The sequence below is a fragment of the Pseudomonas sp. SWRI154 genome (assembly GCF_014268645.1).
Lineage (GTDB): Bacteria > Pseudomonadota > Gammaproteobacteria > Pseudomonadales > Pseudomonadaceae > Aquipseudomonas > Aquipseudomonas marvdashtae.
The window spans coordinates 1-57,671 of sequence record NZ_JABWQW010000012.1; the positions used below are offsets into that span (position 1 = coordinate 1).

The window sequence follows — 57,671 nt, forward strand, 5'->3', positions numbered from 1 at the left end:
GACGAGTGGTGCCCAGGGGTTGCCAATCAAGTTTGTGACAAAGGCATTCTCTGTGGCGAGGGAGCTTGCTCCCGCTGGGCTGCGTAGCAGCCCCAAAAGCTTGGGACCGCTGCGCGCTGGAGCGCCAGCCCGGTCCAGCGGGAGCAAGCTCCCTCGCCACAAAAGCCCCCGGCCACAGCTGTTGTTCTCAGTGGAAGTCAGCGGCTCTGACGTTGTTGTAACAACAGGTTGCTGAACCCGCTGCCCGCCAATTGTTTCTGGGCCTTGGTCAGTTCCTCGCGATTGCTAAACGGCCCGACCAGCACCCTATACCAGGTCTCGTCTTTCACCGTGCCCGACTCCACCGACACGGATTGGCCCAGCAAAATGATCTGCGCCCGGACCTTGTCGGCGTCGGCTTCCTTGCGGAACGAGCCGGCCTGCAGGAAGAACTTCGTCACCGGCGCAGCCTTTTGCACGGGTGGGGCCGGTGGCGGCGTGATGCCGGCCAGCGCCGCCTGGGCACGGGCGGTGTCGATCTTCGCCGCCTCGGCCGGGGTCACTGGCGTAGTCGGCACTTGCGGCGTCGGCAGGGTTTTCTCCGGCACGGCGTCGGGCGGCACGATGACCTCCGATTCCGGCAGCAAGGTATAGAAGTCGTATTTCGGCTTCACCGGTTGCGTCGGGCTCGGCGGGGTCTTGTTCGCCTCGGCGATGCGCGTGGCTTTCTGTTGCTCCTGGCGGACGCGCTTGACGTCATCGCCCTGGCCCGGCTCCAGTTTCATCAGGAACACGATGAAAGCGCCAACGGTCAGGCCGATGGCCATCCACAGCCAGCCCGGAATCGGTTTCTTGGCTGGAGGCTGGTAACGACTGGCGCCGCGCTTGGGAGCAGGTTTTTTCTTGGCGGCCAACTTACATGCGCTCCAGCGTTTCCAGGCCCAGCAGTTCCAGGCCTTGCTTGAGGGTACGCCCGGTCAGCGCGGCGAGGCGCAGGCGGCTTTGCATCTGCGCGGGAGTTTCAGCACTCAGGATCGGGCAGTTCTCGTAGAAGCTGGAGAACAGGCCGGCAACGTCGTACAGGTAGGCGCACAGGGTGTGCGGCGTGCCCTTGTCGGCGACGTTGTTCAGTACTTCGCCGAACTGCGCCAGTTTCGCCGCCAGCTCCTGCTCCTGCGGGGCTTGGAGCACAATCTGGCCGTCCACTTCGTCGAAGCCTTTGCCGAGCTTGCGAAACACGCCCGCCACGCGGGTGTAGGCATACAGCAGGTACGGCGCGGTGTTGCCTTCGAAATTGAGCATCAGGTCGAAGTTGAAGCTGTAGTCGCTGGTGCGGTGCTTGGACAGGTCAGCGTATTTCACCGCGTCGATGCCGACGACCTTGGCGATCTTGCGCAGCTCGTCCTCGGCCAGTTCAGGATTCTTGCCCTTGACCAGGGTGTAGGCGCGGTCCTGAGCTTCGGTCAGCAGGTCGATCAGCTTCACCGTGCCGCCGTCGCGGGTCTTGAACGGACGACCGTCGGCGCCGTTCATGGTGCCGAAGCCCATGTGCTCCATCTCCATCGGATGGGGCACGAAGCCGGCCAGGCGCGCCACTTCGAATACCTGCTGGAAGTGCAGGGCCTGGCGCTGGTCGACGAAGTACAGCACGCGATCGGCCTTGAGCACACCGTTGCGGTAGCGCACGGCCGCCAGGTCGGTGGTGGCGTAGAGGTAACCGCCGTCGGCCTTGACGATGATCACTGGCAGCGGCTCGCCATCGGCGGTCTTGAACTGGTCGAGGAACACGCACTGGGCACCGTTGCTTTCCACCAGCATGCCCTTGGCCCTGAGATCGTTGACCACGTTGATCAGGTCATCGTTGTAGGCGCTTTCGCCCATCACGTCGGCCATGGTCAATTTGACGTTCAGCAGCTCGTAGATTTTCTGGCAATGGGACAAGGAGATGTCCTTGAACTTGGTCCACAGCGCCAGGCACTCGGCATCGCCGGCCTGCAGCTTGACCACCAGGCCACGGGCGCGGTCGGCAAACTCGGGGGACTCGTCGAAGCGTTGCTTGGCGGCGCGGTAGAAATTCTCCAGGTCCGACAGCTCGTCGCTGGTGATCGGATTTTCCTGCAGATAGGCCATCAGCATGCCGAACTGGGTGCCCCAGTCGCCGACATGGTTCTGGCGAATCACGGTATCGCCAAGGAACTCCAGGACCCGGGCCACGCCGTCGCCGATGATGGTCGAGCGCAGGTGGCCGACGTGCATCTCCTTGGCGAGGTTGGGCGCCGAGAGGTCAACCACGGTGCGCTGCAACGGGCCGGCCTTGCGCACGCCGAGGCGTTCGTCGGCCAGGGCCGCGTCCAGGCGCGAAGCCAGGGCCTGGGTGTTCTGGAAAAAATTGATGAAGCCGGGGCCGGCGATGTCCGCCTTGCTGACGTTCTCGTCGGCCGGCAGGGCCGCGATGATTTTCTCCGCCAGGTCCCGCGGCTTCATGCCGGCCGGTTTGGCGAGCATCATCGCGATGTTGCTGGCGAAGTCGCCGTGGGTCTTGTCGCGAGTGTTTTCGACCTGAATCGCCGGCGACAGGCCTTCTGGCAGCACACCTTCAGTGACGAGTTGGGTGATGGCTTGCTGGATGAGCTGGCGGATGGTGTCTTTCATGGTCTTCTCTTTCAACCGCAGGCGCGGCGGCGCTTCGATGCGCTGGTGGAAAAACTGGGCATTATCCGTGGCGCGGGCGAGCTTGCCAACTGTAGCGGGTCGGTTGGGTCCATGTGATGACTATTCTGGCTTCATCGCGCGCGGGCGATTGCCATCTAATACAAATCCACCGGGTCCACATCCAGCGACCAGCGCACCGCCCGCCCGCTGGGCAGTTGCTCCAGCACCAGCAACCAGGCACTCAACAGTCGATGCAGCGGCGCCCGGGCATTGGCTTGCAACAGAAGCTGGGCGCGATAACGCCCGGCCCGCCGCTCCATCGGAGCCGGGACCGGGCCCAATAGTTCGATGCCAGTGAGGCTCTGCTCCGCCAGCAAGCGCTCCGCCTCGCTGCACGCTTCGTCAAGGAAACCTTCCGCTTGCCCCGGTTTGTGAGCCTCGGCCCGCAGTAGCGCCAAGTGTGCGAAGGGTGGCAGCCCGGCGCTGCGTCGTTCGCTCAACGCCTGTTCGGCGAAGGCAAAATAACCCTGCTCGGTCAGTTGGATCAGCAGCGGATGGTCCGCCAGGTGGGTCTGGATAATGACCTTGCCCGGTTCCTCGGCTCGTCCGGCACGGCCCGCCACCTGGACGATCAACTGCGCCATGCGTTCGCTGGCACGGAAGTCCCCGGAAAACAGCCCGCCGTCGGCATCGAGGATCGACACCAGCGTCACCCGGGGGAAGTGATGCCCCTTGGCGAGCATCTGCGTGCCCACCAGAATGCATGGCTGGCCCTTCTGGATCGTGGCGAACAACTGATTCATCGCGTCTTTGCGCGAGGTGCTGTCGCGATCCACCCGCAGTACCGGGAAATCGGGGAAGAGTATGCCCAGCCGTTCCTCGGCGCGCTCGGTGCCGGCGCCCACCGGGCGCAGATCCACTTTCCCGCACTGTGGACAGTGCCTTGGCACGCGCTCGGCGTGCCCGCAATGGTGGCAGCGCAATTCGCCGTAGCGTTGGTGCACGGTCATTCGCGCGTCGCAGCGTTCACAACCGGACATCCAGCCGCAGTCGTGGCAGAGCAGGGTCGGGGCGAACCCCCGACGGTTGAGGAACACCAGGACCTGTTGCCCGGCGGCCAGGGTCTGGCCGATGGCTTGCTGCATCGGTCCGGAAATGCCGCTGTCCAGCGGACGACTCTTGACGTCCAGGCGCAGGAAGCGCGGTTGCTTGGCGCCGCCTGCCCGTTCGTTCAGGCGTAGCAGGCCGTAGCGACCGGTGTAGGCGTTGTGCAGGCTTTCCAGGGAGGGCGTGGCCGAACCGAGGACAATCGGGATGTTCTCTTGGCGGGCGCGCACCAGTGCCAGGTCGCGGGCGTGGTAGCGCAGGCCTTCCTGCTGTTTATAGGAGCCGTCGTGCTCTTCGTCGATGATGATCAGGCCAGGGTTTTTCATCGGCGTGAACAGGGCCGAGCGGGTGCCGATAATGATGTCGGCCTCGCCATCCCGGGCGGCGAGCCAGGCTTCCAGGCGCTCGCGGTCGTTGACCGCCGAGTGCACCAGCGCGATCCGTGCGTTGAACCGCTGCTCGAAGCGCGCCAGGGTTTGTGGCCCGAGGTTGATTTCCGGGATGAGCACCAGGGCTTGCTTGCCGGCTTCGAGAGTCTCGCGAATCAGTTGCAGGTAGACCTCGGTCTTGCCGCTGCCGGTCACGCCCGCCAACAGGAAGGCATGGTAACTATCGAAACCCGCGCGAATCGCTTCGCACGCGGCCCGCTGCTCGGCGTTGAGCGGCAGTTCCGGCTGGGCCAGCCAATGTTCATGGCGCGCGTCCGGGGCGTGCTTGCGCACTTCCACCTGGACCAGGCCCTTGGCCAACAACAGGTCGAGACTGTCTTTACTGAGCATCAACTTGCTCAGTAGCTGATGCGCCACGCCGTGGGGATGCTGGGCCAGGGTCGCCAGGGCCTCGCGCTGGCGCGGCGCGCGGGCAATCCGCGGATCGTCCAGCGCGGCACCGGGCGCTGCCGACCAGAATCGCGCCTGGCGCGCTTCGGCCGGTTCGCCCTGGCGCAACAGCACCGGCAGGGCCCAGCTCAGGGTGTCGCCCAGGCTGTGCTGATAATACTGAGAGGTCCACAGGCACAGCTTGAACAATGACGCGGGCAGCGGCGGCGTGGCATCAAGCAAGGCCAGCGCCGGCTTGAGCTTGTCGATCGGCACTTCGCTGTGATCGGTGACTTCCACCAGGATGCCGATCATTTCTCGCCGTCCGAATGGCACCCGCAGGCGCATGCCGGGCTGCAACTGGGCGCGCATGACCCCGGCCGGGGCACGGTAATCGAACAAGCGGCGCAGAGGCGATGGCAGGGCGAGGCGCAGGATGGCGTCGGGCACGCGGTGGACTCTCGATTAGGCAGCGGCGAAGAAGGCCGGGAGCCTAGCAGACGGTTGGTACAAGTTGTAGCTTGCGTGATTAATGTTGTCTGGTAGAATCCGCGGCCTAATTACGTGCGGTATTCAACAATAGTGTTGGGTGGCGGCACGCTAGCCTGAGGAAAACACCATGAAAACCGATATCCATCCGGACTACCCAGTTGTTGCCGTAACCTGCAGCTGCGGCAACAAGTTCGAAACGCGTTCGACCTACGGCAAAGCCCTGTCGATCGACGTTTGCAACGAATGCCACCCGTTCTACACCGGTAAGCAAAAAACTTTGGATACCGGCGGCCGTGTTCAGAAGTTCGCCGATCGTTTCGGTGCTTTCGGCAAAGCTGCTCCAAAAGCCTGAGGCTGATCATTTTGGATGGTCGTCTCGACTGGTCCAGACTGATGAAAAAGGCGTCCCTTGCGGGCGCCTTTTTTGTGTCTGCGATTTGGCTCTGCGGTGCCCAGGCGTCGTGTCCCTTGCAGGCCAGCGCGCCTGAGGTGGAGGTGCGGCGCGTGGTGGATGGCGACACCTTGTATCTCGAAGACGGTCGTCGCATCCGCATGATCGGTCTCAACAGCCCTGAGCTGGGCAAGCGCGGACGTGCCGATGAGCCGTTTGCCGTGGCGGCGCGCCAGCGACTCGAGGCCTTGGTGGCTGCCAGTGCTGGTCGTGTCAGGGTGTTGCCCGGCAAGGACGACCGGGACGACTACGGGCGCACGCTGGCCCACGTCTATGATCGTCAGGGCCGGAACCTGGAAGAACAGTTGATTGCCGAGGGATTGGGTTTCCTGGTTGCGGTTGCGCCGAACGTCGATCTGGTCGAGTGCCAGCAGGCGGCGGAGCGCCAGGCGCGGCAAGCCGGGCTGGGCCTGTGGAAGCAGTCCCCGGTGGTGCGAGCGGAGCGGGTCAGCGCACCTGGTTTCGTACTGACCAGTGGGCGTGTAGCCAGCGTGCAGCGCAATCGCGGCGGTATCTGGATTCAATTGCAGGGATCGGTTGTCCTGCATATCTCCCCGAGCATGCAGCGAAACTTCGATGCGTCGATGCTCAAGCGTCTGGAAGGTCGGAAAATCGAGGCGCGCGGTTGGGTCGTCGATCGTTCCCGGCGTGGTGCGGCCAAGCCTGGGCAGGCGCGGTGGATGCTGCCGTTGACTGATCCTGCGATGCTGCAGGCGTTACGCTGAGAAAAATAATTGTAGACATTCTGGTCTTTGATTGTATGCATCAATCCCTTGTGTTTCGTAGCTCTTGGCCCAAAGTCGTAGGGCAGGGCGCTTGACAGCAGTGACTGGTCAGTCTTGTAGGGACTTTGCGAGGCGCGTATCCTCGGCGGTCCGTCTGTCCAACACAGTAAAAAGCGGAATGCCCACATGTCTGATCTGAAAACTGCCGCTCTCGAATATCACGCTAATCCTCGTCCGGGAAAGCTGAGTGTCGAGCTCACCAAGGCCACCGCTACTGCCCGCGACCTGTCGCTGGCCTACAGCCCCGGCGTAGCCGAACCAGTACGCGAAATCGCTCGCGACCCTGAACTGGCCTACAAATACACCGGCAAGGGCAACCTGGTTGCAGTCATTTCCGATGGCACCGCAATTCTCGGCCTGGGTAACCTCGGCCCATTGGCCTCCAAGCCTGTGATGGAAGGCAAGGGCGTGCTGTTCAAGCGCTTTGCTGGCATCGACGTGTTCGACATCGAAGTCGACTCCGAAAGCCCACAAGCCTTCATCGACACCGTCAAGCGTATCTCCATCACCTTCGGTGGCATCAACCTGGAAGACATCAAGGCACCAGAGTGCTTTGAGATCGAGCGCGCCCTGATCGAACAGTGCGACATTCCGGTTTTCCACGACGACCAGCACGGTACCGCAATCGTCACCGCGGCCGGCATGATCAACGCCCTGGAAATCGCCGGCAAGACCCTGCCCGATGCCAAGATCGTCTGCCTGGGCGCCGGCGCCGCGGCCATTTCCTGCATGAAATTGCTGGTGAGCATGGGTGCCAAGATCGAAAACATCTTCATGGTCGACCGTACCGGTGTAATCCACTCCGGTCGTGACGACCTGAACCAGTACAAGGCCGTGTTTGCCCACGCGACCGACAAGCGCTCCCTGGCGGACGCGCTGGACGGTGCCGACGTTTTCGTTGGCCTGTCGGGTCCTAACCTGCTGAGCCCGGAAAACCTGCTGCGCATGGCGCCGAATCCGATCGTGTTCGCCTGTTCGAATCCAGACCCGGAAATCTCCCCGGAGCTGGCTCACGCGACCCGCAACGACGTAATCATGGCCACCGGCCGTTCGGACTACCCGAACCAGGTCAACAACGTCCTGGGCTTCCCGTTCATCTTCCGTGGTGCCCTGGACGTTCGCGCCAAGCGCATCAACGAAGAGATGAAAGTCGCGGCCGCCAACGCCCTGCGCGAACTGGCCAAGCTGCCGGTGCCCCAGGAAGTGTGCGACGCCTACGGCGGCATCAAGCTGGAGTTCGGTCGTGAGTACATCATTCCGAAACCAATGGACGCCCGTCTGATCACCCTGATCTCCGACGCCGTGGCCAAGGCCGCGATCGAGACCGGCGTGGCGACCCTGCCGTATCCGAAGAACTACCCGCTCAAGAGCGTGGATGACGTGTTTAACGGTTAACGGCAGCCCGCCCATAAAAAACCCTGGCCTGAACAGCCAGGGTTTTTTTATGGGCTTCAAGCTTCAAGCTTCAAGCGGCAAGTTAAAAGCAGCACGTACTGCTCTTGCTCTTGCCCTTAACTTGAAGCTTGCAGCTTGAAGCTTACCGCTGCTTTCCTAGAACAAATCGATCGGCGCCGCTTCGTCCGCTGGCAGAGGGCTGCCCGGCGCTACACCGTTGCCCAGCTCGTTGGCCGACGGCGGCGTGTCTTCGCTCTTGAACAGCTCGAAGTACGCCCCCGGAGTGCCTGGCGTAGCGGCACGGCCGCTGACCGGGTCGACCCGCAGGCTGAGGATGCCTTCCGGTTCCGGCTGGGTGTGCGGCGGCTTGTCCTTGAGGGCGGCGCCCATGTAGGTCATCCAGATCGGCAGCGCCACGGTGCCGCCAAACTCGCGGCGACCCAGGCTCTCGGGCTGGTCGAAACCGGTCCAGACGGTGGTGACGTAATCGGCGTTGTAGCCGGAGAACCAGGCGTCCTTGGATTCGTTTGTGGTACCGGTCTTGCCTGCCAGGTCGGTACGACCCAGCGCCAGGGCGCGACGACCGGTGCCGAGCTTGATGACGTCCTGCAGCATGCTGTTGAGGATGTAGGTGGTGCGGCCGTCAACAATGCGCTCGGCGATGGCTGGCGCTTGGGGGACGGCGGGGGCGGTGGTGGCTTCGCCTGCCACCGGATTGACCGTGAACGTCTCGGTGGACGGCACCGCGACACCCTCGCTGGCCTCTTCGCCGGAGGGCACCCGTGGCGGATTGGCGACAAACAGGGTGTCGCCATTGCGGCTTTCGATCTTGTCGATGATGTACGGGGTGATCTTGTAGCCGCCGTTGGCGAACGTGCTCCAGCCCGTAGCAATTTCCATTGGCGTCAGGGTCGCGGTGCCGAGGGCCAGGGACAGGTTGCGTGGCAGGTCCTGCTTGTTGAAGCCGAACTTGCTGATGTAGTCGATGGTGCGGTCCACGCCCAGCGCCTGCAACAGGCGGATCGATACCAGGTTACGTGACTTGTACAGGGCTTCGCGCAGGCGAATCGGCCCGAGGAAGGTGTTGGTGTCGTTTTTCGGACGCCATACCTTGTCCAGATACTCGTCGACAAACACGATTGGCGCATCGTTGACCAGGCTGGCGGCGGTGTAGCCGTTATCCAGTGCGGCGCTGTAGACAAACGGCTTGAAACTCGAGCCTGGTTGACGCTTGGCCTGCAACGCACGGTTGTAGTTGCTCTGCTCGAAGGCAAAACCACCCACCAGGGAGCGGATGGCGCCGTTCTGCGGATCAAGCGAAACCAACGCGCCTTGGGCGGCGGGAATCTGGCTGAATTTAAGGGAATTGTCCGGCTGGCGCTGCACGCGGATCAGATCGCCGACCTGGGCAACGTCCGCGGGCTGGCGAGGATTGGCCCCCATGCTGTTGGTATTGAGGAACTGGCGGGCCCATTTCATGGTGTCCCAGGCCACGTGCTCTTCCGATTCGCCATTGCGCGTCAGCACCTTGATGCCGTCCTTGTCGACTTGGGTGACGATGGCCGGTTCCAGGCTGCTGATGGTGCGTTGCTTGGTCAGCTCAAGGGCCCAGGCTTCCTTGGTCTTGCCCGGCAGGCGCGATTCAGGACCCCGGTAGCCGTGGCGCTGGTCGTAAGTCATCAGGCCTTCATGCAGCGCGGTATTGGCCATTTCCTGCAGATTGCTCGGGACCGTGGTGGTCACGCGAAAACCTTCGGTGTAGGCGTCGCTGCCATAGCGACCGACCATCTCGGCCCGGGCCATTTCGGCGATGTACGGGGCGTTCACTTCAGGTGTCGGCACGTGATAGCTGGCGTTCAACGGCTCGTTGATCGCGGCGGTGTAGTCGGCTTCGCTGATTTTTCCGAGCTTGTACATGCGTCCCAGGATCCAGTCGCGGCGCTCTTTGCTTCGTGTCGGGTTGGCCAGGGGGTTGAAGCGCGACGGAGCCTTGGGCAGGCCGGCGATCATCGCCATCTGCGCCAGGCTGACGTCGCGAATCGACTTGCCGTAATACACCTGTGCCGCCGCCTCGATGCCGTAGGCGCGGTTGCCCAGGTAAATCTTGTTCACGTACAGCTCGAGGATTTCGTCCTTGGTCAGTTGCCGCTCGATTTGCAGGGCCAGGAGAATCTCGGTGGTCTTGCGCGAAAAGCTGCGCTCGCTGGTCAAGAAGAAGTTCTTGGCCACCTGCATGGTGATGGTGCTGCCGCCCGACTGGATATGACCACTCTTGATCAATTGGCTGGCCGCGCGCATCAGGCTGCCTGGATCGACACCATAGTGATTGGCGAAGTTGTCGTCTTCAGCACTTAGTAACGCATTGATGAAATTGGGGGGAATGTCGGCGAAACGGATCGGCGTGCGGCGCATTTCGCCAAACTCGGCGATCAACTTGTTGTCGCTGCTGTACACCCGCAAAGGAATCTGCAACTGAATACTTCTCAGCGCCTCCACGGACGGCAATCCCGGACTAAGGTAAAGAAACGCACCGCTCAGACCCAGCAGCAGTCCGCAGAAAACGGCGACGATGGACCATCCGAAAAATTTCAGCAGACGAATCAAGGCTTTTGGATATCCAGGCAAAGAATGAAAAAGGCGCCAGGTGCAGGGAAGGACCCGTGCTTGCAACAAAGCGAAAAAAAAACGCTGGGCATTATAAGCATTTTTTTTCGTCGTAAACGCCATCCGGACGTCCATCGGACCGGGGGGATTGAACGCAACGCATATTAGAGAGTCCGTAACTCACGGATAGTCATAGGGAATTGGTAGTGCTACGACTCTTCAATAAAAAAGCCCATGCGCTTCTGGGGATCGACATCAGCTCGACGTCGGTGAAGCTGCTCGAATTGAGTCGCCAGGGGGACCGTTACCGCGTCGAGTCGTATGCGGTCGAACCGTTGCCTGCCAACGCGGTGGTTGAAAAGAACATTGCCGAGCTCGAAGGCGTGGGACAGGCGTTGTCGCGGGTACTGGCCAAGGCCAAGACGCCCTTGCGCAACGTGGCGGTGGCCGTTGCGGGCTCGGCGGTCATCACCAAGACCATCGAGATGGACGCCGGGCTGTCCGACGACGACATGGAAAACCAGCTCAAGATCGAAGCCGACCAGTACATCCCCTATCCCTTGGATGAGGTGGCGATCGATTTCGAAGTGGTGGGTGCATCGCCCCGCAGCACCGAACGGGTCGAAGTGCTGCTGGCGGCGTGTCGCAAGGAAAACGTCGAGGTTCGCGAGGCCGCATTGGCGCTCGCCGGGCTGACCGCTCGCGTGGTTGACGTGGAAGCCTACGCGCTGGAGCGCGCCTTCGGCCTGCTCGCAACGCAGTTGGCCGCGTCCCAGGAGCGCCTGACCGTGGCGGTGATCGACATCGGTGCCACGATGACCACGCTCAGCGTGCTACACAATGGCCGCATCATTTATACCCGGGAACAACTGTTTGGTGGCCGCCAGCTGACTGAGGAAATCCAGCGCCGCTATGGCCTGACCCCCGAGCAGGCCGGTCTGGCGAAAAAACAGGGCGGCTTGCCGGACGACTATCTCGGCGAGGTGCTGCAACCGTTTCGCGAAGCGCTGGTCCAGCAGGTGTCGCGCTCCTTGCAGTTCTTCTTCGCTTCGGGCCAGTACAGCGCGGTGGATCACATTCTGCTGGCCGGTGGCACGGCGTCGGTTGCGGGCCTGGATCGGCTGATCGAACAGCGCTTGGGCACACCGACCCAGGTGGCCAACCCGTTCACCAACATGGCCTTGAGCAGCAAGGTCAATGCGGGCGCCCTGGCCAGTGACGCGCCGGCGCTGATGATCGCCTGCGGGCTGGCCCTCAGGAGTTTCGACTGATGGCGCGGATCAACCTTCTACCCTGGCGGGAAGAGCTGCGCGAAGAGCGTCGCAAACGCTTTTTACTGGCGCTGGCGGGGGCACTGGTCGGCGCGGTGGGGCTGACGCTGGTTGCGGTGCAGTACCTGAACAGCGCCATCGACTATCAAACGGCGCGTAACGGCCACATCACCGAGCAGATTGCGATACTCGACGAACGCATCCAGCAGATCAGCGAACTCAAGGCTCGTCGCCAGCAACTGCTGGAGCGCATGCGCATCATCCAGGACTTGCAGGGTAACCGACCGGTCAGCGCGCGCATTTTCGACCAACTGGCGCGGACCTTGCCGGACGGCGTGTATTTCACCGAGGTTAAGATGGAGGAGGGCACACTCTCCATCAAGGGCGCGGCGCAGTCCAACAACCGCGTCTCGGACCTGATGCGCAACCTGGACTCATCGGACCTGTTCGACGCGCCCAGCCTGACGGAAGTCAAGGCCACCACGGCAGGCCAGCTTGACCAGGCGAACGTTTTCCAGCTGACGGTTCGCCAGACCCGCCCGGCCGATGCGGAGGACGCCCAATGAAGCCGGGAGAGTGGCTGGACGCGCTGCGCAAGATCGATATCAGTGACCTGGATACCAACAACGTCGGTTCGTGGCCCATGGCGGTCAAGTGGCTGGCCGGCATCCTGTTGGTCATCCTGGTGCTGGGACTGGGCTATAACTTTGCTTTGAGCGACCTGCAAACCCAGCTGCAGCAGGTGCGCGAGGAAGAAAATACTCTCAAGGCGCAATTTGCCGGCAAGGCCCACATGGCGGCGAACCTGGAGCGCTACACCGAACAGATGAAGCAGATGGAAACGTCCTTCGGCGTGCTGTTGCGGCAACTGCCCAGTGATACCGAGGTGCCGGGCCTGTTGGAAGACATCACCCGCACGGGCCTGGGCAGCGGCTTGGAGTTCGAGGAAATCAAGCTGTTGCCGGAAGTCACCCAGCCGTTCTACATCGAGTTGCCGATCCAGATCACCGTGACGGGCGGCTACCATGACCTGGCGACTTTCGTCAGCGGTGTGGCCGGGTTGCCCCGGATCGTCACCCTGCACGATTTCGAAATCGCACCGATGGAGCCCGAAGCAGGGGCGAAGCTGCGCATGAGCATCCAGGCCAAGACCTATCGGTACAACGAGCAGGAGGCCCAGCCATGAGGTCGACCTGTCGCATGAGCCTGCTGGCCGGGTTGCTCGCGTTGGCTGGTTGCAACAACGGCGACGGTTTCAGCGACCTGGACGCCTACATGAACGAGGTGCGCCTGCGCCCGCCCGGGAAGATAGAACCCACGCCGACCTTCAGGCCTAACGAAACCTTTACCTACAGCGCCGCCAATCTGCGTAGCCCGTTCTCCCAGCAGGTGCGCGTGGACCAGGCCGGCCGACAACAGGGCTCGCGCAACGTGCGGCCCGACCCCAATCGAGCCAAGCAGTACCTGGAAGGCTTCAACATCGAGCAGTTTGAAATGGTCGGGACGATCTCCAATGCCAGTGGCTCCTTTGCGCTCTTGCGCGGCGCGGGTGGGGTGCATCGGTTGAAGGTCGGTGACTATCTGGGGCGCAACGACGGACGGATCGTCGCCATCAGCGCCACCCAGGTCGATGTGGTCGAAATCGTTCCTGACGGCGAAGGTGCCTGGCTGGAGCGGCCGCGGACCATTCCTTTGAAAGAGCACTCATAGTGGAATTCGAACAATGAACAGGATTTTTCCAGCCCTCGGTATTTCGCTATGGATAGCGCTGCTGTCGCCGATGGTTCATGGAGCCAGCCTGAAGGCGCTCGATGTCGCGACGTTGCCGGGTGACCGTACCGAGCTGAAGCTCGCCTTCGACGGGCCACCACCGACGCCGCGAGGCTATACCACTGAACAACCGGCCCGTATCGCGCTGGACCTGCCCGGCGTGACCAGTAAATTAGCCAGCAAGAGCCGTGACCTTGGGGCAGGCAATGCGCGCAGCGCCACGGTGGTAGAGGCGGGCGAGCGAACCCGGTTGATCATCGGCCTTACGCAATTGGCGCCTTATGACACGCGAATCGAGGGTAACAACCTGTTCGTGGTGGTCGGCAAGGGCGCGGCTGCCAGGACCTCCGCGCAACCCCCGCGCCCGGCAATCGCCAGCCCGGCGCCCGCCAGGGCCAGCGCCCCGGTGGGCAAAGCCATCAGGGGGGTGGATTTCCAGCGTGGCACCCAGGGTGAAGGCAATGTAGTGATCGACCTGTCGGACCCTTCCATCGCTCCCGACATCCAGGAGCGCGAAGGCAAGATCATCCTCAATTTTGCCAGGACGCAATTGCCCGAACCGTTGAGGGTGCGCCTGGACGTCAAGGACTTCGCTACCCCGGTGCAATTCGTCAACGCCAGCGCTGGCGCCGATCGCGCCACCATCAGCATCGAGCCCAGCGGCACGTTCGACTATTCGACCTACCAGACCGACAACAAGCTGACCGTCAGTGTCCGGCCAATGACCGTCGAGGACCTGCAAAAACGCAACACCGATCGTGCCGCCTATAACGGCGAAAAGTTGTCTCTCAACTTCCAGGACATTGAAGTGCGCTCGGTGCTGCAGTTGATCGCCGACTTCACCAACCTGAACCTGGTGGCCAGCGACACGGTGCAGGGCGGGATCACCCTGCGCTTGCAGAACGTACCTTGGGACCAAGCGTTGGACCTTGTGCTCAAGACCAAGGGGCTGGACAAGCGCATGGTTGGCAATGTGCTGCTGGTGGCGCCAGCGGATGAGATTGCGGCACGCGAGCGCCAGGAGCTGGAATCCCAGAAGCAGATTGCCGACCTGGCGCCGCTGCGGCGCGAGCTGTTGCAGGTCAACTATGCGAAGGCGGCCGACATTGCCAAGCTGTTCCAGTCGGTTACCAGTGCCGAGGCGAAGGCGGACGAGCGGGGCACGATCACGGTCGATGAGCGGACCAACAACATCATTGCCTACCAGACCCAGGACCGGCTCGACGAGCTGCGCCGGATCGTGGCGCAACTGGACATCCCGGTGCGCCAGGTGATGATCGAGGCGCGGATCGTCGAGGCCAACGTCGATTACGACAAAAGCCTGGGCGTGCGTTGGGGCGGCTCGATCCAGAACAAGGGCAACTGGAATTCTTCCGGCGTCTCCACCGGTGACTCCACGACCATTGGCACGCCGGGCAGCACCAGCACCAACCAGCCGTTCGTCGACCTGGGTGCGTCGGGCAATACTTCGGGAATCGGAATCGCGTTCATCACCGACAACGTGCTGCTGGATCTGGAGCTGACGGCCATGGAAAAGACCGGCAATGGGGAAATCGTCTCCCAGCCCAAAGTGGTGACCTCCGACAAGGAGACCGCGAAAATCCTCAAGGGCACCGAAATTCCCTACCAGGAAGCCAGCTCCAGCGGCGCCACCTCGGTGTCGTTCAAGGAAGCCTCGCTATCGCTGGAAGTCACGCCGCAGATCACCCCGGACAACCGAATCATCATGGAGGTCAAGGTCACCAAGGATGAGCCGGACTACTTGAACAAGGTCCAGGATGTACCGCCGATCAAGAAAAACGAGGTCAACGCCAAGGTGCTGGTCAATGATGGCGAGACCATTGTGATTGGCGGGGTTTTCTCAAATACTCAGAGCAAGGTCGTAGATAAGGTGCCATTTCTTGGCGATGTGCCGTATCTTGGCCGGCTTTTCCGGCGTGATGTGGTTTCGGAGAAAAAATCCGAGCTGCTGGTGTTTCTCACTCCGCGTATCATGAACAACCAGGCGATTGCTGTGAGTCGTTGATTCTGTGCGAAATTTGATTCTTGTTGGACCGATGGGGGCTGGAAAAAGCACCATCGGTCGTCTGCTGGCCAAAGAGCTGCGCCTGCCATTCAAAGATTCCGACAAGGAAATTGAATTGCGCACGGGTGCCAATATCCCGTGGATCTTCGATAAGGAAGGCGAACCGGGCTTTCGCGACCGCGAGCAGGCGATGATTGCCGAGCTGTGTGGTTTCGAGGGCGTGGTGCTGGCCACCGGCGGCGGCGCGGTGATGCGCGAAGCCAATCGTCGGGCGCTGCATGCCGGCGGACGAGTGGTCTACCTGCATGCATCCGTTGAACAGCAGGTCGGCCGCACTGCCCGTGATCGCAACCGCCCGCTGTTGCGTACCGCCGACCCGGCCAGGACCTTGCGGGACTTGCTGGAGGTGCGTGACCCGCTGTATCGGGAAATAGCCGATCTGGTCATCGAAACCGATGAGCGTCCGCCGCGGATGGTGGTGCTGGAAATTCTGGAGCGCCTGCAACAATTGCCCCCCCGTTAATGCGCCGTGCGAAATGCGCTATCCTCGGCATCCCGTCCAAGCCCGACTGGGGCGTGGCGGATGGCCATTAACTGGCGTCATGGCAGGCACCACGGACTTTCGTTAATTGCAGGCAGGACGCCTGATTTCATCTTCACTGTGGGGACACATGCAGACACTTAAGGTCGATCTGGGCGAGCGCAGCTACCCGATTCACATTGGCGAAGGCTTGCTGGACCAGCCAGAACTGCTGGCGCCGCACATCGCTGGGCGGCAAGTGGCGATCATCACCAATGAAACCGTCGCCCCTTTGTATCTGGAACGGCTGACTCGCAGCCTGTCGGCTTATTCGGTCATTTCCGTCGTGTTGCCTGACGGTGAGGCCTTCAAGACGTGGGAAACCCTGCAATTGATTTTCGACGGGCTGCTGACCGCGCGGCATGATCGCCGCACCACCGTGGTCGCCCTGGGTGGCGGCGTGATCGGTGACATGGCCGGTTTTGCCGCGGCGTGTTATCAGCGCGGTGTGGATTTCATCCAGATTCCTACCACGCTGCTTTCCCAAGTCGACTCGTCGGTCGGTGGCAAGACCGGGATCAACCATCCGCTGGGCAAGAACATGGTGGGTGCGTTCTACCAGCCCAACGTGGTGCTGATCGACACCGCCACGCTCAAGTCCTTGCCGGCGCGCGAGCTGTCCGCCGGGTTGGCGGAAGTCATCAAGTACGGGCTGATCTGCGACGAGCCATTCCTGGGTTGGCTCGAAGACAACGTGGATCGCCTGCGTGCGCTGGATCAAACGGCGCTCACCTACGCCATCGAGCGTTCCTGCGCAGCCAAGGCTGCCGTGGTTGGTGCCGATGAACGCGAGTCGGGCGTGCGTGCCACGCTCAACCTGGGCCACACCTTCGGCCATGCCATCGAAACCCATATGGGTTACGGCGTCTGGCTGCATGGCGAGGCTGTTGCCGCGGGGACGGTCATGGCCCTCGAGATGTCTGCGCGCCTGGGCTGGATCAGCGAGCAGGAGCGTGATCGCGGGATTCGTCTGTTCCAACGCGCCGGGCTGCCAGTCGTTCCGCCCGAAGAAATGACCGAGGCGGATTTCCTTGAACATATGGCAATCGACAAAAAAGTGATCGACGGTCGTCTGCGTCTGGTGCTGCTGCGCCACATGGGCGAAGCGGTGGTGACCGACGATTATCCGAAAGAGGTTCTACAGGCCACGCTGGGAGCGGACTACCGCGCCCTGGCTCAGCTTAAAGGTTAAGAAGATTTCGATGACTAGTTTGCATGCCGACGAGGCTTTCCTCGGCCACTTCCAGTTAAGTCATGACCCATTTGCTCCTCGGGTCCCAGGCTTCAAGTTCTTCCCGGCCCAACGCAAGCCGGTGCTGGGCCAGTTGCACCACTTGGCGCGCTATAGCCAGTTGTTGTTGGTCGTCACCGGCCCTCAGGGTAGCGGCAAGACTTTGCTGCGCCAGGCGCTGGTGGCCAGTACCAACAAACAGTCGGTGCAAAGCGTGGTGGTGTCGGCCCGTGGCGCGGGCGATGCGGCTGGTGTGTTGCGTCAAGTGGCCCAGGCGCTGAATGTCGCCCAGGCGGAGATTGGCGCAATTCTCGACCAGATCGTGCAATTGGCGCTGACCGGTCAGGAAGTCTATCTCCTGGTGGATGATGCCGAACAACTCGACGAATCTGCCTTGGAAGCCTTGCTGGCCCTCGCCGCCGGTGCACCGGAAGGACGCCCTCACGTGTTCCTGTTTGGCGAGTCGTCGTTGATCGCTGTTCTAGACCAACTGGAGCTTGAGGAAGAGCGTTTCCACGTCATCGAACTGGCGCCCTACACCGAGGAAGAAACCCGCGAATACCTGGCACAGCGTCTTGAGGGCGCGGGCCGGGGTATCGAACTTTTCACCGCGGATCAGATCTCTGAGATTCACGAAAGCTCCGACGGCTGGCCTGGCAACATCAACCAGGTGGCCCGAGATGCTCTGATCGAAATCATGATCGCCAGCCGCTCAGCGGTGAAGCGTCCAAGTATGGGGTTCAACATGCCGAAGAAACACGTATTGGCGATTTCCGCCGTGGTCGTGGTCGCGGTCGCTGCCGCCTGGCTGATGCCAGGTCGCAACAAGGCACCCACCACCGGCGCACCTGCCAACGAACAGGCACAGCTGCCTCTCGGTCAGGGCACGCCGCAACCCAACGCAGGTGCCGGCGCCCCGGCGGTGGAATTTGCCGGCAACACGCAGCCAATGCCGCTGCCGCTGGTCGGGCAGTCGCAGCCGGTCATGCGCGGTCCCCTGGCGGAAGCGGCTGGCGGAATTACCGAAGGCGACGACGGCGCACCGCCGCCGATCGAAGACACCAGCGACGTGCCGCCTACCGTGACCACCACCGCGCCACCTGCCGGTGTGCCTGCAGGGCCAGCGCCGACGCCGACCCCAGCTCCCGCCGCCAAGCCGACCCCGGCGCCGACCCAGTTGGCGACCGCCAAGCCTGCTCCGGTTCCAGCGCCTGCCACCAAGCCGGCACCGGCCCCAGCGGCCAAGCCTGCCGCCACCCCGGCCAAGGCCGCAGGCGGTAGCTGGTATGCCGGCCAGGCGCCGGGCAACTACGTGGTGCAGATCCTCGGCACCAGCTCCGAAACTGCTGCGCAGAGTTTCGTCAAGGAGCAGGGCGGCGAGTACCGTTATTTCAAGAAAGTGCTCAACGGCAAGCCGCTTTACGTCATCACCTACGGCAGCTTTGCCAACCGTGACGCAGCCGTTTCCGCCATCAAGGCCTTGCCAGCGAAGGTTCAGGCTGGTAAACCTTGGCCTCGCACTGTCGCCAGCGTCCAACAGGAACTGGCAGCAACTCGCTGATGATTCGGCGGCCTTACCCAGGCCGCCTCTCCCGGCAACCTCAAAATTTCCGCAACGGCGAGCGACCTTTCAGGCCGCGCGCCTTGTGGTGTCTGCGTCACAGTAGCGTTTGAGTCGTAGCGGTCGAACCCAAAAAAGTTTTGACTAGCACAGCATATAGCTTTAAACCTTTCACAAATGCGACATGGATTTGCGACAGTTCGTCGTCAAATTTGTGAGCCTCTGTGGCGGTGTGTACAATGACCTCCCTTTTGCCCCCGCAAAGCTGGCGTACGTTCGGCGCGGCGCGCAACTGGCTGAATTGAAAAGAAATTTGCCTCGATAAGAGGCAGCCTGGTGAGAAAGTGTCTATGAAAGCAGGTCTGTACCAACCAGATGAATTCAAGGATAACTGCGGTTTTGGCCTGATAGCCCATATGCAGGGCGAGCCCAGCCATACCCTTTTGCAAACGGCCATTGAGGCCCTGACCTGCATGACCCACCGTGGTGGGATCAACGCCGATGGCAAGACCGGTGACGGTTGTGGCTTGCTGATTCAAAAACCCGACGAGTTCCTGCGTGCCGTAGCCCAGGAAACGTTTGGCGTGACCCTGCCCAAGCAATACGCCGTGGGCATGGTGTTTTTCAATCAGGACCCGGTAAAGGCGCAAGCCGCTCGCGAAAACATGAATCGCGAGATCCTGGCCGCCGGCCTGCAATTGGTCGGCTGGCGCAAAGTGCCGATCGACACCAGCGTCCTCGGCCGCCTGGCCCTTGAGCGCCTGCCCCTGATCGAGCAAGTATTTATTGCCGGCGAAGGTCTGAGCGACCAAGAGATGTCGATCAAGCTGTTCAGCTCGCGTCGTCGCTCGTCCGTGGCCAACGCTGCCGACACCGATCACTACATCTGCAGCTTTTCCCACAAGACCATCATTTATAAAGGCCTGATGATGCCGGCGGACCTCACCGCCTTTTATCCGGACCTGAGTGACGAGCGCCTGAAGACCGCGATCTGCGTGTTCCACCAGCGCTTCTCCACCAACACCCTGCCGAAATGGCCGCTGGCCCAGCCATTCCGCTTCCTCGCCCACAACGGCGAGATCAACACCATCACCGGCAACCGCAACTGGGCCGTGGCTCGTCGCACCAAGTTCGCCAACGACTTGATGCCGGACCTGGAAGAGCTTGGCCCGCTGGTCAACCGCGTGGGTTCGGACTCTTCGAGCATGGACAACATGCTCGAGCTGATGGTGACCGGCGGCATCGACCTGTTCCGTGGCGTGCGCATGTTGGTGCCGCCAGCGTGGCAGAACGTCGAGACCATGGACCCGGACCTGCGCGCCTTCTACGAATACAACTCCATGCACATGGAGCCGTGGGACGGCCCGGCCGGTATCGTCATGACCGACGGTCGCTACGCGGTGTGCCTGCTCGACCGTAACGGCCTGCGTCCGGCACGTTGGGTAACCACCACCAACGGTTTCATCACCCTGGCGTCGGAAATCGGCGTCTGGAACTACCAGCCCCAGGACGTCATCGCCAAGGGCCGCGTAGGCCCGGGCCAGATCTTTGCCGTGGACACCGAAACCGGCCAGATCCTCGATACCGACGCCATCGACAACCGACTCAAGTCTCGTCATCCGTACAAGCAATGGCTGCGCAAGAATGCCCTGCGCATCCAGGCGACCATGGAAGACAACGACCACGGCTCGGCTTTCTACGACGTCGACCAGCTCAAGCAGTACATGAAGATGTACCAGGTGACGTTCGAAGAACGTGACCAGGTGCTGCGTCCATTGGGCGAGCAGGGCTACGAAGCGGTCGGCTCCATGGGCGACGACACGCCGATGGCCGTGCTGTCCCAGCGCGTGCGCACGCCGTACGATTATTTCCGCCAGCAGTTCGCCCAGGTGACCAACCCGCCGATCGACCCGCTGCGCGAAGCCATCGTGATGTCCCTGGAGATCTGCCTCGGCGCAGAGCGCAACATTTTCCAGGAGTCGCCGGAGCATGCCTCGCGCGTGATCCTCAGCTCGCCGGTCATTTCCCCGGCCAAGTGGCGCTCGCTGACCAACCTCGATCGCCCGGGCTTCGAGCGCCAGGTCATCGACCTGAACTACGACGAAAGCGTTGGCCTGGAAGCGGCGATCCGCAACGTGGCCGATCAGGCTGAAGAAGCCGCGCGCGCCGGTCGTACCCAGATCGTCCTGAGCGACCGCCACATCGCGCCGGGCAAGCTGCCGATCCATGCCTCGCTGGCCACCGGCGCGGTGCATCATCGCCTGACCGAAAAGGGCCTGCGCTGCGATTCCAACATCCTCGTGGAAACCGCCACCGCCCGCGATCCGCACCACTTCGCGGTGCTGATCGGTTTCGGCGCCTCGGCGGTCTATCCGTTCCTGGCCTACGAAGTGCTGGGCGACCTGATCCGTACCGGTGAAGTGCTGGGCGACCTCTACGAGGTGTTCAAGAACTACCGCAAGGGCATCACCAAGGGCCTGCTCAAGATCCTCTCGAAGATGGGGATCTCGACTATCGCCTCGTACCGTGGCGCGCAATTGTTCGAGGCCATCGGCCTGTCCGAAGAAGTCTGCGAGCTGAGCTTCCGTGGCGTACCGAGCCGCATCAAGGGTGCGCGCTTCGTCGACATCGAGGCCGAACAGAAAGCCCTGGCCGCCGAAGCCTGGAGCCCGCGCAAGCCGATCCAGCAGGGTGGCTTGCTGAAGTTCGTCCATGGCGGCGAATATCACGCCTACAACCCGGACGTGGTCAACACCTTGCAGGCCGCCGTGCAGCAGGGTGACTACAGCAAGTTCAAGGAATACACCGCGCTGGTGGACAACCGTCCGGTGTCGATGATCCGTGACTTGCTCAAGGTCAAGACCCTCGACACGCCGCTGGACATCAGCGAAGTAGAGCCGCTGGAATCGGTGCTCAAGCGCTTCGATTCGGCGGGTATTTCCCTCGGTGCGTTGTCCCCGGAGGCCCACGAAGCCCTGGCCGAAGCCATGAACCGCCTCGGCGCGCGTTCCAACTCCGGCGAAGGCGGCGAAGACCCGGCGCGCTACGGCACCATCAAGAGTTCGAAGATCAAGCAAGTAGCGACCGGCCGCTTCGGTGTGACGCCGGAATACCTGGTCAACGCCGAAGTGTTGCAGATCAAGGTGGCCCAGGGCGCCAAGCCCGGTGAGGGCGGTCAATTGCCTGGCGGCAAGGTCAACGGCCTGATCGCCAAGCTGCGTTATGCGGTCCCCGGCGTGACCCTGATCTCACCGCCGCCGCACCACGACATCTACTCGATCGAAGATTTGTCGCAACTGATCTTCGACCTCAAGCAGGTGAACCCGAAGGCGCTGGTCTCGGTGAAGCTGGTGGCGGAAGCCGGCGTGGGCACCATTGCCGCGGGCGTGGCGAAAGCCTATGCCGACCTGATCACCATTTCCGGCTACGACGGCGGCACCGGCGCATCGCCGCTGACCTCGATCAAGTACGCCGGCGCGCCGTGGGAACTGGGTCTGGCGGAAACTCACCAGACCCTGCGCGGCAACGACTTGCGCGGCAAGGTCCGGGTGCAGACCGACGGTGGCCTGAAAACCGGCCTCGACGTGATCAAGGCCGCCATCCTCGGCGCCGAGAGCTTCGGCTTCGGCACTGCGCCGATGATTGCCCTGGGCTGCAAATACCTGCGCATCTGCCACCTGAACAACTGCGCCACCGGCGTCGCGACCCAGAACGAGAAGCTGCGCAAGGATCACTACATCGGCACTGTCGACATGGTGGTGAATTTCTTCACCTACGTAGCCGAAGAGACCCGTGAGTGGCTCGCGAAGCTGGGCGTGCGCTCGCTGGAAGAGCTGATCGGCCGTACCGATCTGCTCGAAGTGATCGAAGGCCAGACCGCCAAGCAGCAACACCTGGACCTGACTCCGTTGCTCGGCAGCGACCTCATTCCTGCGGACAAGCCACAGTTCTGCCAGGTTGATCGCAACCCGCCGTTCGACAAGGGCGAGCTGGCCGAGAAGATGGTCGACATGGCCGCTTCGGCGATCAACGACATGAGCGGTGCCGAGTTCGAGCTGAACATCTGCAATTGCGATCGCTCCATCGGTGCGCGTATCTCCGGTGAAATCGCTCGCAAGCACGGCAACCAGGGCATGGCCCAGGCGCCGATCACCTTCCGCTTCAAGGGCACGGCCGGGCAAAGTTTCGGCGTCTGGAACGCCGGCGGCCTGAACATGTACCTGGAAGGTGACGCGAACGACTACGTGGGCAAGGGCATGACCGGCGGCAAGCTGGTCATCGTTCCGCCCAAGGGCAGTGTCTACCGGACCCAGGACAGTGCGATCATCGGCAACACCTGCCTGTATGGCGCCACGGGCGGCAAGTTGTTTGCCGCTGGCACTGCGGGCGAGCGTTTCGCCGTGCGTAACTCCGGCGCCCACACTGTGGTGGAAGGCACCGGCGATCACTGCTGCGAGTACATGACCGGTGGTTTTGTCTGCGTCCTGGGCAAGACCGGTTACAACTTCGGCTCCGGCATGACCGGCGGTTTCGCCTATGTGCTCGACCAGGACAACACCTTCGTTGACCGGGTCAACCACGAACTGGTGGAAATCCAGCGGATCAGCGGCGAAGCGATGGAAGCGTATCGCAGCCACCTGCAGCGCGTGTTGAACGAGTATGTCGAGGAGACCGACAGCGAGTGGGGTCGTGAACTCGCCGAAAACCTCGATGACTACTTGCGTCGTTTCTGGCTGGTCAAACCCAAGGCGGCGAATTTGAAGTCTCTGCTCTCAAGTACTCGTGCGAGTCCGCAGTAAACGACGCAGCAGCAAGCGGCAAGCTTCAAGCCGCAAGTTAACAGCAGTGCGCGTTGTGCCTGCCACCGTGATTGTCTTGCAGCTTGAAGCTCAGAGCTTGAAGCTGTCGTGTATGAGGTTCTGAAGAATGACCGAACGTCTAAGCAACGACTTCCAATTCATCGATGTCGGGCGCAAGGATCCGAAGAAGAAACTGTTGCGTCAACGCAAGAAAGAGTTCGTGGAAATCTACGAGCCTTTCAAACCCCAGCAGTCGGCCGACCAGGCCCACCGCTGCCTGGGGTGCGGTAACCCGTACTGCGAATGGAAGTGCCCGGTGCACAACTTCATTCCCAACTGGTTGAAACTGGTGGCCGAGGGCAACATCCTCCAGGCCGCCGAGCTGTCCCACCAGACCAACACCCTGCCGGAAGTCTGCGGCCGGGTGTGCCCGCAGGATCGCCTGTGTGAAGGTGCCTGCACCCTCAACGACGGTTTCGGCGCGGTGACCATCGGTTCGGTGGAGAAGTACATCACCGACACCGCGTTCGCCATGGGCTGGCGCCCGGACATGTCCAAGGTCAAGCCGACCGGCAAGCGTGTCGCGATCATCGGCGCGGGCCCGGCGGGCCTGGGCTGTGCGGACGTGCTGGTGCGTGGCGGCGTGACCCCGGTGGTGTTCGACAAGAACCCGGAAATCGGCGGACTGCTGACCTTCGGCATCCCCGAGTTCAAGCTGGAAAAGAGCGTGCTGAGCAATCGTCGCGAAGTCTTCACTGGCATGGGCATCGAATTTCGCTTGAACACCGAGGTCGGCAAGGACGTGACCATGGAGCAACTGCTCGAAGAATACGATGCGGTATTCATGGGCATGGGCACCTACACCTACATGAAGGGCGGCTTTGCCGGTGAGGACCTGCCGGGGGTGTACGACGCGCTGGACTTCCTGATCGCCAACGTCAACCGCAACCTGGGCTTTGAAAAGTCGCCGGAAGATTTCGTCGACATGAAAGGCAAGAAGGTCGTGGTGCTCGGCGGTGGCGACACGGCGATGGACTGCAACCGCACCTCGATTCGCCAGGGCGCCAAGTCGGTGACCTGCGCTTATCGTCGTGACGAAGCGAACATGCCCGGCTCGCGCAAAGAGGTGAAGAACGCCAAGGAAGAAGGCGTGAAATTCCTCTACAACCGCCAGCCAATTGCGATTGTCGGCGAAGACAAGGTCGAAGGCGTGAAGGTGGTCGAGACCCGTCTCGGCGAACCGGATGCCCGTGGCCGTCGCAGCCCCGAGCCGATCCCAGGTTCCGAAGAGATCATCCCGGCCGACGCCGTGGTCATCGCCTTCGGCTTCCGTCCAAGCCCGGCGCCGTGGTTCGAGCAGTTCAGCATCCAGACCGACAGCCAGGGCCGCGTCGTCGCCCCGGAACAAGGCCAGTACAAACACCAGACCAGCAATCCGAAGATCTTCGCCGGCGGCGACATGGTCCGGGGTTCCGACCTGGTGGTGACGGCGATCTTCGAAGGCCGCAATGCGGCGGAAGGGATCCTGGATTATCTGGGCGTCTAGCGACGTTAGCTGCAAGCTTCAAGCTATAAGCTGCAAGTAGAAGCCCAGCGGCAAGCTTCAAGCTATAAGCTGCAAGTAGAAGCAACGGCGCTTTTAACTTGCGGCTTGAAGCTTGCCGCTGTCTTTTGAGACCATGCCCGCACTTTTTTTCCGGATGCCGACATGACTGCCCTGAAGAACGACCGTTTCCTTCGCGCCCTGCTCAAGCAACCTGTAGACGTCACCCCGGTATGGATGATGCGTCAGGCCGGTCGCTACCTGCCGGAGTACCGTGCCAGCCGCGCCAAGGCCGGTGACTTCATGAGCTTGTGCATGAATCCTCAGTTCGCCTGCGAAGTCACGATGCAGCCGCTGGACCGCTACCCGCAGCTGGACGCGGCGATCCTGTTCTCCGACATCCTCACCATCCCCGACGCCATGGGCCAAGGCCTGTACTTCGAGACCGGCGAAGGCCCGCGCTTCAAGAAAGTCGTCAGCACCTTGGCCGATATCGAAGCGCTGCCGATTCCCGACCCGCAGAAAGACCTGGGCTATGTCATGGACGCGGTCAGCACCATTCGCCGTGAACTCAACGGCCGCGTGCCGCTGATCGGTTTCTCCGGCAGCCCGTGGACGCTCGCGACCTACATGGTCGAAGGTGGCTCGTCGAAAGACTTCCGCAAGACCAAGGCGATGCTCTACGACAACCCCCAAGCCATGCACCTGTTGCTGGACAAGCTGGCCCAGTCGGTCACGTCCTACCTCAACGGCCAGATCCTGGCCGGTGCGCAAGCGGTGCAGATATTCGATACCTGGGGCGGCAACCTGTCGGCGGCGGCGTACCAGGAATTCTCCCTGGCCTACATGCGCAAGATCGCCAGTGGCCTGATTCGCGAGCATGAAGGTCGCAAAGTCCCGGTGATCCTGTTCACCAAGAACGGCGGCCTGTGGCTGGAAAGCATCGCCGAGGTCGGCGCCGACGCCTTGGGCCTGGACTGGACTTGCGACATCGGCAACGCCCGCGAGCGCGTCGGTGACAAAGTCGCGCTGCAAGGCAACATGGATCCGACCGTACTGTATGCCAAGCCTGAAGCCATTCGTGCCGAAGTCGGACGCATCCTCGCCAGTTACGGCAAGGGCAGCGGGCACGTGTTCAACCTCGGTCACGGGATCACCCCGGAAGTCGACCCGGAACACGCCGGGGCTTTCCTGCGGGCGGTGCATGAGTTATCGGCGCAGTATCACGTCTGACTGACGGCCCCTGTCACCCAGCCTGTCCGGACCTGTGCCGGACAGGCTTTTTATTGCTCGCTTGTTTAACGGTCTGACACAAACCCCGCCGGTTATTCTTTCTGCCGTGTTTGTTTGTGTTTAGTTGTCTCTTTTTGATAGCGAGTTCTATTCGTAAGAAGTTTCTCAAATTATGTAGGGGAAATTGATTCAGAGATCATTCCTTCCAGGTTGAGAGATTTGTCCTACACATGGAGCACTCAACTTTCTATAAGGTTCCGGGCACTTGCAAGGGATGGCGCTGAGCGGTCTGGCGCACCTTTCAAGAGGACGGTGATACGTCTTTCTTTTTTGATGACTAGTCTGGAATTTATATGAAGAACAACTTCAACAAGAGCAATGTATTAACGGGGTGTGCGTCCTCATTAGTTCTGTTGTCGGCCATGGCGGCATCGCAAAGTGTGCTGGCCCATGGTTTCGTTGACGTGCCGCCTTCTCGTGCACTGTTGTGCCAGCAAGGCGTCAACCTGAACTGCGGTGGCGCGCAATACGAACCGCAGAGTACCGGCGAAACCTTCAAGGGCTTCCCGAATGGTGCAGGTGGCGGGCCGTTGCAGGGCCCTATCGACGGCAAAATCGCCAGCGGCGGCAACGCCAACTTTTCTGCTCTTGATGCGCAATCGGCTTCGCGTTGGCACCTGACCGAAATCAGGGATCGAAACATTGCTTTTCAATGGAAATACTCCGCGGCGCATCCAGCGACCAAGCACGAATATTTCATTACCCGCGACGGTTGGAACCCGAACGAAGTGCTCAAGCGCGCCTCATTCGACAGCACACCGTTCTGCACGGTGGATGGCGGTAATCAACTCCCGGTGAGCGGAGCCCCGCACAACTGCGTCATTCCTGACAGTAAGTCGGGTCATCACGTCATCCTGGGCGTCTGGACAGTGGGTGATACCGATGCCGCGTTCTACAACCCGGTGGATGTGAACATCCTCGCCGAAGCCGCATTGCCGGGCGGCTGGTTGCCGGTTGGCAGCATTACCCCATCGACCCCGTTACTGGCGGGTGACAAGGTCAAGGCCCGGGCATTCTCCGCCACCGGAGAAAATGCCGAGTACAGCATGGAAATCAGCATAGAGAACGCTGAGGAAGGCAAGGCTGAAAACTGGTCGTTCAAACTGGCCGAGGCCCTCAACCGCGCCTATCCGCTCATTCGTGCCGGTGTTCGTGACGAAGACGACAACATCACGCCGATCAAGGGAACCAACCGCCTGTACGCCCAGAAAGAAAGCGGTGTGACCCGCTATGAAGTCCAACTGGACATGCAGGAGGACGCCAGCGCCAGCATGGGGATTTCCTCTCTGCAACCTGAGTACGTACTCGACAAAGGTCGGGTCAGCATGGCGTTCGCCGCGCAAACAAACCGCCGGATGAACCTCGAAGCCACGTTGTTCGATGAGAAGAACAAGCAAGTGGGTGTCGTGAGCAAGGTGGGTGAAGGCAGCACCGGGCTGAGCCTGGACGTGCGCAGCGCCCCGGGGGTTCATACCCTGACGCTGATGGGGACCACCGAAGACGGGCGCACCACGCGCCAGGATACCAAGACGGTCACCCTGACCGGCGAGGGCCCAGGCATCGAATACGACTTCGTGTTCCCTGAAGGCATCAGCGACTACACCGCCGGTACGAAAGTGCTGCAGCCCAAGACTGACGAAGTCTTCGAATGCAAGCCGTTCCCCGCGTCCGGCTACTGCAAGCAGTACAGCCCGACGGCGAACGGTTTCGAGCCGGGTGTCGGTGCGTCCTGGCAAAACGCCTGGGACAAGCTGTAAGTCCTGACAGGCATGGCCCGAGGCGATCCGCTCGGGTTGCCTGGGGCCTTCAGACGAGGACGCAGTAATGTCTATCCATGACTCCAAGCGGTGGGTGCTGGTGCTCGTGCCATTGCTCTACGGGGTATTCCTGACCGCGCAGGAATGGCGTTTTCGCCAGGCATTGGGCCATGACCTGCCGGTGCTGGCCGACTCACCGGTGGCGCCGGTTCGCGACATGCCCAATGTCCAAGCGGTCGCAACTGTGCTCGGCCTGGCGCCTGCTGGTGCCCAGGCGCCGAACGCCGAGCCGATGACGTTGCAAGCCAGTTTTGTCGCCGGCCAAGGTGTGTCGCGGGCCTTGCTGGCGGACGCCGCCGGCCCGCGCCTTTACCAGGTGGGCGAGCGCCTGCCCGGTGGCAGCGTGCTGCGCCGGGTCGAGGCCAACCATGTGACGTTGTGGCGCAATGGACGTGAAGAGCGGTTGGCCCTGCAACCCGAGGCCAAGCCCTTGTTGCACCGACTGGATCTCGAAGACGGGCGCCATGCCGCATTGCATTCCTCGCAGTACCTACGCCCGGTGGCCGGGCAACCAGAGTGATCGAATTGATGAACAGCTTTATCCGGGGCCGTGTTTCGCGCGTCCTGTTCTGCCTCGCCGCGTCGTGCCTGCTGACGCCCGCCGGTTTGCTGCTGGCCGAAGAGGCCCAGTGGCAACTGGCGATGAACAACGCGGAACTGCGCGACGTGGTCGAGGAGTTCTCCGCGATCCTGGGCAAGACCGTGGTGCTCGATCCCCGCGTGTCGGGGCGCATCACCGTCATGTCCCGTGAGCCGTTGGATCGCGAAGGCGTGCGGCGGTTGTTCTATTCGATCCTCGATGCGCATAACTTCACGGTGATCGACGAGGGCGAGCGGATCCTGATCACCCCGATCAGCGATGCCAAGACGCGTGCCGGAATCGCTGATGCAAAAAGTGCCACGCCGTCGCAGTTCGTCACCCGGGTCCTTGACCTGCAATCGAGCATCGCCGCCGACGTCGCCGGATTGGTCCGGCCCTTGGTGTCGGCCAATGGTTACATCGGCCCTTCGGTATCGTCCAACGCCCTGGTGGTGACCGACTCCGCCGCCAATGTCCAGCGCATCGCCGACGTGGTTCGACAGTTGGACTCGGGGCGCAACCGCAATCATGTGGTGGTGCGGTTGCGGCATGCCCAGGCCGGCAATATCGCGCCGCTGATGGAAGCCTCGGGTGGCAAGCGCGAGGGCGATACGGCGGGACAGGTGATTGCCGATGCCCGCAGCAATCGCCTGGTGATCATCGGCGCGCCGGCTGTGCGCCAGCGCCTGGTCGACCTGGCCCGGACCCTGGATGTCCCGGCCGCCGCATCCCAGGACAACGCCCGGGTCATCCGCCTGCGCCATAGCGATGCCAAGCAATTGGCCGAGGTGCTGGAAGGCGTCGGGCAGGATAAAAAAACCACGCCGGCCTTGGCCGGCCTACGGGACGGTGCCGCCGCCAGCCCGTTCATGATCAAGGCGGATGAAAGCCAGAATGCCCTGGTGCTGATCGCCGAACCGGCCCAGATTCGTATCATCGAAAACATCGTCCGTGAACTGGATCAACCTCGGGCCCAAGTGCTTATCCACGCGGCCATCGTGGAGGTTTCCGGGGACATTACCGAAGCCTTGGGCGTGCAGTGGGGCCTCGACAGAGGCAGCGCGACTGGATTCATCAACTTTCCGGGAACCGACATCCCTATCATCGGCAACCTGAACCTCAGTGAGCTGGATAGAGGACCGGAAGGCGCGCTCCTGCGACTGGGCGGCGACCGCTTCAGCGCGCTGGTCTCGGCGTTGGCGAGCAACACCCACAGCAACCTGCTATCCACCCCTAGCCTGCTGACCCTGGATAACCAGGAAGCGGAAATCATCGTGGGCCAGAACGTCCCGTTCAAGACGGGCTCCTACGCCACCAGCGGCAACGGCGCGGACAATCCGTTCACCACCGTGGAGCGCAAGGACGTCGGCATCAGCCTCAAGGTCAAGCCGTACATCAACGAAGGCTCGACCTTGCGCCTGGAAGTGGAGCAGGAAGTCTCGGACATCGCGCCGTCGGTCTCCGGTGTGGACTCCTCCGACCTGATCACCAACAAGCGCGCCTTGAAGAGCACGATCCTGGCGGACGACGGCGAGATCATCGTGATCGGCGGCCTGATCCGCGACAGTGTCCGCACCCAGCAAAGCGGTGTGCCTTTGCTGCGCAGTATTCCGTACCTGGGCGCATTGTTTCGCTGGAACCGCGACACCCAGACCAAGAGCAACCTGATGGTGTTCCTGCGCCCGACCATCGTGCGTAGCAACGAAGACCTGGCCGAGGTCAGCCGCCAGCGCTACGACGCGCTCCGGGAACTGAGCAAACCCGGCTCGCGAGAAAACAATTCGCTGCTGCTGCCCCGGGATGCCCATCAGTTGTTCGAGCCATCCACCGATGCGTCGGCGGCCGATCCGCAACAGCGCTCGGGTGCCCTGTGACTGAGCCGCAGGCCCCTTTGCCCTTTGGTTTCGCCAGGCGCCTGGGCGTGCTGCTGGAAGGCGCGGGGCCGACCTTGAGCCTGGTCATGCGCCGTGACACGCCGCTGACCGCCGTGGCCGAAGTCCGCCGTCTGTGCGGGCGGGACGTGCCGATCCAGGTGCTGGAGCCGGCACAGTTCGCCGCGCGCCTGGCCAGCGTCTATCGCCAGGGCCAGAGCGCCGCCGAGCAGGTGGCCCAGGGCCTGGACGAGGAGCTCGACCTGCTCAGCCTGGCCGACCAGATGCCCCAGACCACCGACCTGCTGGAACAGCAGGGCGATGCGCCGATCATCCGCCTGATCAATGCGCTGCTCAGCGAGGCGGTCCGCGAACAGGCCTCGGATGTGCACCTGGAGACGTTTGAGCAATACCTGTCGGTACGCATGCGCATCGACGGTCAATTGCAGGAGATGCTGCGGCCGCGCCGGGAGTTGGCGAACCTGTTGGTGTCGCGGATCAAGGTCATGGCGCGCCTGGACATCGCCGAAAAACGCGTGCCCCAGGACGGCCGGATGGCCTTGCGCCTGGCCGGTCACGAGGTCGATGTGCGGGTCTCGACCCTGCCTTCGGCCCATGGCGAGCGGGTGGTGTTGCGCCTGCTCGACAAGCAGGCCGGACGCCTGGAGTTGCAACGCCTGGGCCTGCCCGACGACACCCTGGCGAGCCTGCGCCAGTTGCTCGGCAAGCCCCACGGCATCGTGTTGGTCACCGGGCCCACGGGGTCGGGAAAAACCACCAGCCTGTACGCGGCCCTGAGCAGCATCAACGACCAGAGCCGCAACATTCTCACCGTCGAAGACCCCATCGAATACCACCTGCCGGGCATCGGCCAGATGCCGGTCAATCCGAAAGTCGACATGACCTTCGCCCGCGGCTTGCGGGCCATTTTGCGCCAGGACCCGGACGTGGTGATGGTCGGCGAAATACGTGACCGCGAGACCGCCGAAATCGCCGTCCAGGCATCGCTGACCGGGCACCTGGTGCTCTCGACCCTGCACACCAACACCGCCGTCGGCGCGGTCACGCGGTTGGTGGACATGGGCGTGGATGCGTATCTGCTGGCGTCGTCTCTGGCCGGCATCGTCGCCCAGCGCTTGCTGCGCAGCCTATGCCCGTCCTGCAAGACACCGTATGTGGCCGACGCTGCCACGTGTCGGCGCCTGGGGCTCGACGTCGATGCTGCCCCTCGGTTGTTCAAGGCCCGGGGTTGCGAGCAATGCCAGAAAGGCTATCGCGGACGCTTCGGTATCTATGAGCTGGTGAATGTCAGCGCCGCCCTGTCGCAGCTGATCCACCAGGGCGCCACTGAGCAGGCGTTGGCGGGCGAGGCGCGCAAGACCTCCCGCAGCCTGTTCCAGGACGGCCGCCAGCGAGTGTTGGAAGGCCTGACCAGTGTCGACGAATTGCTGCGCATCACCCAGGAGGATTAGCGCCATGCCGACCTTCGCCTATCGGGCCGAAGACCCCCAGGGCCGACGCCGCAAGGGCCGCGTGGAAGCCGACAGCCCCCGCCATGCGCGCCAGTTGCTGCGCGAGCGCGGCTTGCTGCCCAGCGAACTGGCCGAAGCCAAAGAACCACGAACCCTGGGCGGACGCCATGCCGGCGGACGTTTGAGCCCGGCGGATCTGGCATTGCTGACGTTGCAGCTGTCCACCCTGATCCAGGCCGGCCTGCCCCTGGAGGAGTCGCTGGGGGCGGTGGCGCAGCAGAGTCAGAAGCGCCGCGTTGCCCACCTGCTGGCGGCGGTGCGCAGCCGGGTGATGGAAGGCCACGCGCTGGCGACGGCACTGCGTACCTTTCCCCAGGCGTTCCCCGAGCTGTTCTGCGCCACGGTCGCGGCGGGCGAGCAATCCGGTCACCTGGGCCAGGTGTTGGAACAATTGGCGAGCTACACCCAGGCGCGCCAGGCCTCGCGCCAGCGCATTCAATTGGCATTGGTGTACCCGTCGATCCTGATGCTGGCCTGCGTCGCGATTGTCGCTTTTCTGCTGGGCTACGTGGTGCCGGACGTGGTGAAGATTTTCATCGACAGTGGCCAACCGTTGCCCTGGCTGACCCAGGCGCTGATCGCCGTGAGCGATGGCTTGCGCCGCCATGGCCTGCTGCTGTTCGGTGCGCTGGCCGGGTTGCTCGGGCTGTGGCGTTGGAGCCTGCGTCAGCCGACGTGGCGCCTGCGCTGGCATCGCTTGCTGCTGCGGCTGCCGCTGTTGGGCGACGTGCTGCGGGCGATGGAAGCGGCCCGATTCGCCAGCACCTTGGCGATCCTGAGTAAAAGCGCGGTGCCGCTGGTGGAGGCGTTGCACATCGCCGCGCAGGTGATCGGCAACCTGACGATCCGTGCCCGCATGGCCGACGTCGCCCGCTCGGTCCGCGAGGGCGGGACGCTCACCCGTGGCCTGGAGCTGGGCGGTGATATGCCGCCGCTGATGCTGCATATGATCGCCAGCGGTGAGCGGGCCGGTGAACTCGACAACATGCTCGCCCGGGCCGCCGAACAACAGGAAGCCAGCCTCGCGGCGCGCATCGCGCTGGTGGTGAGCCTTTTCGAACCGGCCATGTTGGTGCTGATGGGCGGCGTCGTGCTGCTGATCGTCATGGCCATCCTCCTACCGATCCTGAGCCTCAACCAGTTGGTGAATTGACCGATGAAACTCCAAAGCAACCGATCCACACGCCATCGACAACGCGGCTTCACCCTGATCGAAATCATGGTGGTGGTGGTCATCATTGGCGTGCTGGGCGCCATCGTGGTGCCGCAGTTCATGAGCCGACCCGACCAGGCCAAGGTCACGGCCGCCCGCACTGATCTGCAGGCAATCGCCACGGCCCTGGAAATGTACCGCCTCGACAACTTCCAGTACCCCTCGACCCAACAAGGCCTGGAGGCGTTGAGCAAACGCCCGTCCGGCACGCCCGTGGCCAGGAGCTGGAACCCGCAAGGGTATCTGAAAAGCCTGCCGATCGACCCTTGGGGCACGCCCTACCAGTACCTCAACCCCGGACCCAAAGCCGTCGATGGCAGCTATGACCTCTACTCTCTGGGGGCCGATGGCTTGCCGGGCGGTGAAGGGATGGCGGCCGACATCGGCAATTGGGCCGAGTGAACATGCAGCATCGTTGCCGGGGTTTCACCTTGCTGGAGCTGATGGTCGTGATCGTCTTGATCGGCGTTCTGGCAGGCATGGTTCGCTTTGCCACGGGCGCGAGCCCGGCGCGTGAGGCGCGGCAGCAGGCGCGGGACTTCGTCGCGGTGGTGCAGCAGTTGCGCGAGCGGGCGGTGTTGGACGGGCAGGAATACGGCGTGCGCGTGCAGCTTGGCGGCTATCAGGCGCTGCGACTCCAAGCCCAGGACTGGACGGCGGTGTCGGCGTTGCATCGATTGCCCGAAGGCCTGACGCTTGGCTTGGAGCAGGACGGCCATGTCCTGCGCCTCGATGACGTTCAGGGCCCGCCGCAGTTGCTGATGCTCAGCAGTGACGAGATCAGCCCGTTCAGGCTGCTGATCAAAGTCGCTGGGCAGGCGATTGCCCGGGTATCGAGCGATGGCCTGGCGGAGCCACTGATCGATGAGTAACGCGCGCAGGCTGGCCGCCGGTTGCCAGGGTTTCACGTTGCTGGAAGTCATGATCGCCCTGGCGATTTTCGCCACGCTGGCGGCGGCCGTGCTCTCGGCCAGTCAGTTCGTGCTCAAGCAAAGCGCCGCCCTGGAGGACCGTCTGTTCGGCGCCTGGCTGGCGGACAATCAGTTGAGCGAGCTGCGCCTGCAAGCCGTCACCCCGCCGGGACAACAGCGCCTGAGCCGGCACCTGGATCGTCGCGATTGGGTCTTGCAACAGCGGATCGCCCCGGCCCGTGATGGGCGCCTGCTGCAGGTCGAGATCCAGGTGAGCCGTGGCGACAGCACGACCGTCGTACACCGCACTACCGGGTGGATCGGCCGCCGTCATGAATAAGCAGTCGGGTTTCACCTTGTTGGAATTGGTCATCGCCATTGCCATTTTTGCCTTACTCGGCCTGGCCAGTTGGCGGTTGTTCGATAGTGTCGTGCGGACCCAGCAAGGGGCCGGTCAGCATGAGCGCGACATCAGGGCCTTGCAGCGTGCTGTCGGCATGATCGAGCGGGATGTGTGGCAGGCGGTTGCCGACTCGGTCGTGCTCGCACCGGGGCATTTGCAGTTGCAGCGCAGCCATTGGCGTAACCCACTGGACCAGCCACGCAGTGAACGGCAAGCGGTGACTTATCGACTCGAAGGTACGGCGTTGTGGCGCGAGAGCGTCGGCGAAGACCCAATGTTTGTGCAGCGGCAGAAATTGCTCGAGAACGTCCGCACTCTGAACTGGCGCGTGTTCGACCGGCAACTGGGCTGGCACCGCGAAAGCGCAAGGGACAGCGCGCCGCTTGCGCTGGAATTGACCGTGTCGGCGGGGCGTTTCGAGCAGATCCGTCGGGTGCTGCTGTTGCCGGAGGCGCTGCCGTGAGGCGGCAACGAGGCGTGGCGCTGATCAGCGTGCTGCTGGTGCTGAGCCTGGCGCTGCTGCTGATCGCAGGCCTGTTGCGCAGTCATCGCCTGTTGTTGCACAGCAGCGCGCAGCAACTGCAACAAGTCCAGTTGCGGCAATTGGGATTGGCGGGTGAAGACTGGGCGCGGGTGGTCCTGGAGGACAGCGGGATAACCTCATCCGGCCCCGTTGACCTGAGCCAGGATTGGGCTCGGCTCGGGCCCGTGTTGGAAGTGGATGGCGCCGAGCTGCGCATCGTTATCGAGGACTTGTCCGGGCGTCTGAATCTCAACGCGCTGCTGGCCCTGGGGCAAATCGATCAGATCACCCTCGGTCGCTGGACCCGCTTGCTGGCCTTGCTGGATCTGCCGCCGCTGGCGTTGCCCCAGGTCGGGCCGGTGCAGGAGTTGAGTCAATTGCGCCTGTTGCCAGGCATCGACGGCCAGACGCTGCGGCGCCTGGAGCCATGGGTGGTGTTGCTGCCCAAGGATGCGCGGCTAAACATCAATACCGCCCCGCAGCTTGTGCTTATGTCCCTTGATGGCGTGGAAACCGGGGCCGCCAAGACGTTGGTCAACCAGCGTCGCGATGCGCCATTCGCCAGCGTGCAAGCGTTTACCAACGACCCGTTGTTGTCTGGAACAGGCCTCAACAGCCATGGGTTGGGCGTGAGCAGCCGCTGGTTCCGGATCACCGTGAGCGTGACCCAGGGCACCAGCCGCCTGCGCCTGGCCGCGGATATCGAGCGCGACTCCGTCAGTGGACGCTGGACGGTTCGTCAGCGTCGTTTCTTACCCTTCAGCCCCAGCGAGCTTCCTTGATGAAAACCTGGCTTTACCTGACCGCCGAAGGCCTGGGCGCGCCTTGCGCCAACTGGCCGTGCTGCGTGTGGTCGCCCACCGGCGAGCGTCGTCGCCTGCCGTTGCACGAGGCGGCCGGCGAGTTGAACGGACGGCCAGTCGATGTGCTCTTGCCAATGGAAATGTGCAGTTGGTTGCGCAGCGATCCGTGGCCGTCTCGACGCCAGCCCCGGCCCCAGGCCCTGGCATTCGCCATCGAAGAGCAACTGAGTGAAAACCTGGAGACGCTGCACATCAGCATCGGCCCGCGTGACCGGCAGCATCGCTATTCGATGATGGTGACAGAGCGGGCTGGTTTCCAGGCGCTGCTGGCGCTGCTCGCCGAGCAGGGCATCGAGACGCGGGCGGTGCATGTCGACGCCGACCTGCTCGCCGATGACCAGGCATTGGGCGTGCGCTGGTTCGGGCGTTGGTTGCTGGGTGGAGGACTGTCGGCGCGCCTGTCATTGTCGCCACGGGCCTTGATGGCGCTCAAGCCGGGCCTGCCCGAGGACATTCACTGGCTGGATGAAGAACGCGACTGCCCGGGCATCGATGAATGGCTGTTGAACGCGAATGGACGTCCCATCGACCTGTTGCAAGGTGAGTTTCGTCGACGCCGAAGCCCGCTGCCATGGCGTGGCGTTTCGACGGCGGCACTGGGCCTGTTGCTGCTCACCTGGGCCTTCAGCGATGCCCGCGTGCGCTTTGTGGAAAATGAAACCCGGCTTTTATATGCCCAGAGTGAGCAGCGATTCAGGTCGCTGTATCCCGGTCAGCAGCGGATCGTCGACCTGGCGGCGCAGTTCCAGGCATTGCAGAGTCGGCGCGGGCAAAGCCAGGACACTCAGGTCGCGCGTCTGACTCATCTGACCGAGCAGGTCATTGGTGCCAGCAACGTCGAGGTGCAGCGCATCGATTTTCGTGAAGGCGAAGGCTGGAAAATCCAGCTGACGGCGAACAGTTTCGTCGAGCTTGAACAACTGCGTGAACGCGGGCAGCAAAACGGATTGCCCGTCGCCCTGGGTAGCGCCAGCAAACAGAACAATCGCGTGCAGGCCATTCTCACGCTGGAGAACAGTTGATGAGCCTCAATGGATGGCTGGTCTTGAAACAGGCCTGGGGAAACCTGTCGCGCCGAGAGCAAGGTTTGTTGCTGGGGCTTGCCGGATTGTTATCGGTGGCGTTGGCCTACACCGCGATCTGGCAACCGACCCGGCAACGGCTGGAGCTTGCCGAGCGACAGCATCGCCAACAAGCTGAACTGAGTGCCCGGATCCTGCGCGCCGACCCCTCCCAAGACAGGACTGCCGCGACCCAACCCTTGTCGGTGCGCGTCAACGAAAGTGCGACAGCCGCGGGGTTGGACATGGCGGAAATGGAGGTCGACGGCGACTCGTTGCGACTCGCCGTCAGGGGTGATGCGAGTGCGTTGCTGCATTGGTTGGATCAACTAGAGCGGGAGGGCGCGGGGCTGCGGTCGCTGACGTTGGAAGCGCGTGATGATGTGTTAGAAGCGCGAGTGGTGTTGCGTCAATGACCAAGCGAGTACACAACAACCTTGACCAGGCGTATGGGCTCTTGTGGCGAGGGAGCTTGCTCCCGCTCGGCTGCGCAGCAGCCGTAAACCGGTTTGCAAGGTTCACCTGTTGCTCCGCGGTGTCTGGTTTTGGGGCGGCTGCGCCACCCAGCGGGAGCAAGCTCCCTCGCCACAAAATGTCCACGCTGTCCCAAAGGTGTGGATAACGATGGCTAGACCTGCACATTCCCCGGCAACAACGGCAATTTCGCCAGCTTCACTGCCACCCACAACGCAATCACCAGCAAGCCACCGATGAACAGGCCGATCCCGTTCCATCCCCCCAGGTGCCAGGCCACGCCGCCCGCCGTACCCGCAACGCTGGATCCGGCGTAGTAGCTGAACAGATAAAGCGACGAGGCCTGGCCCTTGGCCTTGAGGGCGCGGCGGCCGATCCAGCTGCTGGCGACCGAGTGGGCGCCAAAGAAGCCGAAGGTGAACACCAGCATGCCCAGGATCACCAGCCACAGCGGCGTGGCCATGGTCAGCACGAGGCCGGCCAGCATCAGCGCGATGGTCGCCCAGAGCATTTTGCGACGGCCGAGTTTGTCGGCCAGTGCGCCGATTTTTGCCGAGCTGTAGATGCCCGACAGGTACACCACCGACAGCAACCCGACGAAGGCCTGGTCCAGATGATAAGGCTCGGCCAGCAGGCGGTAGCCGATGTAGTTGAACAGCGTCACGAACGCGCCCATCAGCACGAAGGCTTCAAGAAACAGCAGCGGCAACCCTGCGTCGCGAAAGTGCATGGTGAAACCGTCCAGAAGGCTGCGCGGGTGCAGCGAACGGGGACGGAAGTTGCGTGACTCGGGAAGAATCCGCCAGAACACCGCCGCCGCAATCAGCGCCAGACCGCCAATCACCAGCATTGCCGTGTGCCAACTGACAAAGTCGATCAAGACCCCGGTGATCAGGCGTCCGCACATGCCGCCGATGGCATTGCCGGCGATGTACAGTCCCATTGCCAGGCCGATGTGCTTGGGATGGATTTCCTCGCTCAGATACGTCATCGCCACCGCCGCCAACCCGCTCAACGACAGCCCGACCAAGGCGCGCAGCAGCAGTACACCTTCCCAGGTCGGCATCATCGCGCTGGCAATCGTGCACAGCGACGCGGCGAACAGCGCCGTGACCATCACCGGCTTGCGACCGATGCGGTCGGAAATTGGGCCGGTGATCAACAGGCCGATGGCGAGCAGGCCGGTCGCCACCGACAGAATCAGGCTGCTCTGGGCCGCGTTGATGGAAAACTCCCAGGACAGCAGCGGCATCATCGGTTGCACGCAATACAACAGGGCGAAGGTCGCAAAGCCACCGCAGAACAGCGCCAGCACCGTGCGCATGAACATCGGCGTGCCTTTTTCGATGTAGACGTCCTTCAGTTCGGCGACAGCATCATCCTGCACACGCGGCGGGATTTCATGGGCCAGTGGAGCGACAGCAGTGTTCACGGTGGACCTCGCAAAAGCACGATCAGGCAGGCAATGAAAAAAGCATATAGCCGACTAATGTTTCTATCCAATATATTGTTCGACCTGTTTAAGATGTTTAACGACCTATTGGATCGCCCATGGAACTGCGTCACCTGCGTTACTTCATCGCCGTTGCCGAAGAACTGCATTTCGGCCGTGCCGCGCTGGCCCTGGGTATTTCCCAGCCGCCCTTGAGCCAGCAGATCCAGGCGCTGGAGCAGGAGATAGGCGCGCGATTGTTCGAGCGCACCAACCGTCGGGTCGAATTGAGCCAGGCCGGGCGGTTGTTCCTGGAAGAGGCACGGCGGGTATTGGCCCAGGTCGACAAGGCCGCCGACGTGGCCCGGCGTGCCCAGTTGGGAGAGTTGGGCGAACTGAAGATCGGCTTCACCTCCTCGGCACCGTTCAACTCCACCATTCCCCAAGCGATTTTTTCATTCCGGCAGCGCTTCCCGGCAGTGCACCTGAACCTGCGGGAAATGAGCAGCACCCAAGTGGCCGACGCACTGGTGGACGAGGTGATCGAGGTGGGCATCATGCGACCGTTGCCGCTGCCCGATGCCTTGACGGAAATCGAACTCAGCCGCGAACCGTTGGTGGCGGTGCTCAGCGCCAAGCATCCCCTGGCCCAGGGCAACGAAGAGGGCCTGTTTCTCTCGGCCTTGGCCCAGGAACCGTTCGTGTTTTTCCCCCGCAGCTACGGCAGCGGCCTTTATGCCCAACTCCTGAGCCTGGCCCGCGACGCCGGCTTCAGCCCACATTTCGCCCAAGAAGCCGGCGAGGCCATGACCATCATTGGCTTGGTCGCGGCGGGGCTGGGTGTCTCGGTATTGCCGGCGTCCTACCAGCGCATGCGTATCGATGGGGTGGTCTATCGTCCGCTGCTCGACCCCGCGGCGGTGTCGGCGGTGTGGCTGGCGCAGCGCGAGGATCAGCGTTCGCCGATGGCGGCGGCGTTTGTAGCGCTGTTGACCGATGGGGTGGAGCTATCGAGTGGTTAGTGTCGGCGCGGATGACGCCATAACGTGAAGAAGGGCGCCCAAGTGGGTAATGCCCGTCAGTTAAGCGAAATAAAGCCAGGCAATCATCCTGTGGCGAGGGAGCTTGCTCCCGCTGGGCTGCGCAGCAGCCCCAAAACAGGGCCGCTTCGCGACCCAGCGGGAGCAAGCTCCCTCGCCACGGTTTGTGTGTTTCCTCGTGACATCCACTTAACTGATCGGCATTAGCCCAAATGGGCGCCCTTATTCGTTCATGAAACCGTCATGAGCCTTGTACTGCTTTTTCTTCAATTACCCCGAGCACGTCGGTCATTGCCCCCATACGGTAGCCGTCCTGTTGGTGTGGTAGTCATAAAACCCTTGAAGCGTCCACGTATCGCCTTGACGTTCAAAGGCGGCGCGCCAGCGTCCTTTTCCGCTGCTGGCCTCTAACTGCGACATGGTGTACCAGTAGTAACCGTTGCCCCGTTTTGTCGTTATCCGACCGGCGCGAATATCATCCATGATCGCGGTAACTCTAAGATTGGCGTCCTGATTGAAGTCGCGATAGGTCATTTGCAATTCAGCCAGCGGACTGATGGATACCCTATAGCGATCCGATGAAGCCGAAACTTCAGGTTCTGGTTGAGTGGATGATGGGTCGGCGGTCGGTCCCCGTGGGTTCGTCTGTGCCCTTGTCAGAAGCTCGATTTCAAATGTCGCATTATGAGTGTTGGCGCTTTTAATGCTTTTCTGGAACTGGCCAATATCCTCTTCGGTGACCAATCGGGTGTATTGGTTGGCCTTTCTTTTGTTAATTTCAACGAAAGGGATTTTATAAGCGCGCAGCGCTGAGTGGATACGGGGCATATTGTTCTTGGTTAGCTCAATGGAAAACTCGTCCAGCAAACGCTGCTCGTAATGGGCTCTGTTTATTGGATCCATCAAGTAAGCTACCCTGGCGGCCTCCGCGGCTGGCCCATCACCTTGAATGATCGTTCTTAAATGGGCTTCGGCACGCGAGTCGGCAATTTTCGTCATTCGTTGCAAGTCAGAGCGCAGCCTGGTAAACGCGTCCCTCAGTGCTCCCGTGGGGGGGGTTATGATAATGAATTTTGCGTCGGTAAAGAGGTTGGGCAGTATATCGAAATAAGCTTCTACGGCAGCGTCCCGTATGAGTGTATTTTTATGCTTCAAAATAACATCGTGCAGTTTGGATTTGTTCGAAGGGTCAAGAGGTAGCGCCATGTTGCGCTCCAGCACGCCTGATATTTTATTGATTCTCTGCCATGCATTGAACTTTGATAATAAGGCATGGGTGGCGTCTTTTTGTCTTTCTATTTGTCGTTTCAGTCTGAGTTTTCCGCTGTTGTAATCCTCTATGTGTCGGCGATAGGCATCTATATTTCTAGCACCCACATCGTCCATGCTTTCCTGCAGTATTTGGTCGACCAGTGCCTCCGGCATACTCTTGAGAATTGCCTTTTGCCGGTTGGCAATTCCCCACGTGTACCAGTAATAGCCTATCCATCCTGCTCCGCTGTACATCAGCAAAGCGGCATCCGACAACGTATTGATCTTGGCCTGGTTTGGCGCCTCTGGCGTTCCGAGTAGGCTCAGCACCGGCCCACCACCGCGCAACCGTTGCGGCGCCTCGATTTTCCAGCGGCCATTCTCCCAAGTCACCGTCCGCTGATTCGTCCGGTTGTCCGGCGCATAGATAATCCGTTGGCCTTGTTGCATCGCTGTCTTGTAGTAATACATCCCCAGCTTGAGATAACCCTGTCCGCTCGCATCCGTATATCGGTCGCGACCTTCGAACCTCAGCGCCGTGCCATCGAAACCTTTCAGGCGTAACGGCATGAGTGTCGGATCTTGCAGGCGGGGGAGGGAGGATAGCGGCGGACGCGTCTTACTCCGGTGCCGTCCCGCGCGAGCCATTATCAGGTCCTCGGCGCCCTCCGCCAGCACCTCTCCCAATCCGCTGATGAAATCGGTGAGCCATTGATCGAAGCTCCCGCCCTCACTTTTGATCGCGGCCACTGCGGCGCCACCGGTCATCACCGGCAGGATCGCTCGCCCCAATAGTCCACCTAACCGGCTTGCGGGGAACATGGACATTGCCCCCGTCAGCAGAGCGAGCGCGTTGCGGCGTCCTGCTTGAGCGTCGGCGCTGTCGCGCTCGGCATTGCTGAGCGTCAGCGCGTCCGCCGTTTTAACCGCGTGGCTTATCTGCGTTTCATGCAGCACGTTCAGCAGATTTGAATTGACCTCGCTCCAAGAAAAATTCGAGGAAAAATCAGCTGGAGCCCGGCTCCTTGCTGCCCCGCTGAAGACTGCCTGGGTGACTTTCCTAACTTTTTCATTGAGCGTGAGGTCAGGCGGTGTCGGCGCCAGACTGGCTGCTTGATCGGCCTGCTCCACCAACGGCAGTTGTGAAATCAGCCACTGGGTCATCTCAGGCGTGGCGGTGAGCGCCTTGGCCAGGGCCCGTTCCAACTCCCGCGCATTTCCAGCATCCAGGTCCCTGAATATTTTGTTGTCCGGCGCACCTGGGCTATACAGCGTCACCGAAGGCCGACTCGCCAAGCTTGCGCTGCCGAACGCCAGTATGTCCTTCAGCACGCTGTCGCCCCATTTCAGTTGGCGCACCACCACCTCGTGCGTATTGACCTTGCGACGCCCCTCCGATGTCGGGCTGTCCAGTGCCGCCAGCACCAGGTTCAGCCCGGTGTTGTCCTTGTCGTGCCTGAAGTCGCCCGCGATATGGGCGCTCCACGCCTGCGCCCGTATCTGCTTGGTTTTCAAGGCCATCCATGCTGTCTGTTGTTCCCGGGCCGTGATCGGCAGTTCGATCAGGATCCGGGCGCCCACGTCGGCCTGTTCAATGACATTTTTAAACTGGTCATAGGTCATCGGTCCTTCCAGGAAAGGGGCGGGGACACTGCGCTCTTCCGACGTCAGATTGGACATTGCCCATTGCGTCATGGAGTGGCGGTTAACAACGATGCCTTTCGTGCCTTGCGATACCCCGGCCCCCCATGGCGAAGTACCTGTGGGGGCGTGAGGATCAACGATGTATCGATTGATGCTCAGAAACACCTGATCGGGATCCGCGGCCACGTAGCCTTTCTCGGTGATGAGCCGGGCCAGCCGTTTACGGGTCCATTCGCTGACGGCGTCCTCGGTGGCCAAGGTCACCGGATCGGGCGGCGAGGGTTCGATCTGCTGGGCTTCGTACAGATCTCGTACCGCTTTCCACCACTCCCGGCGGTCGTGCCCGGTGACCTGAGGATTGCCATGCAGCCATTCGTTCTGTTTTTTCAGCTCTCGCTGGAATTCTCGTTCATCCAGCACGCCCGCCAAATCCAGGGCAGTCCCGACATCCGCCGCCCGGTCAATTCTGGCCGCCCAGGCTGCGACCTCCTCTTCCATCGCGGGCCCTTCCAGCAAAATGTCCCGCACGATCGCTTTCTGCGTCGCTCGCACGTCCGCAACCAAATGGGTAAGAAAATGCTGCGCCAGTGGTGCGGTGCTGACCTCTGCCCAGGCGAGACTGTCCTTGATCAGCCCGGCCTTCAGTGCCGCCAGATTATCGTAGATCTCCAAAGGATGACCTGGGGCGTATAGCACGGCCGTCCCCGATTCGCTGACATTGTCATGCTGCGTCAGCACAACGGTGCAAGGTAGCGGCACACTGTCAGCCCCTTCTGCAACGGCCATATTCAGGCTGTAGACTCCGGGCCGGACTTTTGCCGCCAGTTCGGCGCGAGAAGCCGCGTCCGGTGCCGACAATGCATGTTTAGTCAGGGCCTCGTGCATCGGCTGGCTCATGGTTGCGTCCAGCCTATGAAGATCTGCCTGTGCTCTTAGCTGAGCGGCAAATTCATCGGCCAGCCAATCGCCGACTTTACGGCTGTGGCTGAAGTCGGCCGGCCTGTTCCAGAAGTTGTCCAGTGCTTGCGTGAGCAATGGTTCAAAGGACACGGACGTGTTGCTGATCAACGTCTTGAATTGTTGCTTGGCTTCTTGGCTGTTCAGGTTTGCGGGAGTCTGGATGACGTTGCCTTGGGTGACGAGGATGTCGATCTGGCCCGGATCCAGGAAGAGCTCGCCCGCATCGATCCTGCCGGCAAGTGCCTTCCAGAACAGCGCCTCCAGGGCAATGGTTTGCGTCTTGGTCTGTTTGATGGCCGGCTCATCGGCGCCGTCGGCCAGGCTTTGCGAGGAAAGAGCGGTCTCCTCTTGCCGCGTACGCACCGAAAGATTTTCGACAGCTGTAGTGGCGTCCAGGGACGGGAAGGTTCTTTTGAGCCAGTAACGCAGTTGTTGCATGGCAACCTCTGAAGCCCGCGGAACCGTATCGTTCAGGAGGATCATTTGTTGCTGGGAAGTGTGCAACTGACCCACCAACGGGATGCTTGGGTCTGGCGCGGTATCGGCTTGCAGGACGGTGTCATGGATGTCCAGGGAAGCGCTCAGCCTGCCGGCGGATGGAGCGCCGAGAAACAACTCAAGTGAGTGCACCAGCGAACGGGAGCCGCCCCGAGTGAAAAACGCTTCGCGAAAAGCCCGGCCGGTATCACTGTCGAAAACGCCCTGACGTATAAACTTTTCGAACGCCTCTTCGGCAAGCACTTGCGACCATTTGTATGAATAAATCCTCGCGGCATAAGACGACGCAATACCCGTCAGGTTATTGAAGGGGCGTACCGCTTCCGGCCATTGCAGATGTCCGACTTTATTGTTCACGTCTTCAAAAACCTGCAAGGCACTGCGTCCGTCGCCAAAGGTGCGATGGGCCTCGAAATCGAACAGCGTGAAGAGCAGCGAGTTCGCCGTCGTCCAACTGGTTTGCGCCTGGATGCCCGCCAGGAACCGCTCGGCCTCGTCGGTAGGGATCGGTTCGTTGGTCTGGTAGTGGCTTGATATCCAAACCAGGAAATCCTTGGAAAAGCACCACTGTTCCAGTACTTGGCTGGAGAACTCAACGGTGTCCAGGCCGAGCCCATCCAACCCGGAAACGGCCCTATAGTCTTCTCCCGTCAAAAGTTGCTGCAAGCAATGACCGAACTCGTGCATCACAATGCGCAAGTGCTGATGATCCAGCAGGCATGGGGCATCGTCTTCCCTGGGTGGAAGTTCGCTGCGCAGCACGGCTATCGGTAGTCTTGGACGACCCTCGGCAGTCATCCGACGATTGCGCAGGCCCAAAGCGTGCGGTGCCGCTCCGGTCAAATCATGTTGAAACGGGTCGATATAGAGATAGCCGATAGCTTGCCCGAACTCCTTAATCTCAAAGAGGCGCACATCCTCATGCCAGCGTTCAAAATCCGAACGCTCGAGCATCTCGACGCCAAACAGCCGCTGGGCAAACAGGCATAAGCGGCTGAGCACCGAATCCCACGGAAAATAGGCCCGCAATTGCTCTTGGCTGGCCCCTGCCTGTTGGCGTGTTTTCCCGGCCAGATACGGGTAGTCCCAAGGCTCCAACTCATCGATGTCTTGCTGCAAAGCCAGGGCCTTGAGTTGCCTTGCCTCTCGCTCAAAAAGGCTTTTGTGCCGGTCGAGTTCCTTGTCTAGAAAACTCGATACCTGATCCGTGGACTTCGCCATCTGCTCTTCAAGGGCCAACTGGGCGAAATTGTCATATCCCAGCAACTTGGCCTTATCGTGGCGCGCCGCCAACAGCGAGGTCATTATTTCCTCGTTATTGAAGCGCTGGTCGTGAGGACCTTGAGCCGAGCCGCGGGCTTGATAGGCCACCCATACTTCCTTGCGTAACGTCCTGCTCTCGGCATGGCCCAGCACTCCGTTGAACGACTCGTCGCTCAAGGTGATCAGCCACCCTTGCAGATTTGCCTTCCTTGCATTGTTCGCCATGCGCCGCTTGACCGGGGCAGGGATACCGGCCAGCAGCGATTCATCCTCGATGTGCTTGCTCCAGTCGTTTTCTGCCTGCTGTACATTCAGGTTGAATCGGTCTTGATACCGCTCTATATCGTTGTCCAACGCCAGCAGGCGCTGTTGTTGTTCAGGCGCAAGGTTTACTCCGGCCCGGCGAAACTCACGCAGTGTCTTTTGCAATACCTTTTGCCGAGGCAGATTGAACTGTTGCGCTATCTCGCTGTGGGAAAGTCTTTGATACAGCCCAAACAATTCACTGTTCCGGGCGAGCTCGGCCTGATAAGCCGTGACCTGTTCGAAACAGCGTTTTGCCGCGTCTGCCCAACCTGGTTGGGTCGTCACTGAGCCGATGATTGCGATGACCTGGAGGGAAGTATCCAGCCGCGCCTTCACCTCATCCATGGCCAACACCAAGTCGTCCCAGGTCGGATAAGGCGTCTGGCTGGCGATAATGGCGGTGACGTTGATTCGGCTGTCGGCGATGATTTCTTCAATGGCCGGCACGAGATGCTCGGTGCGGATCGCCGAGAAGGGCGGTAAATCATAAGAGGTTAATAAGGGGTTGCTTTGCAGCATGTTCGCGTCCTGAAAAGTGGTAGGAGCGAGCACGCTATGCGGGAAGCGCCGGGTAAGGGCGGTATATAGTTACCGCACGCCGGCGGGAATGGAGGGGTATGTTGACCTTGCCGCGTCCGTTGCAGGCGTGGTACAGACTTGAGCTGATGTGGCGCAAATCCTGGCAGGAGCAAAACCCATGACCAAACAATTCACACGCTGGGACTCTGCCGAGTACCTCAAGACCGACGAGGACATGGCGAACTATCTGGATGCATGCATGGAAGAGGCAGGAGACGACCCCGCATTCATTGCTAAAGTCCTAGGGACCATTGCACGAGCTCGTGGGATGACCCAGGTGGCCCGTGACGCGGGGCTCTCTCGGGAAAACCTCTATCGCGCCTTGTCAGGGGAAGGAAACCCTGAGTTCGGTACTATTTTGAAAGTAGTTAAAGCGTTGGGGCTGAAACTGCATGCCAGTACTTGAATAGGCAACATGAAAAGCGACTAGCCGATTTGATTAAGAAGGGCGCCCAACGGGGCGCCCTTCTTCGTTCATGCCCGTCATCAGACCTTATGACAACCTATTGCCCGTCATTTTTTATGGTCAGAAATGCCAGGATTGCATCACGTGTAGCCTGTGTTTGTTCCTCCAGCACCCAATGGCCGGTATTGATTAATATCAATGAATGCGGTCGTGTTGCGATGTGTAGGGCCTGCTCGGCCAGGGTTTTTCCTCTCGAGTGGTCTCCGCCGATGGTGAGCAGCGGAATAGTCAGTTTATTCTTGGCAAACTCCAGATTGTCATTCGCGTCACTTTCTACCCAGGCTGCATAAAGCTTGAATGCCGCTTCCATGCGGCCTGGCCGGGAGTAGTCGTCTACCAGCGCCTGTCGCACTTCATCGGGCACTTTATCGTTGCCCTCGAATACAAAGTCATCAAAAAACATATCCAGGTAGGTTTTTTCATGCCCTTTGATCATGCCAATGGCCGTTTTGCCAAAGAAGCGAAAATGCCATTTGCTGGTGGTGCCCGCAGTTGGGTTGCCGTTATAAGCGGTTTCCCACCCGGGGATGCCTGGAATGAATCCATCCATCAATACGATGTGTTTGCTTTCATCCGGAAACAGTGCCGCGTAGGCGTAGGCAACGATTAAACCCATGTCGTGACCCACGATATCGACCCGCTTGATACCCAAGAGCGTTATCAGCTCATGTAAATCATGCGCCATGTTTTTTTTATCGTAGCCACTGGCGGATACATCAGTTTCTCCAGCTCCACGATAATCAGGAACGATCGGTGTATAACCGGCACGCACCAACGCGCCCATCAACGGCTCCCAACTACGCCAACTGCCCGGAAACCCATGCACCAGCAAAATAGGCCGTTCACCATCACCGCCCATAAGGTAGTGGAGGCGAATACCGTTCACGCATGCATAGCCATGTGTAAATGTCGCACCGTCGACAACGACGTAGTCTTGTACCGCAGAAGGTGATGTGGCGGGGTGTGTGCGAGACATGGCTGTGCGGCCCGACCAGGCTATTGTGCTCATCAATTTTTTATCCATGTTTGGACCAAATCAATTTCTTGAGATGCGAATTGCAACTCATAAGGTCGAACAGTTTTACCGAGCGTTGACCTGGCTAACGGCTAACGGCTAACGGCTAAAGCCTGAGGCTGTTGCGATGCCCATCGAAACTGTCAGAGTTGACAGTCCCGACAAGCGGCCTAGAACGCTGCTGTGATTGGTATCAGCAGGACAGAAATGGGACGAAAAGTTGCGTCACGCACCCTTCGACTGTAGGAAAACTCACATTTCTAGTTACGACACTTCCTATTCGTTGCACAGGCCACTCCGCAGTGGTTGCGACTCGCCCACGCTGCAACGTCTTATTCATCATTCCGAAGCCGCCGGCTCAGCGCTCCTTCCCCAGTGGCAAGGGATGCAGCCTGAAGCCCATGAATGAGGTCCCTGGAAATGCACTCATCTTTGGATGCCCCCTACACCAACGAAATCTCCCATGAAGCTCTTCTCCATCTGGATGACTTGTACTTGGAGCAGCCCCGGCAACTAGAGGGTTACGGCGAAGAAGTCGCGGCATTCATGAGTCGACAAAAAGCCTTCGTCGAAGCCCATCCGCCAATTGCGATCTACCGAGTGGCCACCGAGGGAAGCCAGACGCGTGACGGCGGAACGATCCAGCAAGTGTCATCGTCGTTGACGTTCACCTTGGACAATGGCTGGAAAGTACGCGCCGCGCAGAAAGGCGATGAGGTGGTGTACGCCGATGGCAGCACGGCACGGATCATCACCGGCGCCGGGAAAAACAATAGCGACATTGCACTGGTCGGCAGCCGCTTGAGCAATGGCGACGAGATCATCAATACGCTTCAGAAACGTTTCATGATCATCGTGCGTGAAGGCGTACCGATGGCGGAGGATTTTTTGCCTGCTCTTCAACTGGCGGAGGTTCATTACCTGCACTCGCAAAGACTGTAATCAAATGAGGCCGGATAGGCGAATGCAGAAGAAGCCATGAGTTTTAAGAGAGAAGTCTTGAAGGGCGCCGCAAGGCGCCTTTTCTTTTTCAAGTTGCCTGCGTCTGCAAGGTTCAAGAGTTAACGTTGATTGTTTAACGAAGCGTCCGGCGTGCCTACGGGGGGCTCCAGGTTCTCTATTGCCCGATTGACCAGCAGCTCGCCCAGCTCCGTTAGTTGTTGCAGGGCCATTGCCATGCTGCGTTGTGCGCCTTGCAGCTCGCCGGCGAGGTCGGTGGACATGACGTTCAGCGAGGCGAGGGTTTCGCTGGCGTGGCAGAGCAGGGATTGGGTGTCGACGTTGGGGAGGATGGTGAAGACGTGGCTGACGGGATCAAGTTGCTCCTGATTGTGACGGCTGATGGGCGTGAGGTGTTCGGTAGCAGCGTCTTCGAGGGGCGGGGCGACTAAGGTGACCTTTTTCATTTGCAGCTCCATGCAAGATTTAAGAAGGCGGCGACCCCACGTCACACAGGGCAGGTGATAGCCATACGTGGGGTGACGGTCGGGTCTATTTATTACCAGAAAATTCAGTTTTATTAATCAAAATATTGAACATCTGTGTAAATAAATGATTCTTGCATGCTGTTCGGTTTTGCTCTTTTTTTGACTGTTTCAGTTGGGTGGAAATAATTTTCTAAATGGTTGATGTTTCTGTAAGAAATATTGTTCTCATTTGTAGGAAATATCGCCGTGGTGGGTGTCGCGAGTATTCTCGACGAGCACGTAGAGATATTTTTTGTGTTCTATTTGTTTTTTCTGAAAGTCAAGGTGTGTAAGATGCCGTTTCCGAAAAATGTCTATCTGAGCACATTTGCGGAGCTGTGATTTGTCGCAATAGTATGAAGATGGTGAAGAGTGTATGTATAAAAGAGCGAAAACAGAAAATCTAAAAAATAATATTAGGTACCTCATGAAAAGTCGCGGTGAAACGCGGATCTCTTTATGCAATGCCAGTGGGCTGACCAGGACCACCATATATAACATTCTTGAAGGCAGGGTGATTAACGTACAACAATCTACCATTCGGAAGATATCTGATTTTTTTGGCGTGTCTTACAAAGAGATTGAGACTATTGATTTGGAGGGGAGGGAAGTAATAGAGAGTACCGTTTCTTTATATGGAAATATGAATCCGGCGGCGGTTCCGGTAATTAAACAAAATCAGTTAGTGCAGGTCATGAGTAAAAGAATTGGCGAGTTGGTCACCATTTTCCCTTTGACCTATTACTTTGGTACAGCCAGCAATCTGATTGGTGTGCGTCTTGAAGCAGACATCGACGGGATGTATGACTTAGGAGATCTACTGATAGTAAGGAAGGGAGAGCTGAATGGTGAAGGGGAGACCTTGGTTTATAACAAGGAGAAAAAAAGGCTTATTGTGGTTAGCGAGAACTACCGTGAAAGTGATACTGATTTGATTGTTGGAAGCATAATCGAGGAACGGTTCAATGGTCTATAACAAGGATGTCGAGAATGGAAAATATAAGCTGCTGGGCTTCGAGAAAAGTAAAAATCTTGCTGTCATAATGGTCGTTTCGACCGGCAGAGTTTTAAAGGTAAAGCTGGCTGATTTGTTGAAAAGTGAAATTGTGGATGATTTAAGTAAGGTGGAAGTGAAGGAGGTGTATAGAAAGTTTTATTCGGGAGAGAATACGTTGACGGTGTATGACGTTAATGATCGTAACGAGCGTTCATGGATGACTTATGTTGTTCTGAATCTAGCGCTGTTTGCGTTATACGTTTTTACCAACGTTGCTGCGGCCAAGTTGGTGTATATAGAGGCTTTGGATATAGTAGTAACTCCTGGAGTATTTCTTTATCCGTTGACATTTCTTGTGGTCGATATATTAAATGAGTCTTACGGTCTCAGGCTTGCCAGGAAAGCTATATACTTTGCTTTCGCGAGTAACGCCTTTATTCTAATTTTGCTGAGTTTTACTAGCTGGCTTCCGGGTTTGGCAGGTTGGCACCTTGAGACCCCTTATGAAAAAGTCATAGATCATGTGTTGTCGGCGCTCGTTGCTTCATCTATCTCATTTTTGTTTTCTGAATACATAAATTCATACTTGTTAAGTAAGATAAAAGAGTTGACCAACTCAAGGTATCTGTTTTTGCGAGTGCTGCTTAGCACCTGTTTTGCGGTAATCATAGACAGCTTTCTTTTTTGCTTTATTGCATTTTATGGGGCGCTGGCGAATGACGAAATACTGAAGATAGTCTATGTGCAAATAGCTATAAAGATGTGTTTTGCCATTTTTAATATTTTCCCCGCTTATGCAGCAAGGTCGCTATTCAAGAAATACGTTGTCGGCGCTCAACCTGCCTGAGCAGGGCGGCTATCGGTAGATGGCCGCGGGCTCTTCTAAGTTTACAACCCTAGCTTGCTTTTAAATGTGTCTGTGGTTTTTTTGCAATTTTCCAAGAACTCATTCAGTCCTTTTGCGCGAAGACTGCATGCATCACAATCCTCACACCCATTCCCCACTATTCCGTTATAACAAGTCAGGGTGCGGTTCATGATCAGCTCCAGTTGATTGTGGTAATCCGCTAGTGCCCACGTCTCGGCTTTATTCAGCCACATCAACGGTGTCTCGATGCGCAGTTTGTAATCCATGCCGGATTCAATGGCGGTGTTCATGGCCTTGACGAAACTGTCCCGACAGTCCGGATATCCCGAAAAATCCGTTTCGCACACGCCAGTAATCACCGCTTCAGCCCCCACCTGATAAGCGTAAATAGACGCCAACGTCAAAAACAAAATATTGCGACCCGGCACGAATGTATTGGGTGGGCCATTTTGGGCACTGTTCGCCGACGGGACTGGAATGTTATCGCGGGTCAAGCTACTGACGGCCAGCTCATTCAGCAAGGTGGTGTCCAGTACCTTATGGGCTGCAACGCCAAAGTGCCGGGCGAGGTTTCTCGCCACTTCGATTTCTGCTCGATGACGTTGGCCGTAGTCGAAGGTAATGCAGTGGATTTCGTCGTACTTTGGCAGCGCATGGATCAGGCAGGTGGTGGAGTCTTGGCCGCCGCTGAAAACGATCACGGCTTTCTTGGTCACTTCATTCATCCTTGGAATTCCCGGCTTTTGGTTGGGATGTGACCGTAGCGCGAAGTTCAAGGGTTTTGGTGTGGGAAATTTCGGAAATTTGGTGTTCCATTTTCCGAGTTTGGCTTTTTGCCGTCCCGGGAGGCGCTTGCGGTATTTGATTTCTTGCGGTGGTTTGGGCTGCCGCGCAGCCCAGCGGGAGCAAGCTCCCTCGCCACGGGGAGCGCTAGGTTTATTGCACCTTCGCCAAATCCCCTTTCAACGCAACACCGGCCATGATCGCGCCCGCGTGGCATTCATAGGTGGTCGGGTCCTTGCGTTCGTTGCTCTTGTAGAAGCTGACAATGTTGGTAACAGCGTTGGCGCCGGCATTCTTGGCGGCCTGGTGCAGGCTGATCAGCGCCGATTGCAGCACCCATTCGCAAGCTACTTCATCAGACTTGTTGAACGCGTTGGTTTTCTTGTTGGTGACCGCGCCAGGGCTGACCACGGTGACGTTGCCGGCCGGTTTGTTGCCGGCCAGGTAGAACTTGACGCTGCCGTCGATCTTGCCGGTGCGGATGGCTTCGGCGACGACCTTGTCGAACGGCAGGAACAGCGCGGTATCACGGGCCTGGCTGAGGCTTGGCAGGGTGCTGAGCAACAGGGCGGCGGTTACGGCGATTTTCTTCAACGACATAATGGTCTCCTTGACCAGAGCTAACGGGAATCAGTGCCAGCGGCGGAAGATCAGCGAAGTGTTGACCCCGCCAAAGGCAAAATTATTGTTCATCACGTACTCATTGCTCATCGAGCGGAACTCATTGCGCAGGTAATCGAGTTTGCCGCATTCGGGGTCGACTTCATCGAGGTTGAAGGTGTGCACGTACAGGTCGCGGTTCATCATCTCGATGCTGAACCAGGACTCCAGCGCGCCGCACGCGCCCAAGGTATGGCCGAGAAAGCTTTTCTGCGAACTGATGGGCATGTGTTCGCCAAACAGGCTGCTGGTGGCCAGGGTTTCGGCAATATCGCCCTGCTCGGTGGCGGTGCCGTGGCCGTTGACGTAGCCGATGGCCGAAGGTTCGAGGCCGGCGTCTTCCAGGGCCAGCTCCATGGCGCGGCGCATGGTGCTCAATTCGGGACGGGTGGCGTGCTGGCCGTCGGCGTTGCTGCCGAAACCGACGATTTCAGCATGGATCCGTGCGCCGCGGGCCAAGGCGTGCTCAAGGTCTTCGAGCACCAGCATGCCGGCGCCTTCACCGATTACCAGTCCGTCGCGGCCCTTGTCGTAGGGCCGTGGGCTGGTTTGCGGTGCATCGTTTTTCAGGCTGGTGGCGTAGAGCGCATCGAAGACCATCGCCTCGGTCGGGCACAGCTCTTCGGCGCCACCGGCGAGCATCAACGGCAGGCGACCGAACTTGATCGCCTCATAGGCGTAGCCGATGCCGTGGCTGCCGCTGGTGCAGGCACTGGAGGTAGGGATCAGCCGTCCGGTCAGCCCGAAGAAGATGCTGATGTTGGCCGCCGTGGTGTGGGGCATCATGCGCACATAGGAGTTGGCGTTCAGCCCTTCGGCGACGCTGTTGAGCAGCATGTTGCCGAATGCCTTGATCTCATCGGTGCTGCCGGTCGACGAGCCGCACGACACGCCCATGCGCCCGTCCTTGATCGATGGATCGCCCAACAGGCCCGCGTCGGCCAGGGCCTGCTCCGCCGAGCCGACGGCCAAGCGCGAAACTCGGCCCATGCTGCGCAGTTGCTTGCGGGTCCAGTGAGCGGGCACCTGATAGTCATCGATAGGCCCGGCCAGTCGAGTGTTCAGCTCGGTGAAACGGTCCCACTCATGCATGCGCCGGATGCCGCTGCGGTTGGCGGCGAAGTTGGCGGCGATGGTGTCCCAGTCGCTACCAATCGAGGTGATGCCGGACATGCCGGTGACGACGACGCGCTTCATCAGCACAAGCCTCCGTTGACGGCGAGGACTTGCCGGGTGATGTAGCCGGCTTCGGCGGACATCAGGAAGTTCACCGCGCCAGCCACTTCTTCCGGGGTGCCCATGCGCTGGGCGGGGATCATTTTCATCAATTCTTCCACGGGTACGTTTTCATCGAGCATGGCGGTGTCGATCAAGCCCGGCGCGACGCAGTTGACAGTGATCTTGCGCTTGCCCAGCTCGATTGCCAACGCCTTGGCCGCGCCGATCAACCCGGCCTTCGACGCGCTGTAGTTGACCTGGCCACGGTTGCCGATCAACCCGGAAACCGAGGTGATGCAGACGATTCGCCCGGCGGCGCGACGACGGATCATCGGCATCATCACCGGGTGCAGCACGTTGTAGAAACCGTCGAGGTTGGTGCGCATCACCACATCCCAGTCGTCTTCGCTCAGGGCCGGGAAGGCGCCATCGCGGGTCAGGCCGGCGTTGAGCACCACGCCGTAATAGGCGCCGTGGGTTTCGACGTCGGCCTCAAGGATGGCCTTGCATGCGGCGCGATCGGACACGTCGAATTGCAGAACCCGGGCATTTCGACCCAGGGCCAGTATCTGCGCCTGGACGGCTTCGGCCTCGGCGCGACCACTGCGGCAGTGCAATACGATGTCGTGCCCGGCCTGGGCCAGGCGCAAGGCGATGGCGCGGCCGATGCCACGGCTGGAGCCGGTGACCAGTATGGATTCAGTCATGGCTGGGTTCCTGTTGCGGACGGTTCGTTGAGGTACTGGGCGGCATGGGGCGGACGGAACACATTCAGGCGCGCAGTAGCGTGGATACCGGGTGCGCGAATATGGCATTCGAACACACCCATGCCGTTGTCGTCTTCCAGGGAGCGCAGGCCGTGGATGGCCAGTTCGCTGCCGAGGGGGAAACACTCGACGTTGCATTCGAATTTGCGCGTACCGAGCAGGAAGCCCAGTTCCACGCAATCGCCCCGTCGGCGTGCGTGGCAACCGGCAAACGCCGCCACGCTCTGGGCCATCAATTCAATGCCGACCCAAGCCGGCAGCGCACCGTCTTCGCGGTTGAACAAACCGTCGGGCTTGACGGTGGCGAGTGCGTGGATCTGCTCATCATCGAAGGACAGGATCCGGTCGATGAGGATCATGTCGCCTGCATGAGGCAGCAATTCGGCGAGCGGCCAGTCAATCATTGGGCGTTTCCGATAATAAGGCTGACGTTGTTGCCGCCGAAGGCAAATGAATTGCTCATCAGGCGACGGGGTGTCGTCGGGTTCAGGCGGGCGCGGGTGTCGGTCCATTGCAGTGCCGGCAGGTCGGGATCGGCTTGGCCGTCCCAGACATGCGGCGGCAGTGCCTGGTCGGGGTTTTGTGAGCTCAGGGTCAACCAGCAGAACGCCGCTTCCAGCGCTCCGGCCGCGCCGAGGGTGTGGCCGGTCATGGGTTTGGTCGACGAGCAGGGTACGCCGGCTGGGAACAGCCCGGCCACCGCGTGGCTTTCCATCGCGTCGTTATGTTGCGTGGCGGTGCCGTGCAGGTTCAGATAATCGATCTGGTTGGCGTCCAGGCCCGCGCAGCGCAGGGCTTTTTCCATGGCCTGGCGGGCGCCGCGGCCACTGGGTTCGGGCGCGGAAATGTGGTGCGCGTCGGAACTGGCGCCGTCACCGAGCAGGGCGATCGAATGCTCATCGCCTGGCGTCTTGCTCATGAGAAACAGCACCGCCGCCTCGCCGATGTTGATACCGCTGCGGTTCACCGAAAACGGGTTGCAGCGTTCGTTGGAGACCGCTTCCAGTGCCGAGAAACCGTTGAGCGTCAGCTTGCACAAACTGTCTACGCCGCCGCACAGCACCGCATCGCACAGGCCAAGGTCCAGCAGGCGACGAGCGCTCATCAAGGCCCGCGCGCTGGAGGTGCAGGCCGTAGAGATCACATAGGACGGACCGCTCAGGCCAAGCCAGTCGGAGAGGAAATTGGCCGGCGCGCTGAGTTCCTGCTGTTGGTAGTCGTACCCATCGGGGAACCGCTGTTCGCGCAGATAGTGGGCGATGCCCTGGCTGGCTTCATCGATGCCCGACGTGCTGGTGCCCAGGACGATGCCGATGCGGGCGCGGCCATAGGTACTGATCGCCTGGTCGATCTCGAGGCGAATCTGCATTGCGGCTTCGAGCAACAGTTGATTGTTACGGCTGCGTTGTGCCACCAAGCATTGCGGGATGGGGGCCAGTTCGCCCGTCACCGAAGCCACCGGCAACGTCCGCTCAGGCACCCAGCCGGCTTCGACGCGCAGGCCCGAGCAATCGCCGGCAAACAGGTTGCGCGCGACGCTTTGCTTGTCTCGGCCCAGGGCGCAGATCACCCCGAGGGCGTTCAAATAAGCGGTCATGGTGCGTTCTCGGTCAACGGTGTGATGCGGTAATGCGGGCCTTCAGGCAGGCTCAGTTCGAAGTCCAGTGGTTGCTCGTAGCGCACCTGCCAGCGTGCATCGAGGCTCCGCTGGGTGCTCTGCTGCCGAGCGGTGGGATAGTTGCCGGCAAGCTCCGCTTCGGGCGTCAGGGCGAACAACAGCGCGGCGAACAGCTCCCGGGCTTCGGCGTTCGGTGGTAGCAAACCGTCGGCCTGCCATTGGCCGTCGACCAGGCGCTGGCGGGCCAGGGGGATGCCCAGCGGGTCCATCAGCGACCAACGGATCCCGCCATTTTCGCGCTGGATCACCAATAACCAATCCTGGCGTTGGCCGGCCAGTTGCCGTTCGATGTGCAATTGCAGCGGCAGTGCCAGGGTCGGCGTACGTTCCGGCAGCGGCGCGTGGCTGGAGCAGGCACTGAGCAGCAGCAGACAACCGATCAACAGACCACGGATCATCGGGCGTCTCCTTCGAGCGGCTTGCGGGCGACCACGTTGACCAGGGTTTCCTCCCGTTCGCCAAACGGCTTGGGCCGGCGCAGGCCCAAGCGTTCCAGCAGGCCGAAATCCTTGGCGCGGCTCCACCACAAGTACGGGTAGGAGACGTTGTGGTCTTCGAACTGGAACCCTTGATTGCGAATCATCGCCAGGTACTGCGCGGCGCTTTTCTGTACATGCATCGGGTGGCGGAACAGCCAGCGGATCACCCAGGTATCGATGTAGGCCTCGGTGGATTCGGCGAACATCAGGTAACCGCCAGGCTTGAGCACGCGGTAGAACTCGGCAAGGGCCTTTTCCTGCTCGACCAAATGATGAAAAGTCTGGTGGCAGAACAGCAGGTCCACGCTTGCATCAGGCACCGCCAATGTCGCGCAATCGCTGCCGATCAGCTCCACGGCCATGCCCTGGCGGGCAGCTTCTGCGGTGCTCAGCGCCAGGCTGTGCGGGTCGGCGTCGACGCCAATCAGTTGTTGTGGTGCGAATACTTGGCGCAGGTATTGAAACGACTTGCCCTGGCCACAACCGGCGTCCAGCAGCACCGGGTCGCAGGGCAGCGCAGCGCCAAACAGGCTGCGCAGATCGTTGATCGCCACACGCAGCACATGGTGCTGCCAGGTGTGGCTGCGCAGGAACCAGAAACCGAAGCGGGTTTCTTCGACGTAGTTGTCGCTCAGGTAGCTCATGACGGCTGACTCATGACGCCGGGCTCGCGCAGATTTCCGAAAGCATGCGCAG

The 57,671-nt window shown here is 60.6% G+C and carries 48 protein-coding genes (1 of these 48 running past the window's edge); 31 read left to right on the forward strand and 17 right to left on the reverse strand.

The genetic code is table 11. From position 1 onward, the window contains the following. Positions 1–197 precede the first annotated feature (197 nt). The 3 genes from HU806_RS12935 to HU806_RS12945 all read right to left on the reverse strand — a co-directional run bounded on the left by HU806_RS12935 (position 198) and on the right by HU806_RS12945 (position 5,006). Complete coding sequence (locus tag HU806_RS12935; protein ID WP_003196959.1) at positions 198–893, reverse strand: SPOR domain-containing protein; 696 nt, start codon at positions 891–893, stop codon at positions 198–200. A gap of 1 nt (position 894) precedes the next feature. Further along, positions 895–2,631 (reverse strand): arginine--tRNA ligase, encoded by a 1,737-nt coding sequence (gene argS / locus HU806_RS12940; protein ID WP_186611743.1) that lies wholly within the window; start codon positions 2,629–2,631, stop codon positions 895–897. A 155-nt stretch (positions 2,632–2,786) separates the two neighbouring features. Continuing rightward, positions 2,787–5,006 (reverse strand): primosomal protein N', encoded by a 2,220-nt coding sequence (locus HU806_RS12945; protein ID WP_186611744.1) that lies wholly within the window; start codon positions 5,004–5,006, stop codon positions 2,787–2,789. A 169-nt stretch (positions 5,007–5,175) separates the two neighbouring features. On the opposite strand from HU806_RS12945, the gene rpmE reads away from it, so the two are divergent. From rpmE to HU806_RS12960, 3 genes are all read left to right on the forward strand, one after another. Then, positions 5,176–5,400 (forward strand): 50S ribosomal protein L31, encoded by a 225-nt coding sequence (gene rpmE / locus HU806_RS12950; protein ID WP_186611745.1) that lies wholly within the window; start codon positions 5,176–5,178, stop codon positions 5,398–5,400. Between the two features lie 41 nt (positions 5,401–5,441). Further along, positions 5,442–6,224 carry a thermonuclease family protein gene (locus HU806_RS12955; RefSeq protein WP_186611746.1) on the forward strand — a complete coding sequence of 261 codons (783 nt, stop codon included), beginning with the start codon at positions 5,442–5,444 and terminating at the stop codon, positions 6,222–6,224. Positions 6,225–6,410: 186 nt separating this feature from the next. Beyond that, positions 6,411–7,679: a malic enzyme-like NAD(P)-binding protein gene (locus HU806_RS12960; protein WP_186611747.1), complete on the forward strand. Its 1,269-nt coding sequence runs from the start codon at positions 6,411–6,413 to the stop codon at positions 7,677–7,679. A 156-nt stretch (positions 7,680–7,835) separates the two neighbouring features. On the opposite strand, the gene HU806_RS12965 is transcribed toward HU806_RS12960, so the two are convergent. Further along, the gene (locus HU806_RS12965) at positions 7,836–10,280 is read right to left on the reverse strand and encodes a penicillin-binding protein 1A (RefSeq protein ID WP_527251149.1); all 2,445 of its coding nucleotides are present in this window, start codon (positions 10,278–10,280) and stop codon (positions 7,836–7,838) included. A gap of 209 nt (positions 10,281–10,489) precedes the next feature. Between HU806_RS12965 and pilM the strand changes: the two genes are divergently transcribed. The 23 genes from pilM (at position 10,490) to HU806_RS13080 (ending at position 37,547) form a co-directional block, all read left to right on the forward strand. Beyond that, positions 10,490–11,554, forward strand: coding sequence for a type IV pilus assembly protein PilM (gene pilM, locus HU806_RS12970; RefSeq protein WP_186611749.1), 1,065 nt, complete (start codon positions 10,490–10,492; stop codon positions 11,552–11,554). After that, positions 11,554–12,120 carry a PilN domain-containing protein gene (locus HU806_RS12975; RefSeq protein ID WP_186611750.1) on the forward strand — a complete coding sequence of 189 codons (567 nt, stop codon included), beginning with the start codon at positions 11,554–11,556 and terminating at the stop codon, positions 12,118–12,120. Before pilM ends, HU806_RS12975 begins: the two co-directional genes overlap by 1 nt. Beyond that, the gene (pilO, locus tag HU806_RS12980) at positions 12,117–12,740 is read left to right on the forward strand and encodes a type 4a pilus biogenesis protein PilO (protein ID WP_186611751.1); all 624 of its coding nucleotides are present in this window, start codon (positions 12,117–12,119) and stop codon (positions 12,738–12,740) included. Before HU806_RS12975 ends, pilO begins: the two co-directional genes overlap by 4 nt. Before the next feature lie 14 nt (positions 12,741–12,754). Then, entirely contained in the window at positions 12,755–13,264 is a 510-nt protein-coding gene (locus tag HU806_RS12985; protein WP_527251150.1) for a pilus assembly protein PilP, read from the forward strand. Between the two features lie 13 nt (positions 13,265–13,277). Beyond that, complete coding sequence (locus HU806_RS12990) at positions 13,278–15,350, forward strand: type IV pilus secretin PilQ (RefSeq protein WP_186611753.1); 2,073 nt, start codon at positions 13,278–13,280, stop codon at positions 15,348–15,350. A 4-nt stretch (positions 15,351–15,354) separates the two neighbouring features. Continuing rightward, positions 15,355–15,873 (forward strand): shikimate kinase AroK, encoded by a 519-nt coding sequence (aroK, locus tag HU806_RS12995; RefSeq protein WP_186611754.1) that lies wholly within the window; start codon positions 15,355–15,357, stop codon positions 15,871–15,873. A 148-nt stretch (positions 15,874–16,021) separates the two neighbouring features. Continuing rightward, positions 16,022–17,122 (forward strand): 3-dehydroquinate synthase, encoded by a 1,101-nt coding sequence (gene aroB / locus HU806_RS13000; protein ID WP_186611755.1) that lies wholly within the window; start codon positions 16,022–16,024, stop codon positions 17,120–17,122. 10 nt (positions 17,123–17,132) lie between these two features. Next, the gene (locus tag HU806_RS13005) at positions 17,133–18,722 is read left to right on the forward strand and encodes an AAA family ATPase (RefSeq protein ID WP_186611756.1); all 1,590 of its coding nucleotides are present in this window, start codon (positions 17,133–17,135) and stop codon (positions 18,720–18,722) included. A 350-nt stretch (positions 18,723–19,072) separates the two neighbouring features. Next, the gene (gltB, locus tag HU806_RS13010) at positions 19,073–23,521 is read left to right on the forward strand and encodes a glutamate synthase large subunit (protein ID WP_186611757.1); all 4,449 of its coding nucleotides are present in this window, start codon (positions 19,073–19,075) and stop codon (positions 23,519–23,521) included. A 127-nt stretch (positions 23,522–23,648) separates the two neighbouring features. Next, on the forward strand, positions 23,649–25,067 hold the full coding sequence (locus HU806_RS13015; RefSeq protein WP_186611758.1) for a glutamate synthase small subunit GltD family protein: 1,419 nt from the start codon (positions 23,649–23,651) through the stop codon (positions 25,065–25,067). Between the two features lie 162 nt (positions 25,068–25,229). Continuing rightward, entirely contained in the window at positions 25,230–26,297 is a 1,068-nt protein-coding gene (gene hemE, locus HU806_RS13020) for a uroporphyrinogen decarboxylase (protein WP_186611759.1), read from the forward strand. 353 nt (positions 26,298–26,650) lie between these two features. Further along, on the forward strand, positions 26,651–28,114 hold the full coding sequence (gene gbpA, locus HU806_RS13025; RefSeq protein ID WP_186611760.1) for an N-acetylglucosamine-binding protein GbpA: 1,464 nt from the start codon (positions 26,651–26,653) through the stop codon (positions 28,112–28,114). Between the two features lie 67 nt (positions 28,115–28,181). Next, positions 28,182–28,694, forward strand: a complete 513-nt coding sequence (locus HU806_RS13030; RefSeq protein WP_186611761.1) for a type II secretion system protein N — start codon at positions 28,182–28,184, stop codon at positions 28,692–28,694. Between the two features lie 8 nt (positions 28,695–28,702). Continuing rightward, positions 28,703–30,628, forward strand: a complete 1,926-nt coding sequence (gene gspD, locus HU806_RS13035) for a type II secretion system secretin GspD (protein ID WP_186611762.1) — start codon at positions 28,703–28,705, stop codon at positions 30,626–30,628. Next, positions 30,625–32,097 (forward strand): type II secretion system ATPase GspE, encoded by a 1,473-nt coding sequence (gspE, locus tag HU806_RS13040; protein ID WP_186611763.1) that lies wholly within the window; start codon positions 30,625–30,627, stop codon positions 32,095–32,097. The genes gspD and gspE overlap by 4 nt, the downstream gene beginning before the upstream one ends. A gap of 4 nt (positions 32,098–32,101) precedes the next feature. Beyond that, on the forward strand, positions 32,102–33,310 hold the full coding sequence (gene gspF / locus HU806_RS13045) for a type II secretion system inner membrane protein GspF (protein WP_186611764.1): 1,209 nt from the start codon (positions 32,102–32,104) through the stop codon (positions 33,308–33,310). A 3-nt stretch (positions 33,311–33,313) separates the two neighbouring features. Further along, positions 33,314–33,772, forward strand: coding sequence for a type II secretion system major pseudopilin GspG (gene gspG, locus HU806_RS13050; protein WP_186611765.1), 459 nt, complete (start codon positions 33,314–33,316; stop codon positions 33,770–33,772). A 2-nt stretch (positions 33,773–33,774) separates the two neighbouring features. Beyond that, on the forward strand, positions 33,775–34,242 hold the full coding sequence (gene gspH, locus HU806_RS13055; protein WP_186611766.1) for a type II secretion system minor pseudopilin GspH: 468 nt from the start codon (positions 33,775–33,777) through the stop codon (positions 34,240–34,242). Next, entirely contained in the window at positions 34,235–34,621 is a 387-nt protein-coding gene (gene gspI, locus HU806_RS13060) for a type II secretion system minor pseudopilin GspI (RefSeq protein WP_186611767.1), read from the forward strand. Before gspH ends, gspI begins: the two co-directional genes overlap by 8 nt. Further along, complete coding sequence (locus tag HU806_RS13065; RefSeq protein WP_186611768.1) at positions 34,614–35,147, forward strand: type II secretion system protein GspJ; 534 nt, start codon at positions 34,614–34,616, stop codon at positions 35,145–35,147. The genes gspI and HU806_RS13065 overlap by 8 nt, the downstream gene beginning before the upstream one ends. Continuing rightward, a complete protein-coding gene (locus tag HU806_RS13070; protein WP_186611769.1) occupies positions 35,144–35,989 on the forward strand; it encodes a type II secretion system protein GspK in 846 nt (281 codons plus the stop codon). The genes HU806_RS13065 and HU806_RS13070 overlap by 4 nt, the downstream gene beginning before the upstream one ends. Continuing rightward, positions 35,989–37,092, forward strand: coding sequence for a type II secretion system protein GspL (gene gspL / locus HU806_RS13075; RefSeq protein WP_186611770.1), 1,104 nt, complete (start codon positions 35,989–35,991; stop codon positions 37,090–37,092). Before HU806_RS13070 ends, gspL begins: the two co-directional genes overlap by 1 nt. Further along, a complete protein-coding gene (locus HU806_RS13080) occupies positions 37,092–37,547 on the forward strand; it encodes a type II secretion system protein M (protein ID WP_186611771.1) in 456 nt (151 codons plus the stop codon). Before gspL ends, HU806_RS13080 begins: the two co-directional genes overlap by 1 nt. A gap of 212 nt (positions 37,548–37,759) precedes the next feature. Here the strand turns inward: HU806_RS13080 and HU806_RS13085 are convergent, their stop codons facing one another. Continuing rightward, positions 37,760–39,037 (reverse strand): MFS transporter, encoded by a 1,278-nt coding sequence (locus tag HU806_RS13085; RefSeq protein ID WP_186611772.1) that lies wholly within the window; start codon positions 39,035–39,037, stop codon positions 37,760–37,762. 119 nt (positions 39,038–39,156) lie between these two features. Here HU806_RS13085 and HU806_RS13090 point away from each other — a divergent pair, with 119 nt between their 5' ends. Next, positions 39,157–40,059, forward strand: coding sequence for a LysR family transcriptional regulator (locus HU806_RS13090; protein WP_186611773.1), 903 nt, complete (start codon positions 39,157–39,159; stop codon positions 40,057–40,059). Positions 40,060–40,365: 306 nt separating this feature from the next. Here HU806_RS13090 and HU806_RS13095 read toward each other — a convergent pair whose 3' ends face one another. Then, the gene (locus tag HU806_RS13095; RefSeq protein ID WP_186611774.1) at positions 40,366–46,518 is read right to left on the reverse strand and encodes a M3 family metallopeptidase; all 6,153 of its coding nucleotides are present in this window, start codon (positions 46,516–46,518) and stop codon (positions 40,366–40,368) included. 178 nt (positions 46,519–46,696) lie between these two features. Between HU806_RS13095 and HU806_RS13100 the strand changes: the two genes are divergently transcribed. Beyond that, positions 46,697–46,984, forward strand: a complete 288-nt coding sequence (locus HU806_RS13100) for an addiction module antidote protein (RefSeq protein WP_186611775.1) — start codon at positions 46,697–46,699, stop codon at positions 46,982–46,984. A 97-nt stretch (positions 46,985–47,081) separates the two neighbouring features. Here HU806_RS13100 and HU806_RS13105 read toward each other — a convergent pair whose 3' ends face one another. After that, on the reverse strand, positions 47,082–48,068 hold the full coding sequence (locus HU806_RS13105; protein WP_238350165.1) for an alpha/beta fold hydrolase: 987 nt from the start codon (positions 48,066–48,068) through the stop codon (positions 47,082–47,084). Positions 48,069–48,479: 411 nt separating this feature from the next. Here HU806_RS13105 and HU806_RS13110 point away from each other — a divergent pair, with 411 nt between their 5' ends. After that, positions 48,480–49,001: a PAAR domain-containing protein gene (locus HU806_RS13110; RefSeq protein ID WP_186611776.1), complete on the forward strand. Its 522-nt coding sequence runs from the start codon at positions 48,480–48,482 to the stop codon at positions 48,999–49,001. Positions 49,002–49,120: 119 nt separating this feature from the next. On the opposite strand, the gene HU806_RS13115 is transcribed toward HU806_RS13110, so the two are convergent. After that, a complete protein-coding gene (locus HU806_RS13115) occupies positions 49,121–49,465 on the reverse strand; it encodes a DUF6124 family protein (protein ID WP_238350166.1) in 345 nt (114 codons plus the stop codon). Positions 49,466–49,901: 436 nt separating this feature from the next. Between HU806_RS13115 and HU806_RS13120 the strand changes: the two genes are divergently transcribed. Together HU806_RS13120 and HU806_RS13125 are read left to right on the forward strand one after the other, a co-directional pair. After that, positions 49,902–50,501 carry a helix-turn-helix transcriptional regulator gene (locus HU806_RS13120; RefSeq protein ID WP_186611777.1) on the forward strand — a complete coding sequence of 200 codons (600 nt, stop codon included), beginning with the start codon at positions 49,902–49,904 and terminating at the stop codon, positions 50,499–50,501. After that, a complete protein-coding gene (locus tag HU806_RS13125; protein ID WP_186611778.1) occupies positions 50,491–51,369 on the forward strand; it encodes a queuosine precursor transporter in 879 nt (292 codons plus the stop codon). The genes HU806_RS13120 and HU806_RS13125 overlap by 11 nt, the downstream gene beginning before the upstream one ends. A gap of 41 nt (positions 51,370–51,410) precedes the next feature. Here the strand turns inward: HU806_RS13125 and queC are convergent, their stop codons facing one another. From queC to HU806_RS13170, 9 genes are all read right to left on the reverse strand, one after another. Beyond that, on the reverse strand, positions 51,411–52,106 hold the full coding sequence (gene queC, locus HU806_RS13130) for a 7-cyano-7-deazaguanine synthase QueC (RefSeq protein WP_186611876.1): 696 nt from the start codon (positions 52,104–52,106) through the stop codon (positions 51,411–51,413). Between the two features lie 220 nt (positions 52,107–52,326). Beyond that, positions 52,327–52,773, reverse strand: a complete 447-nt coding sequence (locus tag HU806_RS13135; RefSeq protein WP_003197008.1) for a hypothetical protein — start codon at positions 52,771–52,773, stop codon at positions 52,327–52,329. Between the two features lie 30 nt (positions 52,774–52,803). Further along, entirely contained in the window at positions 52,804–54,030 is a 1,227-nt protein-coding gene (locus tag HU806_RS13140) for a beta-ketoacyl-ACP synthase (RefSeq protein WP_186611779.1), read from the reverse strand. Next, positions 54,030–54,758, reverse strand: coding sequence for a 3-oxoacyl-ACP reductase FabG (fabG, locus tag HU806_RS13145; RefSeq protein WP_186611780.1), 729 nt, complete (start codon positions 54,756–54,758; stop codon positions 54,030–54,032). The genes HU806_RS13140 and fabG overlap by 1 nt, the downstream gene beginning before the upstream one ends. Beyond that, on the reverse strand, positions 54,755–55,222 hold the full coding sequence (locus HU806_RS13150; RefSeq protein WP_186611781.1) for a hotdog family protein: 468 nt from the start codon (positions 55,220–55,222) through the stop codon (positions 54,755–54,757). Before HU806_RS13150 ends, fabG begins: the two co-directional genes overlap by 4 nt. After that, entirely contained in the window at positions 55,219–56,415 is a 1,197-nt protein-coding gene (locus HU806_RS13155) for a beta-ketoacyl-[acyl-carrier-protein] synthase family protein (RefSeq protein ID WP_186611782.1), read from the reverse strand. The genes HU806_RS13150 and HU806_RS13155 overlap by 4 nt, the downstream gene beginning before the upstream one ends. Continuing rightward, on the reverse strand, positions 56,412–56,894 hold the full coding sequence (locus tag HU806_RS13160) for a DUF3261 domain-containing protein (RefSeq protein WP_186611783.1): 483 nt from the start codon (positions 56,892–56,894) through the stop codon (positions 56,412–56,414). Before HU806_RS13160 ends, HU806_RS13155 begins: the two co-directional genes overlap by 4 nt. After that, the gene (locus tag HU806_RS13165; RefSeq protein ID WP_186611784.1) at positions 56,891–57,619 is read right to left on the reverse strand and encodes a class I SAM-dependent methyltransferase; all 729 of its coding nucleotides are present in this window, start codon (positions 57,617–57,619) and stop codon (positions 56,891–56,893) included. Before HU806_RS13165 ends, HU806_RS13160 begins: the two co-directional genes overlap by 4 nt. A 10-nt stretch (positions 57,620–57,629) precedes the next feature. Next, positions 57,630–57,671, reverse strand: the 3' portion of a protein-coding gene (locus tag HU806_RS13170; RefSeq protein WP_186611785.1) for a tryptophan 7-halogenase. The gene runs 1,206 nt beyond the window's last position; the window shows 42 of its 1,248 coding nt (coding positions 1,207–1,248); the start codon falls outside the window, past its right edge — the gene reads right to left on this strand; the stop codon is at positions 57,630–57,632.

Coding starts and splice junctions, on each gene's coding strand:
- HU806_RS13030 (WP_186611761.1), top strand. CDS start 28,182: ATGTCTATCCATGACTCCAAGCGGTGGGTGCTGGTGCTCGTGCCATTG.
- HU806_RS12955 (WP_186611746.1), top strand. CDS start 5,442: ATGAAAAAGGCGTCCCTTGCGGGCGCCTTTTTTGTGTCTGCGATTTGG.
- gspG (WP_186611765.1), top strand. CDS start 33,314: ATGAAACTCCAAAGCAACCGATCCACACGCCATCGACAACGCGGCTTC.
- gspF (WP_186611764.1), top strand. CDS start 32,102: ATGCCGACCTTCGCCTATCGGGCCGAAGACCCCCAGGGCCGACGCCGC.
- HU806_RS12990 (WP_186611753.1), top strand. CDS start 13,278: ATGAACAGGATTTTTCCAGCCCTCGGTATTTCGCTATGGATAGCGCTG.
- HU806_RS12985 (WP_527251150.1), top strand. CDS start 12,755: ATGAGCCTGCTGGCCGGGTTGCTCGCGTTGGCTGGTTGCAACAACGGC.
- HU806_RS13080 (WP_186611771.1), top strand. CDS start 37,092: ATGAGCCTCAATGGATGGCTGGTCTTGAAACAGGCCTGGGGAAACCTG.
- gbpA (WP_186611760.1), top strand. CDS start 26,651: ATGAAGAACAACTTCAACAAGAGCAATGTATTAACGGGGTGTGCGTCC.
- argS (WP_186611743.1), bottom strand. CDS start 2,631: ATGAAAGACACCATCCGCCAGCTCATCCAGCAAGCCATCACCCAACTC.
- HU806_RS13005 (WP_186611756.1), top strand. CDS start 17,133: ATGACTAGTTTGCATGCCGACGAGGCTTTCCTCGGCCACTTCCAGTTA.
- rpmE (WP_186611745.1), top strand. CDS start 5,176: ATGAAAACCGATATCCATCCGGACTACCCAGTTGTTGCCGTAACCTGC.
- gspI (WP_186611767.1), top strand. CDS start 34,235: ATGAGTAACGCGCGCAGGCTGGCCGCCGGTTGCCAGGGTTTCACGTTG.
- HU806_RS13100 (WP_186611775.1), top strand. CDS start 46,697: ATGACCAAACAATTCACACGCTGGGACTCTGCCGAGTACCTCAAGACC.
- HU806_RS13105 (WP_238350165.1), bottom strand. CDS start 48,068: ATGGATAAAAAATTGATGAGCACAATAGCCTGGTCGGGCCGCACAGCC.
- HU806_RS13095 (WP_186611774.1), bottom strand. CDS start 46,518: ATGCTGCAAAGCAACCCCTTATTAACCTCTTATGATTTACCGCCCTTC.
- HU806_RS13125 (WP_186611778.1), top strand. CDS start 50,491: ATGGTCTATAACAAGGATGTCGAGAATGGAAAATATAAGCTGCTGGGC.
- HU806_RS13140 (WP_186611779.1), bottom strand. CDS start 54,030: ATGAAGCGCGTCGTCGTCACCGGCATGTCCGGCATCACCTCGATTGGT.
- gltB (WP_186611757.1), top strand. CDS start 19,073: ATGAAAGCAGGTCTGTACCAACCAGATGAATTCAAGGATAACTGCGGT.
- HU806_RS13160 (WP_186611783.1), bottom strand. CDS start 56,894: ATGATCCGTGGTCTGTTGATCGGTTGTCTGCTGCTGCTCAGTGCCTGC.
- gspH (WP_186611766.1), top strand. CDS start 33,775: ATGCAGCATCGTTGCCGGGGTTTCACCTTGCTGGAGCTGATGGTCGTG.
- pilO (WP_186611751.1), top strand. CDS start 12,117: ATGAAGCCGGGAGAGTGGCTGGACGCGCTGCGCAAGATCGATATCAGT.
- HU806_RS13155 (WP_186611782.1), bottom strand. CDS start 56,415: ATGACCGCTTATTTGAACGCCCTCGGGGTGATCTGCGCCCTGGGCCGA.
- HU806_RS13015 (WP_186611758.1), top strand. CDS start 23,649: ATGACCGAACGTCTAAGCAACGACTTCCAATTCATCGATGTCGGGCGC.
- fabG (WP_186611780.1), bottom strand. CDS start 54,758: ATGACTGAATCCATACTGGTCACCGGCTCCAGCCGTGGCATCGGCCGC.
- hemE (WP_186611759.1), top strand. CDS start 25,230: ATGACTGCCCTGAAGAACGACCGTTTCCTTCGCGCCCTGCTCAAGCAA.
- HU806_RS13150 (WP_186611781.1), bottom strand. CDS start 55,222: ATGATTGACTGGCCGCTCGCCGAATTGCTGCCTCATGCAGGCGACATG.
- HU806_RS12975 (WP_186611750.1), top strand. CDS start 11,554: ATGGCGCGGATCAACCTTCTACCCTGGCGGGAAGAGCTGCGCGAAGAG.
- HU806_RS13115 (WP_238350166.1), bottom strand. CDS start 49,465: ATGAAAAAGGTCACCTTAGTCGCCCCGCCCCTCGAAGACGCTGCTACC.
- HU806_RS13135 (WP_003197008.1), bottom strand. CDS start 52,773: ATGTCGTTGAAGAAAATCGCCGTAACCGCCGCCCTGTTGCTCAGCACC.
- HU806_RS12960 (WP_186611747.1), top strand. CDS start 6,411: ATGTCTGATCTGAAAACTGCCGCTCTCGAATATCACGCTAATCCTCGT.
- gspL (WP_186611770.1), top strand. CDS start 35,989: ATGAAAACCTGGCTTTACCTGACCGCCGAAGGCCTGGGCGCGCCTTGC.
- HU806_RS13065 (WP_186611768.1), top strand. CDS start 34,614: ATGAATAAGCAGTCGGGTTTCACCTTGTTGGAATTGGTCATCGCCATT.
- HU806_RS13120 (WP_186611777.1), top strand. CDS start 49,902: ATGTATAAAAGAGCGAAAACAGAAAATCTAAAAAATAATATTAGGTAC.
- HU806_RS13165 (WP_186611784.1), bottom strand. CDS start 57,619: ATGAGCTACCTGAGCGACAACTACGTCGAAGAAACCCGCTTCGGTTTC.
- aroB (WP_186611755.1), top strand. CDS start 16,022: ATGCAGACACTTAAGGTCGATCTGGGCGAGCGCAGCTACCCGATTCAC.
- HU806_RS13090 (WP_186611773.1), top strand. CDS start 39,157: ATGGAACTGCGTCACCTGCGTTACTTCATCGCCGTTGCCGAAGAACTG.
- HU806_RS13110 (WP_186611776.1), top strand. CDS start 48,480: ATGCACTCATCTTTGGATGCCCCCTACACCAACGAAATCTCCCATGAA.
- gspD (WP_186611762.1), top strand. CDS start 28,703: ATGAACAGCTTTATCCGGGGCCGTGTTTCGCGCGTCCTGTTCTGCCTC.